The sequence below is a fragment of the Micromonospora peucetia genome (assembly GCF_900091625.1).
GTDB lineage: Bacteria > Actinomycetota > Actinomycetes > Mycobacteriales > Micromonosporaceae > Micromonospora > Micromonospora peucetia.
The window spans coordinates 2116384-2172264 of the sequence record NZ_FMIC01000002.1; the positions used below are offsets into that span (position 1 = coordinate 2116384).

55 protein-coding genes and 1 pseudogene (2 of these 56 cut by a window edge) are annotated in these 55881 nt (G+C 72.4%); 27 read left to right on the forward strand and 29 right to left on the reverse strand.

Translation table 11 applies throughout. The annotated features are described in order from the left end of the window. Positions 1-978, reverse strand: the 5' portion of a protein-coding gene (locus tag GA0070608_RS09925; protein WP_091625551.1) for a hypothetical protein. 372 nt of this gene lie to the left of the window's left edge; the window shows 978 of its 1350 coding nt (coding positions 1-978); the start codon lies at positions 976-978; the stop codon falls past the left edge of the window. Between the two features lie 378 nt (positions 979-1356). Here GA0070608_RS09925 and GA0070608_RS09930 point away from each other — a divergent pair, with 378 nt between their 5' ends. Continuing rightward, a complete protein-coding gene (locus GA0070608_RS09930; RefSeq protein WP_245715751.1) occupies positions 1357-4059 on the forward strand; it encodes a replicative DNA helicase in 2703 nt (900 codons plus the stop codon). A gap of 94 nt (positions 4060-4153) precedes the next feature. Further along, positions 4154-4291, forward strand: coding sequence for a hypothetical protein (locus tag GA0070608_RS33010; RefSeq protein ID WP_218107506.1), 138 nt, complete (start codon positions 4154-4156; stop codon positions 4289-4291). A 77-nt stretch (positions 4292-4368) separates the two neighbouring features. On the opposite strand, the gene GA0070608_RS09935 is transcribed toward GA0070608_RS33010, so the two are convergent. From GA0070608_RS09935 to GA0070608_RS09950, 4 genes are read right to left on the reverse strand one after another with little or no spacing between them, the layout of a single operon-like run. Next, positions 4369-4785 (reverse strand): TFIIB-type zinc ribbon-containing protein, encoded by a 417-nt coding sequence (locus GA0070608_RS09935; RefSeq protein ID WP_091625559.1) that lies wholly within the window; start codon positions 4783-4785, stop codon positions 4369-4371. A 22-nt stretch (positions 4786-4807) separates the two neighbouring features. Continuing rightward, positions 4808-5440 carry a phosphoribosyltransferase gene (locus tag GA0070608_RS09940; protein ID WP_091625563.1) on the reverse strand — a complete coding sequence of 211 codons (633 nt, stop codon included), beginning with the start codon at positions 5438-5440 and terminating at the stop codon, positions 4808-4810. Positions 5441-5449: 9 nt separating this feature from the next. After that, positions 5450-6754 carry a glycosyltransferase 87 family protein gene (locus GA0070608_RS09945; RefSeq protein ID WP_091625567.1) on the reverse strand — a complete coding sequence of 435 codons (1305 nt, stop codon included), beginning with the start codon at positions 6752-6754 and terminating at the stop codon, positions 5450-5452. A 35-nt stretch (positions 6755-6789) separates the two neighbouring features. After that, a complete protein-coding gene (locus tag GA0070608_RS09950) occupies positions 6790-9294 on the reverse strand; it encodes a putative bifunctional diguanylate cyclase/phosphodiesterase (protein WP_411970785.1) in 2505 nt (834 codons plus the stop codon). A 697-nt stretch (positions 9295-9991) separates the two neighbouring features. On the opposite strand from GA0070608_RS09950, the gene ileS reads away from it, so the two are divergent. From ileS to GA0070608_RS09975, 5 genes are all read left to right on the forward strand, one after another. Beyond that, entirely contained in the window at positions 9992-13114 is a 3123-nt protein-coding gene (ileS, locus tag GA0070608_RS09955; protein ID WP_091625570.1) for an isoleucine--tRNA ligase, read from the forward strand. Between the two features lie 81 nt (positions 13115-13195). After that, positions 13196-13687 (forward strand): cyclic pyranopterin monophosphate synthase MoaC, encoded by a 492-nt coding sequence (moaC, locus tag GA0070608_RS09960; RefSeq protein ID WP_091634753.1) that lies wholly within the window; start codon positions 13196-13198, stop codon positions 13685-13687. After that, positions 13684-14154 (forward strand): MogA/MoaB family molybdenum cofactor biosynthesis protein, encoded by a 471-nt coding sequence (locus tag GA0070608_RS09965; RefSeq protein ID WP_091634758.1) that lies wholly within the window; start codon positions 13684-13686, stop codon positions 14152-14154. Before moaC ends, GA0070608_RS09965 begins: the two co-directional genes overlap by 4 nt. Before the next feature lie 111 nt (positions 14155-14265). Beyond that, entirely contained in the window at positions 14266-15525 is a 1260-nt protein-coding gene (locus GA0070608_RS09970; RefSeq protein ID WP_091625575.1) for a molybdopterin molybdotransferase MoeA, read from the forward strand. Beyond that, positions 15522-15950: a molybdenum cofactor biosynthesis protein MoaE gene (locus tag GA0070608_RS09975; RefSeq protein ID WP_091634761.1), complete on the forward strand. Its 429-nt coding sequence runs from the start codon at positions 15522-15524 to the stop codon at positions 15948-15950. Before GA0070608_RS09970 ends, GA0070608_RS09975 begins: the two co-directional genes overlap by 4 nt. A 15-nt stretch (positions 15951-15965) precedes the next feature. Here GA0070608_RS09975 and GA0070608_RS09980 read toward each other — a convergent pair whose 3' ends face one another. Further along, complete coding sequence (locus GA0070608_RS09980; protein WP_091625580.1) at positions 15966-17408, reverse strand: glycosyltransferase 87 family protein; 1443 nt, start codon at positions 17406-17408, stop codon at positions 15966-15968. 215 nt (positions 17409-17623) lie between these two features. Further along, positions 17624-18169 (reverse strand): DoxX family protein, encoded by a 546-nt coding sequence (locus GA0070608_RS09985; protein ID WP_091625585.1) that lies wholly within the window; start codon positions 18167-18169, stop codon positions 17624-17626. A 125-nt stretch (positions 18170-18294) separates the two neighbouring features. On the opposite strand from GA0070608_RS09985, the gene GA0070608_RS09990 reads away from it, so the two are divergent. Then, positions 18295-18849 carry a GNAT family N-acetyltransferase gene (locus tag GA0070608_RS09990; protein ID WP_091634766.1) on the forward strand — a complete coding sequence of 185 codons (555 nt, stop codon included), beginning with the start codon at positions 18295-18297 and terminating at the stop codon, positions 18847-18849. Between the two features lie 77 nt (positions 18850-18926). On the opposite strand, the gene GA0070608_RS09995 is transcribed toward GA0070608_RS09990, so the two are convergent. The 3 genes and pseudogenes from GA0070608_RS09995 to GA0070608_RS10005 all read right to left on the reverse strand — a co-directional run. Next, positions 18927-20168: an ATP-binding protein gene (locus GA0070608_RS09995; protein WP_091625588.1), complete on the reverse strand. Its 1242-nt coding sequence runs from the start codon at positions 20166-20168 to the stop codon at positions 18927-18929. 153 nt (positions 20169-20321) lie between these two features. Beyond that, positions 20322-20765: an LppU/SCO3897 family protein gene (locus GA0070608_RS34140; RefSeq protein WP_091634770.1), complete on the reverse strand. Its 444-nt coding sequence runs from the start codon at positions 20763-20765 to the stop codon at positions 20322-20324. A gap of 590 nt (positions 20766-21355) precedes the next feature. Further along, positions 21356-21853: pseudogene (locus GA0070608_RS10005) on the reverse strand (LppU/SCO3897 family protein); the annotation flags it as partial. A gap of 242 nt (positions 21854-22095) precedes the next feature. On the opposite strand from GA0070608_RS10005, the gene GA0070608_RS10010 reads away from it, so the two are divergent. Together GA0070608_RS10010 and GA0070608_RS33380 are read left to right on the forward strand one after the other, a co-directional pair. Next, positions 22096-23124 carry an EamA family transporter gene (locus tag GA0070608_RS10010; RefSeq protein WP_176733676.1) on the forward strand — a complete coding sequence of 343 codons (1029 nt, stop codon included), beginning with the start codon at positions 22096-22098 and terminating at the stop codon, positions 23122-23124. Between the two features lie 528 nt (positions 23125-23652). Beyond that, on the forward strand, positions 23653-23895 hold the full coding sequence (locus tag GA0070608_RS33380) for an A24 family peptidase (RefSeq protein ID WP_245715753.1): 243 nt from the start codon (positions 23653-23655) through the stop codon (positions 23893-23895). Positions 23896-24214: 319 nt separating this feature from the next. On the opposite strand, the gene GA0070608_RS10020 is transcribed toward GA0070608_RS33380, so the two are convergent. From GA0070608_RS10020 to GA0070608_RS10040, 5 genes are all read right to left on the reverse strand, one after another. After that, positions 24215-27409: a UvrD-helicase domain-containing protein gene (locus GA0070608_RS10020; protein WP_091625596.1), complete on the reverse strand. Its 3195-nt coding sequence runs from the start codon at positions 27407-27409 to the stop codon at positions 24215-24217. Positions 27410-27509: 100 nt separating this feature from the next. Continuing rightward, a complete protein-coding gene (locus GA0070608_RS10025) occupies positions 27510-28796 on the reverse strand; it encodes a metallophosphoesterase (RefSeq protein WP_091625600.1) in 1287 nt (428 codons plus the stop codon). Between the two features lie 14 nt (positions 28797-28810). Next, complete coding sequence (locus GA0070608_RS10030; protein WP_091625603.1) at positions 28811-29092, reverse strand: MoaD/ThiS family protein; 282 nt, start codon at positions 29090-29092, stop codon at positions 28811-28813. 3 nt (positions 29093-29095) lie between these two features. Continuing rightward, positions 29096-30109, reverse strand: coding sequence for a GTP 3',8-cyclase MoaA (gene moaA / locus GA0070608_RS10035; protein ID WP_091625608.1), 1014 nt, complete (start codon positions 30107-30109; stop codon positions 29096-29098). Next, positions 30106-31020 (reverse strand): fructosamine kinase family protein, encoded by a 915-nt coding sequence (locus GA0070608_RS10040; protein WP_091625611.1) that lies wholly within the window; start codon positions 31018-31020, stop codon positions 30106-30108. The genes moaA and GA0070608_RS10040 overlap by 4 nt, the downstream gene beginning before the upstream one ends. A gap of 148 nt (positions 31021-31168) precedes the next feature. Here GA0070608_RS10040 and GA0070608_RS10045 point away from each other — a divergent pair, with 148 nt between their 5' ends. Beyond that, on the forward strand, positions 31169-32209 hold the full coding sequence (locus tag GA0070608_RS10045) for a DUF4192 domain-containing protein (RefSeq protein WP_091625614.1): 1041 nt from the start codon (positions 31169-31171) through the stop codon (positions 32207-32209). Between the two features lie 46 nt (positions 32210-32255). On the opposite strand, the gene GA0070608_RS10050 is transcribed toward GA0070608_RS10045, so the two are convergent. From GA0070608_RS10050 to GA0070608_RS10060, 3 genes are all read right to left on the reverse strand, one after another. Then, positions 32256-32867: an RloB family protein gene (locus GA0070608_RS10050; protein WP_091625619.1), complete on the reverse strand. Its 612-nt coding sequence runs from the start codon at positions 32865-32867 to the stop codon at positions 32256-32258. Positions 32868-32873: 6 nt separating this feature from the next. After that, on the reverse strand, positions 32874-34169 hold the full coding sequence (locus tag GA0070608_RS10055) for an AAA family ATPase (RefSeq protein WP_091625624.1): 1296 nt from the start codon (positions 34167-34169) through the stop codon (positions 32874-32876). Between the two features lie 102 nt (positions 34170-34271). Then, a complete protein-coding gene (locus GA0070608_RS10060; RefSeq protein ID WP_091625628.1) occupies positions 34272-35165 on the reverse strand; it encodes an alpha/beta hydrolase family protein in 894 nt (297 codons plus the stop codon). Positions 35166-35405: 240 nt separating this feature from the next. Between GA0070608_RS10060 and GA0070608_RS10065 the strand changes: the two genes are divergently transcribed. Continuing rightward, positions 35406-36050 (forward strand): dihydrofolate reductase family protein, encoded by a 645-nt coding sequence (locus GA0070608_RS10065; RefSeq protein WP_091625633.1) that lies wholly within the window; start codon positions 35406-35408, stop codon positions 36048-36050. A 167-nt stretch (positions 36051-36217) separates the two neighbouring features. Then, positions 36218-36862, forward strand: coding sequence for a class I SAM-dependent methyltransferase (locus GA0070608_RS10070; RefSeq protein WP_091634777.1), 645 nt, complete (start codon positions 36218-36220; stop codon positions 36860-36862). 108 nt (positions 36863-36970) lie between these two features. Here GA0070608_RS10070 and GA0070608_RS10075 read toward each other — a convergent pair whose 3' ends face one another. Beyond that, positions 36971-37165: a DUF397 domain-containing protein gene (locus GA0070608_RS10075; RefSeq protein WP_091625636.1), complete on the reverse strand. Its 195-nt coding sequence runs from the start codon at positions 37163-37165 to the stop codon at positions 36971-36973. After that, positions 37153-37896: a helix-turn-helix domain-containing protein gene (locus tag GA0070608_RS10080; RefSeq protein WP_091634780.1), complete on the reverse strand. Its 744-nt coding sequence runs from the start codon at positions 37894-37896 to the stop codon at positions 37153-37155. Before GA0070608_RS10080 ends, GA0070608_RS10075 begins: the two co-directional genes overlap by 13 nt. Before the next feature lie 400 nt (positions 37897-38296). Here GA0070608_RS10080 and GA0070608_RS10085 point away from each other — a divergent pair, with 400 nt between their 5' ends. From GA0070608_RS10085 to GA0070608_RS10100, 4 genes are all read left to right on the forward strand, one after another. Then, a complete protein-coding gene (locus GA0070608_RS10085; RefSeq protein ID WP_245715754.1) occupies positions 38297-38584 on the forward strand; it encodes a hypothetical protein in 288 nt (95 codons plus the stop codon). Then, on the forward strand, positions 38581-38868 hold the full coding sequence (locus GA0070608_RS10090; RefSeq protein ID WP_091625640.1) for a flavin reductase: 288 nt from the start codon (positions 38581-38583) through the stop codon (positions 38866-38868). The genes GA0070608_RS10085 and GA0070608_RS10090 overlap by 4 nt, the downstream gene beginning before the upstream one ends. Positions 38869-39039: 171 nt before the next feature. Next, entirely contained in the window at positions 39040-39735 is a 696-nt protein-coding gene (locus GA0070608_RS10095) for a GAP family protein (RefSeq protein ID WP_091625644.1), read from the forward strand. Between the two features lie 31 nt (positions 39736-39766). Continuing rightward, entirely contained in the window at positions 39767-40264 is a 498-nt protein-coding gene (locus GA0070608_RS10100; RefSeq protein WP_091625648.1) for a GNAT family N-acetyltransferase, read from the forward strand. A gap of 71 nt (positions 40265-40335) precedes the next feature. On the opposite strand, the gene fdhD is transcribed toward GA0070608_RS10100, so the two are convergent. Then, the gene (gene fdhD / locus GA0070608_RS10105) at positions 40336-41190 is read right to left on the reverse strand and encodes a formate dehydrogenase accessory sulfurtransferase FdhD (RefSeq protein WP_091625654.1); all 855 of its coding nucleotides are present in this window, start codon (positions 41188-41190) and stop codon (positions 40336-40338) included. A gap of 161 nt (positions 41191-41351) precedes the next feature. On the opposite strand from fdhD, the gene GA0070608_RS10110 reads away from it, so the two are divergent. Beyond that, positions 41352-41969, forward strand: coding sequence for a response regulator transcription factor (locus GA0070608_RS10110; RefSeq protein WP_141719434.1), 618 nt, complete (start codon positions 41352-41354; stop codon positions 41967-41969). Between the two features lie 92 nt (positions 41970-42061). On the opposite strand, the gene GA0070608_RS10115 is transcribed toward GA0070608_RS10110, so the two are convergent. Continuing rightward, entirely contained in the window at positions 42062-42316 is a 255-nt protein-coding gene (locus GA0070608_RS10115; protein ID WP_091625662.1) for a hypothetical protein, read from the reverse strand. Between the two features lie 328 nt (positions 42317-42644). Between GA0070608_RS10115 and mobA the strand changes: the two genes are divergently transcribed. The 3 genes from mobA (at position 42645) to GA0070608_RS10130 (ending at position 44772) form a co-directional block, all read left to right on the forward strand. Then, the gene (gene mobA / locus GA0070608_RS10120) at positions 42645-43322 is read left to right on the forward strand and encodes a molybdenum cofactor guanylyltransferase (protein WP_091625666.1); all 678 of its coding nucleotides are present in this window, start codon (positions 42645-42647) and stop codon (positions 43320-43322) included. Then, positions 43319-43585 (forward strand): DUF6457 domain-containing protein, encoded by a 267-nt coding sequence (locus GA0070608_RS10125; RefSeq protein ID WP_091634787.1) that lies wholly within the window; start codon positions 43319-43321, stop codon positions 43583-43585. The genes mobA and GA0070608_RS10125 overlap by 4 nt, the downstream gene beginning before the upstream one ends. An 80-nt stretch (positions 43586-43665) precedes the next feature. Beyond that, the gene (locus tag GA0070608_RS10130) at positions 43666-44772 is read left to right on the forward strand and encodes a T3SS (YopN, CesT) and YbjN peptide-binding chaperone 1 (RefSeq protein ID WP_091625669.1); all 1107 of its coding nucleotides are present in this window, start codon (positions 43666-43668) and stop codon (positions 44770-44772) included. A gap of 85 nt (positions 44773-44857) precedes the next feature. Here GA0070608_RS10130 and GA0070608_RS10135 read toward each other — a convergent pair whose 3' ends face one another. Together GA0070608_RS10135 and GA0070608_RS10140 are read right to left on the reverse strand one after the other, a co-directional pair. Further along, positions 44858-46753, reverse strand: a complete 1896-nt coding sequence (locus GA0070608_RS10135; RefSeq protein ID WP_091625674.1) for a beta-propeller domain-containing protein — start codon at positions 46751-46753, stop codon at positions 44858-44860. Between the two features lie 118 nt (positions 46754-46871). Further along, the gene (locus GA0070608_RS10140; protein WP_091625679.1) at positions 46872-47330 is read right to left on the reverse strand and encodes an Lrp/AsnC family transcriptional regulator; all 459 of its coding nucleotides are present in this window, start codon (positions 47328-47330) and stop codon (positions 46872-46874) included. Positions 47331-47389: 59 nt separating this feature from the next. Here GA0070608_RS10140 and ddaH point away from each other — a divergent pair, with 59 nt between their 5' ends. Continuing rightward, on the forward strand, positions 47390-48223 hold the full coding sequence (ddaH, locus tag GA0070608_RS10145) for a dimethylargininase (protein WP_342672615.1): 834 nt from the start codon (positions 47390-47392) through the stop codon (positions 48221-48223). A 64-nt stretch (positions 48224-48287) separates the two neighbouring features. On the opposite strand, the gene GA0070608_RS10150 is transcribed toward ddaH, so the two are convergent. Together GA0070608_RS10150 and GA0070608_RS10155 are read right to left on the reverse strand one after the other, a co-directional pair. After that, a complete protein-coding gene (locus tag GA0070608_RS10150) occupies positions 48288-49484 on the reverse strand; it encodes an ABC transporter substrate-binding protein (RefSeq protein ID WP_091625685.1) in 1197 nt (398 codons plus the stop codon). Positions 49485-49563: 79 nt separating this feature from the next. Further along, complete coding sequence (locus GA0070608_RS10155) at positions 49564-50361, reverse strand: alpha/beta hydrolase family protein (RefSeq protein ID WP_091625689.1); 798 nt, start codon at positions 50359-50361, stop codon at positions 49564-49566. 82 nt (positions 50362-50443) lie between these two features. Here GA0070608_RS10155 and GA0070608_RS10160 point away from each other — a divergent pair, with 82 nt between their 5' ends. Further along, positions 50444-51055, forward strand: coding sequence for a bacterial proteasome activator family protein (locus tag GA0070608_RS10160; protein WP_091625693.1), 612 nt, complete (start codon positions 50444-50446; stop codon positions 51053-51055). A gap of 33 nt (positions 51056-51088) precedes the next feature. Here the strand turns inward: GA0070608_RS10160 and GA0070608_RS10165 are convergent, their stop codons facing one another. Both GA0070608_RS10165 and GA0070608_RS10170 read right to left on the reverse strand, forming a co-directional pair. Further along, positions 51089-51901, reverse strand: coding sequence for an HAD family hydrolase (locus GA0070608_RS10165; RefSeq protein WP_091625697.1), 813 nt, complete (start codon positions 51899-51901; stop codon positions 51089-51091). Next, positions 51901-52722, reverse strand: a complete 822-nt coding sequence (locus tag GA0070608_RS10170) for an HAD family hydrolase (protein WP_091625701.1) — start codon at positions 52720-52722, stop codon at positions 51901-51903. Before GA0070608_RS10170 ends, GA0070608_RS10165 begins: the two co-directional genes overlap by 1 nt. A gap of 194 nt (positions 52723-52916) precedes the next feature. Between GA0070608_RS10170 and GA0070608_RS10175 the strand changes: the two genes are divergently transcribed. Further along, positions 52917-53438: a GNAT family N-acetyltransferase gene (locus GA0070608_RS10175; RefSeq protein ID WP_245715755.1), complete on the forward strand. Its 522-nt coding sequence runs from the start codon at positions 52917-52919 to the stop codon at positions 53436-53438. Positions 53439-53502: 64 nt separating this feature from the next. On the opposite strand, the gene GA0070608_RS10180 is transcribed toward GA0070608_RS10175, so the two are convergent. Continuing rightward, positions 53503-54237, reverse strand: a complete 735-nt coding sequence (locus GA0070608_RS10180; RefSeq protein WP_091625709.1) for a hypothetical protein — start codon at positions 54235-54237, stop codon at positions 53503-53505. Between the two features lie 113 nt (positions 54238-54350). Here GA0070608_RS10180 and GA0070608_RS10185 point away from each other — a divergent pair, with 113 nt between their 5' ends. The 3 genes from GA0070608_RS10185 to GA0070608_RS10195 form a co-directional block, all read left to right on the forward strand. Continuing rightward, on the forward strand, positions 54351-54782 hold the full coding sequence (locus GA0070608_RS10185; RefSeq protein ID WP_091625713.1) for an OsmC family protein: 432 nt from the start codon (positions 54351-54353) through the stop codon (positions 54780-54782). Positions 54783-54965: 183 nt separating this feature from the next. Continuing rightward, positions 54966-55310 (forward strand): metallopeptidase family protein, encoded by a 345-nt coding sequence (locus GA0070608_RS10190; protein WP_176733949.1) that lies wholly within the window; start codon positions 54966-54968, stop codon positions 55308-55310. Positions 55311-55392: 82 nt separating this feature from the next. Next, on the forward strand, positions 55393-55881 hold the 5' portion of the coding sequence (locus tag GA0070608_RS10195; RefSeq protein ID WP_091625717.1) for an AIM24 family protein. It continues 234 nt past the right edge of the window; 489 of the gene's 723 nt are visible here — the first part of the coding sequence; the start codon lies at positions 55393-55395; the stop codon falls past the right edge of the window.

Sequence of the window (55881 nt, forward strand, 5' to 3'; positions counted from 1 at the left end):
GATACGACGGGCCCCTGCCCCTGCGGTCGCGGCCCGACGGCGTACGGTCGCTGCCGTCGCGGCACCGACCGGCTCCGCCATCCGCTGACGTGGCGCGGGAGGCGGCACGATCTGGTTCCACCACCCGCTGTCGTCGGAGTGTCGCTCCCACTGGCCACTGTCGTCGGGCTGGTGCCACTGGCCGGTGCCGTCGGTCCGGTCCCACCAGCCGGCGGGACCGGCATGGTCCCAGCGGTCCACCTCGCCGGCGGGGCGCCATGCCTGCACACCCGACGCGTCCCACGCGTCCACGGCCGGAGGCCGGGAGGGCTCGGACGTACGCGGCTCCCCGTCCCAGGGATCGACGGCGGGTCGTTCCGCCGGCAGCCGCCGCCCCCGGCGGGCAGGCCGCCCGGCCTCTTCCTCCGGTACGCGCTCGGACGCGTCCGCCTCCGTCAGGCCGGACCAGACGGCCTGCGGGTGGTGGGCCGGCGAGCGCCTCGGCAGGCTCGGCGGTGGCGCCCCCGAGACGGGATCGTTCTCGGCCCGCCGCCGCCCGGCGTATCCCTGCTGTTCCCGGGTGTGGTCGAACGTCCACTCCCCGGTGTGCTCCGACCGCGGGGCCGCGCCCACCGCGGAGGACTCCCGCCAGCTCGTCTCGCTGACCCGGCGCCAACTGCTGGTGGTCCCGGTGGTCCGCCCGGCGCCGCCGGGACGTGGCCGGTCGGAGTCGATCTGCACCTCGTCGTCGGGCGCGGCGTGCCGGCCGCCACCGTCCGCGCTGCGTACTCCCGACTCCAGCGCCCAACGCGGCAGGTAGCTGTCGACCGGCTCGGGCTGGCCGCGCTCGACGGCCCGGCGTCGACTCGGCGTGCGGTGCCGGTCGGGGGAACGCTCGTCGGGGTCGACCCGGGTCGGGTCGGCGGGATCGCCCCAGGGGACGACCGGCCGTCGCTCGCGCGGACCGTCCTCTCCGCGTCCCCAGTCCCGGTTACTCACGGCGGGAGCGTGACCCTTCTCAACCGATGGCGCAATCCGCTGTCCAGGTGTAGCCGTTCGCTGGAGATAGTACGGGACGTTCGACCCCGCAGTTTGACCGAAAACTTTCCATCCACAGGCTGTGGATAACGTTTCCGCAGTTCACGGGCCTGCTCTGGGGAATTCCCCAGGTGTTGTCCACAGGCTGTGCACACCCTGCACACATGTTCGTCCACCGGCGTCCACAGGTTGTCCCGAGGCTCGTCCACCGATGTGGTTGAGGGGCTGACCTCGGGTTCCGTATGGTGGGCCCCCGACCGGCCGCGCGATGACCCCCGATCGACCGGCAGGTCGAGGTTGTCGTACCCCGGCGATAGGGCTGAATCCGGATCCGACGCAGTGGAGGGGGGACCCGTGTCGGTCACCGACGACAGGCGGGCGGACTCGCGGCCGGGCGGGGGGCAGTCGTCCGCGCCCCCGCAGCGCGACGGCCAGTTCGACAAGACCCCGCCGCAGGACATCGCCGCCGAGCAGTGCGTCCTCGGCGGCATGCTGCTGTCCAAGGACGCCGTCGCCGACGTCGTGGAGATCCTCAAGACCACCGACTTCTACCGGCCGGTGCACGCCACCATCTTCGACACCATCCTGGATATCTACGGCCGGGGCGAGCCGGCCGACTCCATCACCGTGGCGGCGGCCCTGGCCAACTCCGGCGATCTCGTCCGGATCGGCGGCGCCCCCTACCTGCACACGCTGATCGCCAGCGTGCCGACCGCCGCGAACGCGGCCTACTACGCCCGTATCGTCAGCGAGCGGGCGGTACTGCGGCGTCTGGTCGAGGCCGGCACCAAGATCGTGCAGCTGGGCTACGGCACGGCTCAGGGCGGCAGTCGCGACGTCGACGACGTCGTCGACCTCGCCCAGCAGGCGGTCTACGACATCACCGAGCGCCGTGTCAGCGAGGACTTCGCCGTGCTCGCCGACATGCTCCAGCCGACGCTGGACGAGATCGAGGCGGTGGGTGCCCAGGGCGGCATGATGACCGGCGTCCCCACCGGCTTCACCGACCTGGACCGCCTGCTCAACGGCCTGCACGCGGGGCAGCTCGTGATCGTTGCGGGAAGGCCTGGTTTGGGCAAATCGACTGCAAGTATGGACTTTGCCCGAAATGCCGCCATTCGTGCCAATCAGGCGGCGGCGATCTTCTCGCTGGAAATGAGCAAGGTCGAGATCGTCATGCGACTGCTCTCGGCCGAGGCGCGCGTGCCGCTGCACGTCCTGCGCAGCGGCCAGCTCTCCGACGACGACTGGACCAAGCTCGCCCGCTGTATGGGCGAGATCAGCGAGGCGCCGCTCTTCGTCGACGACACACCGAGCATGAACCTGATGGAGATCCGGGCCAAGGCGCGCCGGCTCAAGCAGCGGCACGACCTCAAGATGATCGTGGTCGACTACCTCCAGCTGATGACCTCCCCGAAGCGCACCGAGAGCCGGCAGCAGGAGGTCGCGGACCTTTCCCGTGGCCTGAAGCTGCTCGCCAAGGAGGTCGAGTGCCCGGTGATCGCGGTGAGCCAGCTGAACCGTGGCCCGGAGCAACGTACTGACAAGCGGCCTCAGTTGTCCGACCTCCGTGAGTCCGGTTGCCTGACGGCGGAAACCCGGCTGGTCCGGGCCGACAACAACTCCGAGGTCACCCTCGGCGAGCTTATGGCGGGGGAAGCCAAGGACGTTCCGGTCTGGGCACTGGACGAGAGCCTTCGCTACACGCCGCGGACGATGACGCATGTCTTCCCGAGCGGCAACCGGGAAGTGTTCCGTATGACGTTGGCGTCGGGAAAGCAGATCGACGCGACGGCGAACCACCCCTTCCTCACCTTTGCGGGATGGGTGCCGCTCGGGGAGTTGACGGAGGGGACGCGTCTCGCCACACCCCGGCACGTACCTCCTCCACTCGCGATCCAGCCGTGGGCGGAGGCCGAGGTGGTCTTGCTGGCACACCTCCTGGGCGATGGCTCGTTCGTACGCCGTCAGCCGATTCGGTACGCCAGCTGCGACGAGCACAACCTTCAGGCCGTCGCGGAGGCAGCCAAGCATTTCGGCATCACTGCCATCCGTGACGACTACGAGGCGGCCAGGGTCACAACCCTGCGGCTTCCCGCCCCCTACCGTCTCGCTCGTGGCCGGCGTAACCCGGTCGCCGAGTGGTTGGACGGTCTAGGGCTGTTTGGTCTGCGGTCGCACGAGAAGTTCATTCCGGCATCGGTCTTCAATATGCCGAAGGAACAGATCACTCTTTTCCTCCGGCACCTGTGGGCGACGGACGGCTCGGTGAGCGTGAACAAGTCGGGTCGTGGTGGCCGCGTCTACTTCTCGTCAACGAGCCGCCGGATGCTTGAGGACATCTCCCGTCTGATGCTGAGGTACGGCATCACCGCCCGCCTCAGGGCGGTGCCTGTCGAACGTCACCGACCCCAGTACACCCTCGACATCTCCGGGCGGGATGACCAGTTGCGGTTTCTCCGGGAGGTCGGCGTGCACGGCGACAGGGCACGCAACTGCGCCGACCTGCTCGAATCCCTCTCGGCGATGGAGAGCAACACCAACGTCGACACGGTGCCGCGCGAGGTGTGGAGCCGGGTCCGGGAGATCCTCGCGGAGAAAGGTATGACCCACCGTGAGTTCGCGGCGGCGATCGATTCTCAGTTCTGTGGCAGCACCCTCTGGAAGCGCGCACCCAGTAGATCCAGGCTCGCGAAGATCGCTTCGGTTCTCGACACGGCCGATCTCGACCTGCATGCCACGAACGACATCTTCTGGGACGAGATCGTGTCGATCGAGTCGATCGGCGAGCGTGACGTCTTCGACGCCACCGTCCTCGGTACCCACAACTTCATCGCCAACGGCATCGCCACCCACAACTCGATTGAACAGGATGCCGACGTGGTGATCCTGCTGCACCGTGATGACTACTACGACAAGGAGTCGCCACGGGCCGGCGAGGCGGACTTCATTGTCGCCAAGCACAGAAACGGCCCGACCGACACCGTGACGGTGGCGGCGCAGCTGCACCTGTCGCGCTTCGTCGACATGGCCATCGGGTAGCGGCAGCAGACAGGGGCACGGGCGCGGGAGGCCGCGCGGGACGCGTCGGCTCAGGGACGCTCAACGTCTGATCACTGCACTACGGTGTTCCGGCGTGGACACCGAAGACTGGCTGGCCGATGTCCGCGTCTCCTACGACACCGTCGCCGAGAGCTACGCGGACCAGGTACGTGACTTCCTGGACGAAGCACCGTACGAACGGGCTGCCCTCGGATTCGCGCGCCGGCCGTAGGTGAGCGGCGCTGCGGCACCCGGGCGGACCACGGGTGACCGGGCCGGTCGAGGCGCCGGCCCGGTCGACGGAGTGGCTCAGCCGAACATCTCGTCCAGGAAGCCCTTGTGCTTCTTGCGCTTGTAGTGCCCGTGGTAGCCGTGGTGCTGCTGGCTGTGCCCGTACGCGGGGGCCGGCGGGTAGCCGTGCGCCGGCGGGGGCGGCGGCGGGACGGCACCGTAACCCGGCTGGTGCGGGGCAGGCGGGGGCGGCGGGGGCGCGTAACCGCCCTGCTGGTGGCTCGGCTGGCTGGGGTAGCCGCCCTGCTGGTGGGCGGGCTGCGCCGGGGGCGTCGCGCCCTGCTGACGGCTCCAGTTGGCCTCGGCCTCGAACAGCTTCTCCAGCTCGCCGCGGTCGAGGAAGATTCCCCGGCACTCGCCGCACTGGTCGATGACGACGCCGCTGCGCTCGTACTGGCGCATTTCTCCGTGACACTTGGGACAAGTCATGCTCATCCTCCGACCGTACCCGGTCGGATCACGCGGTTGCTGTCAGCGCTTCCGCGACTTCTTCGTCGGGGACCTCGTGGAAGTCCTCGTAGTAGGCGCTCACCGCCATGAACTCCGGCGGGCGCTGGGCGCAAATGACCTGGTCGGCCTCGGCGGCCAGCATCTCGTACGCCTCCTGGGAACCGACCGGGACGGCGAGCACGACCCGGCGGGCGCCGAGGTGGCGGGCGACCTGGACGGCGGCGCGGGCGGTGGCCCCGGTGGCCAGGCCGTCGTCGACGATCACGGTGGTGCGGCCGGTCAGGTCGAGGGGCGGCCGGCCGGCGCGGTAGAGCCGCTCGCGCCGTTCCAGCTCGGCCTGCTCCCGGCGGCGCACCTCGGCGATGTCGTCCGCGCCGAGCCGGCCGGCCACCGCGTCGTTGAGCACCTGCACGCCGCCGGGGCCGAGCGCGCCGAAGGCCACCTCGGGCGCCCACGGCATGCCGAGTTTCCGGACGACCAGCACGTCCAGGGGTGCGCCGAGGCGCTCGGCGACCACCCGGGCCACCGGCACGCCGCCGCGTACCAGCCCGAGCACGATGACGTCTGGTTCACCGATGAGCGCGGTGAGCCGGTCGGCGAGCGTCCGGCCCGCCTCCTCGCGGTCGCGGTAGGTGGTCATGTCTCAGGTCTACGCCGTGTCGCCGGCCTCCGCCCGCCAGTTCGCGGAAACCGGCGGGTGCAGGGCGGGCGCCCAGACCAGGAGCGCGAGCGGGTAGAGGAGATAACCGAAGCGGGTGGTGGGCATCAGCAAGATCGCGGCGAGCAGCCCGTACCCGCAGATCAGGGCGGCGGCGACGGCGGTGCGGGGCGGGCGGCGGGCGAGCCGGACGGCGATCGCCAGCCCGGCGGCGAGCAGCAGCGCGGCAGCGACGGCGCGGCCGGCGGGCAGGGCGGTGGCGATCAGGTGGCCGGGAAACGGCGACTGCGCGGGGCTGGTCACCAGGCCGTGCCCGAGCGGGAAGCGGAGCACGTTCTCGACCAGTGCGTCACGGTCGACGAGCAGGGCCGGCAGCAGGGCGGCGGCGGGCAGGCCGAGCGCGCCCGCGGCGACCCGCAGGCCGGACCGCCGGGTCATGCCCCAGATGATCAGCACGAGGGCGACCGGCCAGGCGAAGAGTTTCAGTGCCCCGGCCAGGCCGACGGCGAGGCCGGCCCGGCCCGGCCGGCCGGCGGCGGCGAGGGCGAGAGCGAGCAGGCAGAGCGCGAGTACGGGCAGGTCGTCGCCGCCGGTGGCCAGGGTGAGCGCGCAGACCGGGAGGACGGTGGCGGCCTGTACGCCCCGCAGTACGGCGGCCCCGGTGTGGTCGCCGGCCCGCCGGTGGCCGCCCCGGACGAGGGCGTGGACCGCCAGGGCGAGTGCCAGCGCGGTGCCGACGGCGAACCAGACGCGGGCGTCGGTCCACCAGGTGTCGACGGCAGCCCGGGGCAGCCCGAACAGTGCCATTCCCGGCTGGTACGGGGTGTAGCCGAGCAGTTGCTCGCCGGGCGGCAGGGCGGCGATCGCGTCGTGTCCGAGGTACGGCGTGCCGGTGTCGACCAGCCGCCGGCCGGACTCCTCGACGACCAGCACCTCCTCCTGGGCCCGGTCGGTGCGTCCGCCGGCCCGTTGGATGCTCTGCCAGGCCAGCGGCAGCAGGGCGGTGGTGAACCAGGCGAATCCGGTGACCGCCCAGCGGGCCCGCAGCCCGGCCAGCGGCGATCCGGGCTCGCGCCGGCGCAGCAGGAGCTGACCGGTCGCCGCGAGGGCGGCGATGAGGTATCCGACCGCGGCGACGCCACCCCAGGCCCGGTGCGGGACCAGGGTGGACGTGGCGGCGGTGATCGCGGCGAACACCGCCGACACGGCGTACAGGCCGAGGTCGAGGGCGAGGCCGCCGGCGGCGGAGTGGAGGGACTGCCAGCCGCGGCGGCGGGCGGTCGGGGCGGCGGTCACGCGGGCCAGTCTGGCACCAGGTGCGCGTCGGCGCGTCAGGCGGGCAGGTGTCGGTCGTTGCGCCCGCGCCCGCCCTGCCGGCGGCCCGGGGCGAGCCGGATCACGGCCCCGGCGTCGTGCAGCGGAGGCGCGAGCGTGCCGGGGCTGCCGCCGGAACCACGCCGGAACGCGGCGAGGAGGGTGCCGGCGGGCATCGGTCGGGCGAAGAGATGGCCCTGGCCCGCGGTGCAGCCCAGCTCCCAGAGGGCCCGCCGCTGCGGCTCGCTCTCCACGCCCTCGGCCACCACGTCGAGCCCGAGGCTGCGGCCCAGGTCGAGGGTGGAGCGGATGACGGCGGCGGCCTCGGCGGAACTTTCCATGGCGGTCACGAAACTGCGGTCGATCTTCAGCTCGTGCACGGGGATGCGGGAGAGCAACGACAGGGAGGAGTAGCCGGTGCCGAAGTCGTCGAGGGCCAGCCGGATCCCCTCGTCCCGCAGCCTGCTGAGCACCCGGTCGACCACGTCGAGCTGGCTGAGCGTGAGCGTCTCGGTCAGCTCCAGCACCAGGCGGTCGGGGGGCAGGTCGTGTGCCCGCAGCCGGGCCAGCACGGAGCCCGGGAAGCGGGCGTCGAGCAGGCTGCGGGGCGACACGTTGACCGCCACCGGCACGTCGAAGCCGGCGTCCCGCCAGCTGCCCGCCGCGATCAGAGCCTGGTCGAGAATCGCCTCGGCGAAGGCCGGGAGCAGGCCCGAGCGCTCCACCGCCTCCAGGAAGCGCAGCGGGTCGATCATCCCGTGGGTCGGGTGGTGCCAGCGGGCCAGGGCCTCCGCCCCGGTGACCCGGCCGGTGCCCAGCTCGACGATGGGCTGGAAGTTGACGGTGAACTCGTGGTCGGCGACGGCGCGCGGCAGTTCGCCGCCGAGGGTGAGCCGGCCGAGGTCGGCGGTGTCCCGGGTCGGGGCGTACGTCGAGATCCGTTGCCCGGCCCGCTTGGCCTGGTACATCGCCACGTCGGCGCGGCGCAGCAGCTCCGGCAGGCCGCCGGTGGCGGGTGCGGCGGCGATCCCGCCGCTCGCCTCGACGCTGATCCGCATGCCGTCGAGGTCGAACGGCTCGTGCAGCGTGGCGAGCAGGGCCTCCGCGCGGTGCGCGGCCACCGCCGGGGCCGGCAGACCCCGCAGGAGTACGGCGAACTCGTCGCCGCCGAGCCGGGCCACCAGGTCACCGTCCTGGGCGGCGTCGCGCAGCCGCTCGGCGACCTGCACCAGGACCTGGTCCCCGGCGGCGTGCCCGAGCGTGTCGTTGACCTCCTTGAAGTGGTTGAGGTCGATCAGCACCAGCGCGGTCACCCCGTCGGCGTGCCGGGTGTCGAGGTGCTCGGTGCCCTGGTCGAGCAGGTGCCGGCGGTTGGCCAGCCCGGTCAGCGCGTCGTGGGTGGCGGCGTACGCGTGCTCGTCGGCGACCCGGGCCAGTTCGGCGTACGCCTGTGCGTTGCGGACCGCCGTGCACAGTGCCGAGGCGAAGGTGCGCAGCGTGTACTGCTCCCGCTCGGAGAGCTGCACGGGCCCGCGGAACCGCAGTCGCAGCATGCCCACGTCGACCGTCCGGTCGTGTCCCTCCAGGGCGGCGGGGACCACCGTGCCGTCCACCGAGGTCGGCTCGCCGGCCGGCCCGTCGTACGTGATGGCGACCGCGCCACCGCGGACGGTCCGGCCGCCGCCGCGCAGCTCGATCTCCACCTCGTCGGCGGAGAACAGCTCGGCGGCCTGGGTGACCGCGGTGGTGAGGACCTTGTCCAGGTCGACCACGTTGAGCGCGTCGGTGGTGCGGGCCAGCCGTTGCCACGCCTGCTGCTCGGTGCGGGCCTTGACCCGGTTGGAGTAGAGCAGGTGGAGGCTGAGTACGAGGGGTGGCACCGCCAGCAGGAGCCGGGGATCCGCCCGCAGGATGAACAGCGTGGTGACGATGAGGACGAAGCGCGCCAGCGCGCTCGTCAGGCGCAGCCCGAGGTCCTCGCGGAAGAGTTGCCTGAGCCGGGTGCCGGTGGCGAGCGCGATGACCGGGAGGGTCAACACCTCGTCGAGGACCACGGTGAGGGCGTAGGCGACCCCGATCGGGCCGATGGCCTGCCAGAGGTCGGTGAACGGTGGCGACCCGCCGGCCAGGTGGAGGGCTGCCCCGCCGCCCACCGCCAGCAGCATGGTCTTGGCCACTCCGAAGGCGGCCTTCAATGGCGGGAGCTTGGCGAGGGACTGGGCTATCGCCACCCCGATCCCGGTGGTCAGAATGACCAGCGGAGTCGGCGCGACCGCCAGGCTCAGGATGATTGCCGTCTCACTCCAGGAGATCGCGTGCACCGTCGCGCGAATCCGGATCCGCCACTTGATCGTCATGGCGAGGAAGGCCAGGAAGGTCAGGGTGAGCGAGAGTGTCAGGTGGTTACGGGACCAATTCAGCTGTGTCAGGTCGCGGAAGCACAGGACGGCCGCGACAGCGGCCACAACGCAGACGAGGCCGACGTGCAGCGTTAGCCGCCGCTCGGCCTCTGTCTTGCCCACGTTCAGTCGTGTCACCGCATCCCGACTGCTCTCGCCTGCTAAGCATGCCGAGATTACCGGTGGTCACGCGCCCACCACAATCCTCAGTTCCACTCGTGTGCCGACATCGCTATCCCTCCCCGATTTCGCGTTGGCCCTTGCGCGGCTGTGTTCCGCGATGCCGACAGCCTAAGTGCGGTTCGGCCAATTATGGAGGGATATATGTGACTATGGGCAATGGATGAGAACCGCGCCCCGTGGCGTGACTTTCCGCTTTCGGGCGGGAACTCAGCGCTGTGTTTCTGTCGACTTCCGGTTAACGCTAGATAATGAACCGGTGGACGGTCCAACGGCCAGCGCCCGCCGAAGTCCTGATGCCGGCGGATCCCCGAAACGCGCCGCCGGGGAGCCCTCACCCGGGCCGGTGGCCATCGCGCGGTCTCCCCGGGGTCGGCTGAGCTAGACTGCTCGGGCGAGGCGTTGATGGGGACGAGTACCGCCGTACGCAGCCGTGAGCGACCCGGGGATGGTGGAAGCCCGGGGGTGTGCAGGGCGGGAAAATCACCCCGGAGCCGTCGGAAGAAAGGCCGCGAGGCCGAGTAGACCCGACTGCACAAAGAATGAGAGGGCCGTACGCGGCCAAGGAGGGTGGTACCGCGGGGCCGCAAGGTCTCGTCCCTCCGCCGGAGCTTGCCACACGCGTTCCGCCGGAGGAAATATGTACAGTAGCGTTCCGAGTCAGATCGACCTGTCCGCGCTTGATCACGAGGTCCTGCGTTTCTGGCGCGAAAACGATGTGTTCGCGCGGAGCCTGGAGCAGTCGCGCGGCCGGCCGGAGTGGGTGTTCTACGAGGGGCCGCCGACGGCCAACGGCATGCCCGGCGCCCACCACATCGAGGCGCGGGTCTTCAAGGACGTCTTCCCCCGTTACCGGACGATGAAGGGCTTCCACGTCGACCGGAAGGCCGGGTGGGACTGTCACGGGCTGCCGGTCGAGTTGGCGGTCGAGCGGGAGTTGGGCTTCTCCGGCAAGCAGGACATCGAGAAGTACGGGATCGCCGAGTTCAACGCTCAATGCCGTGAGTCGGTGACCCGGCACGCGGACGCGTTCGCCGCGCTCACCGATCGGATGGGCTACTGGGTCAACCTGGCCGACGCGTACCGGACGATGGACCCGGCGTACATCGAGTCGGTCTGGTGGTCGCTGAAGCAGATCTTCGACAAGGGTCTGCTGGTGGAGGACTTCCGGGTCGCGCCGTGGTGCCCGCGGGACGAGACCGGCCTGTCGGACCACGAGCTGGCCCAGGGCTACGAGACGGTGGTCGATCCGTCGGTCCACGTCCGCTTCCCGCTCACCTCCGGTCCGCTCGCCGGCCGGGCGGCACTGCTGGTGTGGACGACGACGCCCTGGACGCTGCCGTCAAACGTCGCCGCGGCGGTGAACCCGGACGTGCGGTACGTCGTGGCCACGAACGGTGACGAGCAACTGGTGGTGGCCGAGCCGCTGCTCGCGTCCGCGCTCGGCGACGGGTGGGACCTCACCGGGGAGTCGTTCCGGGGCGAGGAGATGGAGCGATGGAACTACCGGCCCCCGTTCACGCTGCTGGACGTGCCCGACGCGCACTTCGTCGTGCTGGCGTCGTACGTGACGACGGACAGCGGCACCGGGCTGGTCCACCAGGCGCCGGCGTTCGGCGCGGACGACCTCGCCACCAGCCGCGCGTACGGGCTACCGATGGTCAATCCGGTGCGGCCGGACGGGCGCTTCGAGCCGGATCTGCCGTTGGTCGGCGGGCTGTTCTTCAAGGACGCGGACCGGCCCCTGGTCGAGGACCTGACGGTCCGGGGTCTGCTGTTTCGCGAGGCCCCGTATGAGCACAGCTACCCGCACTGCTGGCGCTGCCACACCGCGCTGATCTACTACGCCCAGCCGTCCTGGTACATCCGGACCACCGCGATCCGCGACGCGCTGCTGCGCGAGAACGAGCGGACCACGTGGTACCCGGCGACCATCAAGCACGGCCGGTACGGCGACTGGTTGGCCAACAACGTCGACTGGGCGCTGTCCCGGCGGCGCTACTGGGGTACGCCGCTGCCGATCTGGCGGTGCCCGGAGGGACACCTCACCTGCGTCGGCTCGCTGGCCGAGCTGAGCGAGTTGACCGGCATCGACCAGAGTGGGCTCGACCCGCACCGGCCATTCGTCGACGAGGTGACCTTCGCCTGCCGGTGCGGCACGACGGCCCGGCGGGTCGAGGAGGTCATCGACGCCTGGTACGACTCGGGCGCCATGCCGTTCGCACAGTTCGGCTATCCGTACCGCGGTGCCGAAGAGTTCGCCGAGCACTACCCGGCACAGTTCATCTCGGAGGCCATCGACCAGACGCGCGGCTGGTTCTACACCCTCATGGCGGTGGGCACGCTGGTGTTCGACCGCTCGCCGTACGAGGCTGTGGTCTGCCTGGGGCACATCATGGCCGAGGACGGGCGGAAGATGTCCAAGCACCTCGGCAACACCCTGGAGCCGATCCCGCTGATGGACCGGCACGGCGCCGATGCCGTCCGCTGGTTCATGGCGGCGGTCGGGTCGCCGTGGTCGGCCCGTCGGGTCGGGCACACCGCGCTCCAGGAGGTGGTCCGCAAGGTCCTGCTCACCTACTGGAACACGGTTGCCTTCCAGGCGCTCTACGGCCGTACCGCCGGCTGGTCGCCGTCGCCCACCGACCCGCCGCCCGCGGAGCGGACGGTCCTGGACCGGTGGCTGCTCTCCGAGCTGAACATACTGGTGGAGCAGGTCGACGCCGCGCTGGCCGACTTCGACACCCACCAGGCGGGCCGACTGCTGTCCGCGTTCATCGACGACCTGTCCAACTGGTACGTGCGGCGCAGCCGGCGGCGGTTCTGGCGCGGCGACCGGGCGGCTCTCGCCACCCTGCACGAGACGCTGTCCACCCTCACGTTGCTGCTGGCGCCGCTCACTCCGTTCATCACCGAGCGGGTCTGGCAGGACCTGGTCGTTCCGGTCACTCCGGACACCGCGCCGTCGGTGCACCTCGCCGCGTACCCGGCGGCAGACCCCACGCTGGTCGACCCGGCGCTTTCGGCGCAGATGGCCCTCGCCCGGCGGCTGGTCGAGCTGGGCCGGGCCGCGCGGGCCGACTCGGGGATGAAGGTTCGCCAACCGCTGGCCCGGGCCCTCGCCTCGGGCCCCGGCTTCGCGGAGCTGCCGCCGAACCTGTTGGCGGAGATCGCGGCCGAGCTGAACGTCGGGGCGGTCGTCTCGATCGACGCCGCGGGTGACTCGCTGGTGGACACCACGGCCAAGGCGAACTTCCGCACCCTGGGCCGGCGGTTCGGCAAGGCGGTGCAGCAGGTGGCCGCCGCCATTGCCGCAGCCGACGCGGCAGCGCTCCGGGACGCCTTCCGGGAGACCGGGACGGCCACGATCGTCGTCGACGGTGAGCCGGTGACGCTCGGCCCGGACGAGGTCGTGGTCACCGAGACGCCCCGGGCGGGCTGGGCGGTGGCGAGCGAGGCGGGTTCGACCCTGGCGCTGGACCTGGACCTCACGCCGGAGCTGCGCCGTGCCGGGGTGGCCCGCGACGCGATCCGGCTGATCCAGGAGGCACGCAAGAACAGTGGCCTGGAGGTCACCGACCGGATCCAGCTGCACTACCGGCCCCACCGGGAGCAGACCACGCTGGCGCTGGCCGAGCACCGGGACCTCGTCGCCGAGGAGGTGCTCGCCACCGACTGTGCCGAGGGCGAGCCCACCTGGGCCGACGCGGAAGCGTTCACCGACGAGCCGCTGGGCCTGACCTTCTGGCTCCGCCGCGCCTGAGGTACCGCACCCTGGCCGTGGAAGCGGCCAGGGTGCCCCCTCCTACTACTCCGAGGAGCGACACATGTGGACCTACCGACCGTGACCGATCCCGTGCAGCTAACCCACGTGGATCCGGCGGGCGCGGCCCGCATGGTCGACGTCTCCGCCAAGGCGGTCACCGGCCGCCTGGCCGTCGCCGCCGGCCGGCTCCGCACCACGCCCGAGGTCGTCGAGCTGCTGCGCCGCGACGGGCTGCCCAAGGGCGATGCGCTGGCGGTCGGCCGGCTCGCCGGCATCATGGGCGCGAAGCGCACCCCCGACCTGATCCCGCTCTGCCATCCCATCGCCCTGCACGGCGTCACGGTCGACCTGACGCTCACCGACGACACCGTCGAGATCACCGCCACCGCGAAGACGGCGGACCGCACCGGCGTGGAGATGGAGGCGCTGACCGCGGTGGCCGTCGCCGGTCTGGCGCTGGTCGACATGGTCAAGGCGGTCGACCCGGCGGCCAGCGTCGACGCGGTCCGGGTGCTGCGCAAGGAGGGCGGCAAGACCGGCCGGTGGGTCCGCCCGCAGGACCGGCCGTGATCCGGGCGCGGGTGGTGGTGGCCTCCAACCGGGCGGCGGCCGGCGTGTACGCGGACACCAGCGGGCCCCTGCTCGTGGCCGGCCTGCGCGACCTCGGCTGCGAGGTGGACGGGCCGGTGCTGGTACCCGACGGCGAGCCGGTGGGCGAGGCGCTGCGGGCCGCCCTGGCCGACGGGATCGACGTCGTGCTGACCAGCGGCGGCACGGGGATCAATCCCTCCGACCGCACCCCCGAGGTGACCCGGGAGCTGCTCGACCACGAGATTCCGGGCATCGCCGAGGCGATCCGGGCGTACAGCCGCGACAGGGTTCCCGCCGCCGCGCTCTCCCGTGGGCTCGCCGGCGTCGTCGGCCGGATGCTGGTGGTCAACCTGCCCGGGTCGGCCGGCGGGGCCAGGGACGGTCTCGCCGTGCTCGGGCCGATCCTCACCCACGCCGTCGACCAGCTACGCGGCGGCGACCACTGACCGTCCCGGTCGCATGGACGGCCGACCGGTCACGGCGGGGGCCGTGACCGGTCGGTGGGCGCGGAACCGCTGAACCTCGCCACCGTAGTGGCGCACGGTTAGGCTCGGCCGGTGAGCACGGAAACCGCACCAGCCGCCGAGCCGGTCACCGCGCCTCCGCCGGCCGGCTGGGAAGAGGCCCGGTCCCGGGTGTACGCGGTCGGCCTGGCCGCCGCGTTGCCCGCCGTCAGCCGGCCGCTCGCCGAGATCGACGGGCACACCCTCGCCGAGCCGCTGACCACCCGTACGGACCTGCCCGCCTTTCCCACCTCCAGCGTCGACGGCTGGGCGGTGCGTGGCGCCGGGCCGTGGCGACAGGTCGGGCGGGTGCTGGCGGGCAGCACCCCCGCCCCGCTGGCCGACGACGGGACGACCGTCGAGATCGCCACCGGCGCGATGGTGCCGGAGGGCTGCACGGCGGTGCTGCGGGTGGAGAAGTCCCGCCGTACGCCGGAGGGACTGGTCGACGGCACGCCGCGGCCGGCGCCGGAGTGGCGCGAGCCGGGCGAGGAGGCGTACGCCGGGGAGGAACTGGTCCCCGCCGGCACGCCGGTGGACCCGGCGATGATCGGCCTGGCCGCCTCCTGCGGGCACGACAGCCTGCTGGTGCGGCGGCAGCCCCGCGCCGCGCTGCTGGTCTTCGGCGACGAGCTGTTGACCGCCGGCCCGCCCGGTGCCGGCCGGGTGCGCGACGCGCTCGGGCCGGCGGTGCCGGCATGGTTGCGCCGGTACGGCTGCCTGGTCCACCCGTCGGACGTGGTGGGACCGGTGGCGGACACGCTCGGAGCGCACGTGGCGGCGCTGCGCGCCGCGCTGACCACCGCCGACCTCGTGTGCACCACCGGCGGCACGATGCACGGGCCCGTCGACCACCTGCATCCCACGCTGGAGGCGCTCGGCGCCGACTACGTGGTCAACACGGTGGCGGTGCGGCCCGGTTTCCCGATGCTGCTGGCCCGGCTGACCGATGCCGACGGCCGGGTCCGGTTCGTCGCCGGGCTGCCAGGCAACCCGCAGTCCGCCATCGTCGCCCTGGTTTCGCTGGTCGCCCCGCTGCTGGCGGGCCTGGCGGGCCGCGCGATGCCGGTGCTGCCACACGCCACGCTCGCCGAGCCGGTGCACGGCCGGGGAGAGTTCACCCACCTGGCACTGGTCCGGTTGGACCGGACCGCCGGCACCGCGCACCCGGTCCGGCACGTCGGCTCGGCGATGCTGCGCGGGCTGGCCGGCGCCGACGGGTTCGCCGTCATCCGCCCCAACACCTCCGGCGAGCCGGGGGACCGGGTGCCGGTCGTACCGCTGCCGCTGCTGCCCGGGGAGCGGGCGTGGTGACCACTCCGCCCACGACGTTCGGCGAGGTCACCGACCGGCCGCTCGACCTCGCCGCACACGAGGCGGCGGTCGCGGACCGCCGGGCCGGCGCGGTGGTCACGTTCCAGGGGGTGGTCCGCGACCACGACCACGGCCGCGCGGTGACCAGCCTGGAGTACGAGGGCCACCCGAGCGCCGAGCGGGTACTGCGCGAGGTGGCGGCTGAGATCGCCGCCGACCCGGACGTGTACGCGGTCGCGGTGTCGCACCGGGTCGGCCCGCTCGCCATCGGCGACGTGGCCCTGGTCGCGGCCGTCAGCACCGCGCACCGGGCCGCCGCGTTCGCGGCCTGCGCCCGGCTGGTCGACGAGGCCAAGGCGCGACTGCCGATCTGGAAGCGGCAGGTCTTCGCCGACGGCACCGAGGAGTGGGTGAACTGCCCCTGAGGGACGGTCCATCCGTCAGCGGCGGACGCTCGGCGCGGCCTGGCGGCCGAACCGTTCGGCGTAGAAGGCCGGCTCGGCGCCGGGGCGCCACGGCAGCGCGGCGACCAGCAGGATCAGGGCCAGCGCCAGCGAGTTCTCCATGAGGGCGCCGAAGAGGCCGTCCTGGTAGTGCGACACCTCGGGGAGTTGGTGCTCGTACGGCCAGATCGGGGAGATCAGGAAGAGCAGGTAGAGCCCGATCGCGGCAGCGCCGTGCCGGAGCCCGGTCAGCGTCGGGTACCAGATCGGCGGGCGCAGCCCGGTCACCCCCGGCGGCCCGCCGTACGTGCCCTGACCGGCCCGCTGGACCAACCCGCGGCTGGCGTCCCGGCGGCGTACGGCGGCGTCGGCCAGCACGATGATCGCCGGGATCACCCAGATCAGGTGGTGCGTCCAGGAGATCGGGCTGATCACGTTGGCGGTGAGGCCGACCAGGGTGAACGCGGTCAGCTCGTCGCCGTCGGCGCGGGCGTTGACGGCTCGGGAGAGGCCGACCGCCAGCATCAGCACCGAGAACGCCAGCCAGAGCAGGCCGGGCGTCTCGATCGAGTCGTACAGCCGGGCCAGCAGCCCGGCCAGCGACTGGTTGGGCGTCATGTCGGCGGCCCCGACCCGTTCGGTCTGCCAGAGCACGCCGCCGAAGTAGGCCCGGGACTCGGTGCCGACGATCCCGAAGGAACCGACGGTCACGGCGATCACCGTGCCGATCGCGGTGGCCGCGGCACGCCACTGCCGCGTGATCACCAGGTACGCGATGAACAGCGCCGGGGTCAGCTTGACCGCGGTGGCCAGGCCGATGCCCACGCCGGCCCAGGCGCCGCTGTAGACGAACCGCAGCAGCGGACCGTCGGACGGGGCGATGTGGGTGCCCCGGCGGGACCGCCAGCGCAGGCCGATCAGGTCGGCCATGATCAGTGCGAAGAGGAGCAGGTTCACCTGGCCGTAGCCGAGGGATTCCCGGGCCGGTTCGATGGCGACCGCCAGCGGCGTCGCGATGCCCACGGTGAACCAGAGCGGCCAGCCGAGCCGGTCGACGATCGGGCGGAGCAGCCCGGCCAGCACGACGGCCAGGGCGGCGATACTGGCGAGCGCGTTGACCATCCCGGCCAACTCGACCGGCAGGTACGCCATCGGCAGCATCACCAGGCCGCCGAACGGTGGGTAGGTGAAACCCAGGGTGGTGCCGGGTGCGATGAACTCGTAGAGCTCGTGACCGCTCGCCCACCATGCCACCGCGCCGTGGTAGATCTTCATGTCGAAGAAGTTGTACGGCCGCCCGAAAGCGCCGATGGCGAGCCATGCGGCATAGGCGACGGCGGCCACGATGCCAGCCCGTACGACTGTCTTACGATCGATCCCACGCGTTACGCGACGGACTGGGGCGAGGCGGTCCACCCGTCTTCCGACGGTCGCCGGCATGGCGTGGCCACCCCCGTACCAAGGTCGTCCTACCCGTCCAGGTCCTGCACGGAGCCTAGAACGGCGCCTCACGTTAATGCCTCCCGCGTTATGCGACCGTGTCCGATCCCACACATGTTTTTGACATTTCCACCGCGTTAACGCCTGTCGGGTGGTTCAGGTGATTCGCGGCGTTGGCGTGTGAAGGGTCGACCGAGGGGAGGTATAGACGCAGGTCAGCCGGGCAGTCGGCGGGCCGTCGCTGCCGATCGTACGGCGATCCGGGCCTCTCTGCGGGCAGTACGGACGGCTCGCTGTACGGAACGTCGGGAGTGTCCGATCCGGTGACCGGTCCGCCACCGCAGCCCCGGCCTGCCGCCGGTGTCGGCGGCGGCGAGCAGCAGCCCGCCGAGGAGGCCGAGGTTCTTCAGGAAGTGGATCTGGTTGTTCTTCCGCGTCGCCGGATCGTCGTTGTTCCAGAAGGGATGACCGGCGAGGGTCGTCGGGACCAGCGTGCCGGCGAGGACCAGCGCCGCCGGCCGGGCGAACCGGCCGGTGGCGAGCATCAGCCCGGCCCCGACCTGCACCGCCCCGTTGACCCGGATCAGCGTCTCGGTGTCCGTGGGGATGCGGGGGTGGGTCTTCTCCAGCAGCGGGGTCACCCGGTCCGTCACGGGCTTCGCGGCGGGGACCAGCCGCCCGGGGTTCTGGAAGTTCTGGAACCCGCTGACCACGAAGATGCCGCTCAACATGGCGCGGGCGAGGGAACGCACGGGTTTCATGGATCAGTCATACCCCGTCGCCGGTCCGGCTACCCCCGCAACCGCCGATCCGGATCGGTCGTCGTGGACGTCGCGCCACGCCGATCCGAGCGACCGTCGCTGATGGACCGCCTGTGACGGGTAACGTGCCCCGCGTGACGACGCTGCGGCTGCGACCCGAGGACCCGGCCGACACCGGCGCGGTCCGGCGGGTGCTGGCCGCCGCGTTCGCCCGACCGGACGTGTCCACGCCGCCCGAGGTGGGGCTGGTCGAGGAGTTGCGCGACAGCGACGCCTGGCTGCCGATGCTGGCGATGGTCGCCGAGTACGGCGGCGAGGTCGTCGGCTACGCCCTGCTCACCCGGGTCCGGGTGAAGTCCGACGACCACACCGCGCCGGCGCTGGCGCTCGGCCCGGTGGCGGTGGCGCCGCACCGGCGGCGGATCGGGCTCGGCGCGGCGGTCGTGCAGGCCGCCATCGAGGCGGCCACCGAGCTGGGCGAGCGGCTGGTGGTGGTGCTCGGCGACCCGGTCTACTACCACCGGTTCGGCTTCGGCCGGGCCGACCGGATGGGCCTGACCAGCCCCTGGTCGGGCCTCGGCGACCCCTGGCAGGCGCTGGTGCTGCCGCCGGCCACGAGCGGCGAAGGTCCGCCGCCACGCGGCGAGGTGCTCTTCCCGCCGCCCTGGTCCAAGGTCTGACGCCCGCGCCGCACCGGGCTCGGGGGTCCGCGCCGGGCTGATCGCCGCGGCGCCGGTCGCGTCCCGTCGAGGGCCGCTCAGGCCGGTTGGGTACGCAGGTAGCGGCCGAAGTGCGGGACGGTGAAGGCGACCGTGCCGCGCTCACCGGAGTAGATCAGGCCCTTCTTGATCAGCGCGTCCCGGGCCGGGGAGAGGCTGGCCGGCTTGCGTTCCAGGGCACGGGCGATCTCCGCGGTCGGTACGGCGGCGTCCATGTCGTCCCGACCACCGCCGTCGATCTCGCCCTCCACCAGGGACAACGTGGCCATGGCCCGCATGTACTCGCGTTCCGCCGGGGTGGCCCGTTCGAAGCGGGAGCCGAAGAAGCCGACCGCCAGCTCGGCCTCGGCCTCGGGCGCGGCGACCCGTACGTCGGCGGTGGTGATCGGCGAGCGGGGCGCGTGGTCCCAGGTCGCCTTCCCGTACGCCTGGACGAAGTAGGGGTAGCCGCCGGACTTCTCGTAGAGCAGGTCCAGCGCCTTCGGCTCGTACTCCACCTCCTCGCGCTCGGCCGGCGCGCAGAGCGCCTGGTCGGCGGCGATCCGGTCGAGCCGGTCGATGCGTTGGTAGCGGAAGAGCCGTTCGGAGTACGACTTGGCCGCGCTGAGTACGGCCGGCAGGTGCGGCAGCCCGGCGCCGACCACGATCAGCGGCGCGCCGAGCTGGGACAGCTCGTGGCAGGCGGCACAGAGCGCGGAGACATCCTCCGGACCGAGGTCCTGCATCTCGTCGATGAAGATCGCGATGCCGGTGCCGACGTCGGCGGCCACCGCCGCGGCGTCGGTGAGCAGCTCGACCAGGTCGATCTCGATGTCGCCGGAGTCGGCTCGGCCCGTCGCGGCGGGCACGTCGATGCCGGGCTGCCACCGGTCGCGCAGCTTCGGGGCGGCGTTGCCGCGGCCGGTCGGCGCGGTCCGCTGGGCGAACGCCCTGAGCACGCCGAGGAAGGCGTCGATCCGGTCGGGTGCGCGGTGCCGGGGCGCGAGCTCCCGGACAGCCATGTGCAGCGCGGCGCCGATCGGGCGGCGCAGTGACTGGTCCGGCCGGGCCTCGATCTTGCCGCTGCCCCAGAGGTGGTTGATCGCCTGGGAACGGAGGGTGTTGAGCAGCACCGTCTTGCCGACCCCGCGCAACCCGGTGAGCATCAGGCTGCGTTCCGGCCGGCCTCGGGCGATGCGCTCCAGCACGACGTCGAAGACGTCCAGCTCACGCCCCCGTCCGGCGAGCTCGGGGGGACGCTGGCCGGCGCCCGGGGCGTACGGGTTGCGGACCGGATCCACGCATCGCACAGTATCGGCCCGTCTAGCTGCGGGACTAGACATCCGTAGACGGGGCAACCGGCGTGTCGGGCCCACGGAATCGCGTCGAGACAAAACTAGGGCTGTCTAGCATCCACGCTAGACAGCCCTAGTTTTGGCAATCGGCTTCGGCGATCAGCGCTTCTTCAGGCAGAGCACGTAGTCGAGGAAGTCCAGCGAGTTGTCGTGCACGTAGTTCGCGGTCGACTGCGGGGCCCGGGTCTTGCACCGGTCGCCGTCGGTCGAGGCGGGAATCCGCAGCAGCACCTCGTACGTGTTGGGGCCGCAGGGCACCTTCCGCAGCTCGGCGTCGGCGGCCGTGCCGTCGTTGACGACGCAGTCGCCCTTGGCGAACTCCCTCCTGCTGGGGCTCGGCTTGGTGGGGCTTGGCTTGGCGGAGGTCGGTGCCGCGCTGGGCTCCTCCGACGGCCTGCTCGACGGCCGGCCCGTCGGGTCGACGGGCGCGCTCTGCGTCGGAGACGCGATCGGGTCGTCGTCCTCGCCGGCCTGCCAGAACGCCCAGCCGGCCAAGCCGAGGCACGGGCAGAGCAGGAGCACCACCACCAGGCCGATGACCAGTGCGACCTTGCCGCCGCTCTTCTTCGCCGGTGGCGCGACCGGCGGCATTCCGTACCCGCCGGGCACCGGCGGCGGAGCGCCCCACTGGTTACCGGGCGTCGGCGCGGGTGCCGGTCCGACCGGCGGATACGGTCCGGCCGGTGGGTAGCCCCCCTGATCGAAAGGCGGCTGAACCCCGGGCGGTGGCGGATAACCGGCCCCCGAGGTGGGCGGCGGGTAGCCCGCCCCGGAGGTTGGCGGTGGGTAGCCCGCCCCGGAGGTTGGCGGTGGGTAGCCGGACCCGGAGGCCGGTGGCGGTGGGTAGCCGGGGTCCGAGTTCGGCGGCTGCTGGGGCTGGTTCCACATCGGGTCCGGCTGGCCCCACTGCGGGGCGGCCGGCGGCTCGCCTCCGGGTTGGGGCTGGCCCCACTGCGGCTCACCGCCGGGCTGCTGCTGGCCCCACTGCGGGGCGGGCGGCGGCTGCCCCCACTCCGGCAGCGTCGGGTCGATGGGTGGCGGGCCGCCCGGGGTGCCGGGCGGGCGCTGGTAGGGGTCGTCCGGCTGCCCGGGTGATCCGTAGGTCGTCATCTCTTCCTCAGGGGTGCGGTGGCTCAGCGCTGCTTCAGGCAGAGCACGAAGTCGAGGGTGTCCAACTCGCTGTCGAAGAAATACCAGTTGGTGTAGCCGTCCACCTCGGCGCACTTGGTCGCGGCGTCCTTCTCGCCGCTGGTCGCCCCGTCGATCCGGCGCAGCACCTCGTACGTCTGCGGGGCGCAGTCGCTGATCAGCAGCTTGGGCTTGCCATCGGTTGGCCCGTCGTTGCGGACACACTGGCCGGCCTTGACGAAGCGCGGGTCGGTGGAGGACTCGGGGGCGGGTGTGCTGGGCGCAGCGGCCGTCGCGCTCGCCGTCGCGTCCGGCGGCGCGGTCTTCGCCACGGGCGCGGGCTCACTCGCCGTGGCGACGGGTGTCTCCTCATTCTGACCGAGCAGGTAGAGCACCGCAGCCCCGCCGACCAGGACCAGCAACGCCACCGTGGCCAGCACCGCGACGACGGGGGCAGCTCGCCGGCGCCGCTGCGGCGGGTCCTCCCAGCCGCCCCGCTGCGGCGGGTCCTCCCAGCCGCCCCGCTGCGGCGGGTCCTCCCAGCCGCCCCGCTGCGGCGGGTCCTCCCAGCCGCCCCGCCCGGCCGACGGATCGTACGGCTCATCGGGGCGCCGCCCGTGCCACGGATCCGGGTCCCCGTGACCCGGTGCTCCGTAGTTCGCCATGCACGCCTCCCGCGCGAGTGGTGAGAGGCCGGCCACCAACGAGGGACGCCGACGCCCAGGCCACCGTAGCGTGTCCACCGATGAGCCCACCTCCACCGAGTGCACCGCCGCCCGCCGCCGCCGGTATCCGGCCCGGCCCGGGTGCCGGGACCGGTCGGGCGGCTGCCGCCGCACCCGCCCTGCTCTGGACCGCCCTGCTGCTGGTCTATGTGCTCTGGGGCTCCACCTACCTGGGCATCCGGATCGTCGTGGAGTCGATGCCACCGCTCGGCTCGGCGGCTGCCCGGTTCGCCGCCGCCGGTCTGGTGCTGGCGATCGTGCTGCGGGTGCGGCGGGGCCCGGGGGCGCTACGGGTCGACCGACGACAGCTCGGCTCGGCCGCGCTGGTCGGGGTGCTCCTGCTGGCCTGCGGCAACGGGCTGGTGGTGCTCGCCGAGTCCGGTCCGGTGGGGGTCGCGGTGCCGTCCGGGATCGCCGCGCTGCTGGTGGCCACCGTTCCGCTGCTGGTGGTGCTGCTGCGTACGGTCACCGGGGACCGACCCCGGTCCTGGACGCTGGCCGGGGTGACGCTGGGCTTCGTCGGCCTGGTGCTGCTGGTGCTGCCGACCGGTGGGGCGGACACCGTGCCGCTGACCGGGGCGCTGACCGTCGTCGCGGCAGCCACCTGCTGGTCGATCGGCTCCTTCCTGTCCGGACGGATCCGGATGCCCGCCGACCCGTTCGTCGCCACCGTCTACGAGATGCTCGCCGGGGCGACGGCGCTCGCCGTCCTCGCGGTGGGCCGTGGCGAGCTGCGCGGCTTCGATCTGGGCACGGTGACCACCCGGTCGTGGCTCGCGCTCGCGTACCTGATGGTGGCCGGCTCGCTGGTCGCCTTCACCGCGTACGTCTGGCTGCTGCACCACGCCCCGATCTCGCTGGCCTCCACGTACGCCTACGTCAACCCGGTCGTCGCGGTGGCGCTCGGCGCCTTGTTCGCCGCCGAGCCGGTCACCACAGGGGTGCTGTTCGGCGGCGCGGTCATCGTCGCCGGGGTGGCTCTCGTGGTGAGCACCGAGAGACCGCGACGTGCCGCCGGGGGGACCGCGCCGGAGCCGTCCCGCCGGTAGCGTCCGTCCCGTGTCGACGGGGCTGCTGACATGCGTGGCGCTGCTCGGTGCCCTGGCCGGCCTCGCCGCGCCCCGAGCCGCCCGGCACTTCGTCGCCCCGGTCCCGCCAGCCGCGCCGTATGCGAGTGGCGCGCCGCACGTGCCAGCCGCGCCGGTCCGGCGGTACGCGCCGGTCGGGCGGTACGCGCCTGGCGCGCCGCACCTGCCAGCCGAGCCGCACGCGCCTGGCATGCCGCAGGTGTCGGTCGGGCGGCAGGTGTCGGTCGCCATGGCGGGTGCGGTCGTGTTTTCCGGGCTCGCGATGGGCCTGGGGGCCGATCCCGTTCTGCCGGTCTTCCTCGTGCTGGCGGCCGTCGGGCTGGTGCTCGCCCTGGTAGACCTGGCCTGCCTGCGGTTGCCCGACCCGCTGGTCGGCACCGCCGCGCTGGTCGTCGCCGTGGGACTGACCGGCGCGGCGCTGACGTCCGGGAGCCACGGGCGGCTGCTCGGCGCGGTGGCGGGGCGGCGCTCTGCTTCGGCTGCCACGTGGTGCTGGCGTTGCTGCCCGGCTCCCGGCTGGGCTTCGGTGACGTCAAGCTCGCCGCCGTCCTGGGCCTGCCGCTCGGCTGGCTGGGCGGGTCGCCCCTGCTGTTCGGGCTGTTCCTGCCGCACCTGCTTCACGGTGTGGTGGTGCTTGCCCTGCTGGTCGCGGGCAGGATTCGCCGCAGCACCCCGCTCCCGCTGGGCCCGGCCCTGCTCGCCGGCGCCTGGCTCGCCACCCTGACCCCCTGACCAACCGCCCCGCGCGCATCACCCTGCGCGCATCACCCTGCGCGCACCGCCCTGTGCCCAGGGCCCCGCGTGCACCGGCCCACTGCACCGGCCCACGTGCACCGCCCGCGCCCGCGTCCTTCCGCGCCTTTGCCTCCGCGATCTTGTACTTTATGCCCGGACAATAGGCGTATTTAGCACATCTCGTGGGCGGAAACTGCAAGATCGCGGGGTGCGGGGTGCGGGGCGCGGGGCGCGGGGTGCGGGGTGCGGGGTGCGGCGCGGGTACGGGGCGCGCGGGGCGACCAGGGCATGCGGGGCGGGGGCGGTGGAGGGAGGGTCAGATGAGGCGGAGTTGGCGGTCCCGGGGGCGGCGGGGTTCGGCCTCGCCGAAGCGTTCGAAGAGGCCCGGGTCGATGGCGTTGAGGAACGGCGACGGGGCGCAGTCACGTTCCGTGCCGTGCCGGCTGCGGCGGGCGGCATGGGTCACGTACAGGCGGTCCTGGGCCCGGGTCAGCCCGACGAAGAAGAGCCGCCGCTCCTCGGCGATCGCGTCCTCGTCGGGTGTGCTGCCGGGCCAGCGCAGCGGGAGCAGCCCGTCCTCGGCGCCGATCAGGAAGACCACCGGGAACTCCAGCCCCTTGGCGGCGTGCAGGGTGAGCAGGGTGACCGCCTCGGCGCGTGGGTCGAGCGCGTCCACCTCCGCCCCGGTGGCGAGCTGGGACAACAACAGTGGCAGGTCGTCGCCGCAGCGGCGGGCCAGCGGGGTGAGCAGGTCGACGGCCGACCGGACGTCCTCCGGGCGTACCGCGTTGGCACCGTCCAGCGTCGGCACGGCGAAGCGGTCCGCCAGCACCTGCCCGGCCAGCCGGACCCGGGCGGCCAGCGAACCGTCGAGCCCGTCGGCGTGGCGCAGCTCGCGGGCGATGGCGGACACCCCGGGCCGGTCCCGTAGCCGGTCGTGCGAGCGCTTCTGCACCGGGATGTTCGCCCGGGCAAGCGCGTCCACGATCGGTGCGGCCTGCGCGTCGGTGCGGTAGAGCACGGCGATGTCGGAGAAGGACAGGGTGGTCGACCGGCCGTCGATCCGTCCCGAGTCAAGGGACCGGTGGGAGAGCCCGCCGACGAGTTCGTCGACTGTGCGTACGACGAAATCGGCCTCGTCGGAGACGGAGGCCGCCGGGTAGCGACCCACCAGCGGGGCCTCCGGGTCGAGCCGGGCCGGGTCGAGCCGGCGGCCCCGGACCAGCGACGACGGCGCGATGGCCTGCACGGCGGCGGCCAGGATGGGCGCCGACGATCGGTAGTTGCGGTTCAGTCGGACCAGCCGGGCGTCGGTGAAGTCCTGCGAGAAGCGCAGGAAGTAGCCGACGTCGGCACCCCGGAAGGAGTAGATCGCCTGGTCCGGGTCGCCGATCGCGCAGAGGTTGCCGTCGGCGGGGCTGAGCAGGCGCAGCAGGTCGTACTGCACCTCGTCGACGTCCTGGTACTCGTCGACGAAGATCCACCGCCAGCGCTCCCGGTACCGCTGCACCAGCTTCTTGTCGGCCTTGAGCAGTGCGACCGGCAGGGTCAGCAGCTCGTCCAGGTCGACCAGGTCCTGCTTGCGTAGCAGCGCCGCGTAGCTGGCCTCGTCGGTGCCGGCCTCGGCGCGGGCCTCAGCCCGCTGGGCGTCGTCGGCGATCCGGAAGTCCGCCGGCAGGCCGACGGCGTCGGCGTTCTCCCGGAGGATGGTCAGCCCCAGCGAGTGGAAGGTGCCGACGGTGACGTCCTCGGCGACCGGCCCGAGCAGGCCGTCGAGTCGGTGCCGCAGTTCCTCGGCGGCCCGCCTGGTGAATGTGATCGCCAGGCACTGCTCCGGGAAGACGTTCAGCTCGGCGCAGAGGTAGGCGATCCGGTGGGTCAGCGTCCGGGTCTTGCCGGTGCCCGGCCCGGCGACGATGAGCAGCGGCCCGCCCGGTGCGGAGGCGGCCACCCGCTGCATGGCGTCCAGCCGGTCCAGCAGGCCGGTGCCGACCTCCTCCATCCCGGCGAGCATCGGCTCGAACGGCTCGTGCGGGGAGGGCGTCGGTGCGATCGGGGGCGGCGGCGCGGGCGGCGCGGCCTTGCGTTTCGGCTCGGCCCTGGCCGCCGCCGGGCGCTTGGCCCGGGGATTCGGCGCCGGCTCCGCGGGGGTGCGCTGCGCCGGCACGGGTACGTCGAAGAGCGTCTCCTGCGCCGTGCCGGTGCGCACGCCCAGCTCGGCCGGGTCGAAGAGGGTGATGACGCCGTACTCGCCGTCGTAGCCGGGGACCCGCCGCACGTCGCCCCGGCGCAGCCGGCCGATGCCCTCGGCGAGCAGTTCCCCGCCGACCCGGTCAATCTCGTCGAGCGGGGTGGTGGTGAGGATCTCCAGCTCCGGGCCGAGCGCGGCGACCAGCTCGTTGAGCTTCCCCTCGACCTTCTTGGACCGGGCGCCCACCTTGTTGAGCTCGCCGAGGACCTCGGCCAGCGGCACGAGGTGGGTCACGTCGCGGGCGTGTGCGGGGCGGTGCCCCGACGACCGGTCGGCCAGTTCCTCGATCCGGCTGAGCACGCCGACGGTCAGCGGCTTGCCGCACTCCGGGCAGCGGCCACCGGCGGCCCGGGTCTGCTCGGGCGACCAGTTGACCCCGCAGAGCCGGTGCCCGTCCGCGTGGTACTTGCCCTCCTCGGGGAAGAACTCGATGGTCCCGGCGAGCCCGTCACCGGTACGCAGGGCGTCCCGGATGGCGAAGTAGTCCCGGGCGGTGTTGAAGACGGTGGCCTCCCGGGCCAGCGCCGGTGGCGAGTGCGCGTCCGAGTTCGACACCAGCCGGTAGCCGTCCAGGCTGCCGACCCGCCAGTTCATCTCCGGGTCGGAGGAGAGGCCGGTCTCCACGGCGAAGATGTGCTCGGCGAGGTCGGCGTAACAGTCGGCGATCGCGTCGAAGCCCGACTTGGAGCCCAGCGCGGAGAACCACGGGGTCCAGATGTGCGCCGGCACGAGGTAGCCGTCGGCGCTGGCTTCCAGGGTGATCTCCAGCAGGTCCCGGGAGTCCAGGCCGAGGATCGGCCGGCCGTCGGAGCCGAGGTTGCCGATCCGCCCGAGGGCGGTGTTGAACCGGGCCACCGCGTCCAGGTCGGGCAGGTAGATCAGGTGGTGCACCTTGCGGGTGCGGTCGTCCCGCTTGTAGATCGTGGAGATCTCCACGCTGAGCATGAACCGGACCGGTTCCGTCTCCGCCTCGCTCGCCAGCCGGGGCGGCAGCCTGCGGGCGATGTCCTGTTCCGCCTCCGGGCTGAGCCGGTGCAGGCCGGGTTCGGCCGGGTGCAGGGTCTCGCGGAGGTGGTCGTACCAGGCGGGGTGGGTGAAGTCGCCGGTGCCGAGCACCCCGACGCCCTTGCGCCGCGCCCACCACCCGAGGTTGGGCAGGGTCAGGTCGCGGCTGCACGCGCGTGAGTATTTCGAGTGGATGTGCAGATCCGCGACGAACGGCGCAGGGCCGCCAAGGGGTGCGGGACTGAACGGAGGCACGCCGCATCCTGTCACGCCCGCGCCAATACCCACCCGTCGCCACGCACACCCGTGACCTGAGCATCCGGTGCTGGACAACGCCGCCGCCGGGCGCTATGGGTCAGCGGGAGCGGAGCTCCACCAGGGTGATCTGGGGTTCGGCGCCGACGCGGACCGGCGGGCCCCAGAAGCCGGCGCCGTTGGTGACGTACACCTTGGTGCCGTCGACCTCGCCGAGGCCGGAGACCACCGGCTGCTCAAGCTTGACCAGCAGGTTGAACGGGACCATCTGGCCGCCGTGGGTGTGCCCGGAGAGCTGGAGGTCGACGCCGAACTTCGCCGCCTCCACCGCGGCGACCGGCTGGTGGGCGAGCAGCACCACGGGGCGGTTCGGGTCGCGGTCGCCGAGCGCCGCCGCGTAGTCCGCCGGGGCGGCCAGCCCGCTGCCGGCGGCGCTGACGTCGTTCACCCCGGCCAGGTCGAGTACGCCGCCCCGGGCCCGGATCTCCGTGCGCTCGTTCTGCATGACGCGCAGGCCGAGCCGGTCCAGCTCCTGGACCCACTCCTCGACGCCGGAGTAGTACTCGTGGTTGCCGGTGACGAAGTAGCTGCCGTGCCGGGAGCGCAGGTTCCGCAGCGGCTCGGCCGCCTCGCCCAACTCGGCGACCGAGCCGTCGACCAGGTCGCCGACGACCGCGACGATGTCGGCGTCCAGGCGGTTGATCGCGGCGACGATCCGCTCGGTGTGCGCCCGTCCGCGCAGCGGACCGAGGTGGATGTCGGAGACGGTGGCGATGCGCAGGCCGTCCATGCTCCGGGGAAGCTTGGCCAGCGGGATCTGCACCCGGTCGAGCTGCGGCGGGCCGAGGGCGGTGCGGATGCCGTACCCGGTGAGGCCGGTGGCGGTGAGGCCGGCGAAGATCGCCGTCCCACGGGCGAGCAGCAGCCGGCGGGCCGGGTCGTGGTCGGGCTGCGCGACGGCGTCGGCGGCTGGCGGGTCGGCCGGGCCCGACGCGCCGACCATGGCGGGCTCGGCCGCGGTGGCGGGCTCCGCGGCGCCGACCATGGCGGGCTCGGGGGCGGCGGCGGTGGGCTCCGCTGCGGCGACCCGGCGACGTAGCACGAGCTTCGTCACCGCCATCGGCACTTCCAGCGCCACGAGCAGGACCAGCAGGTAGAACATGACGGCGAGCCAGAGGTAGCCCGGCCACGCGAGCCAGTAGAGGCCCGCCTGCGTGCCGGCCATGGTCGCCGGTACGAGCAGCGCGAGCACCAGGGCGGTGATCCCGCCGATCCGCCGCCAGCGCCCCGGGGCGGTGGTGTCCCGCACCAGGCGCTTCCACAGGTAGAGGTGGATCAGGCCGGTGATGAGCGCCATGGTGGCGACGAACGCCAGTGCCGCCAGCATGTGTGCGCCTCTCCTCAGCCGCCCGCGAAGGGCGGCAGGACGTCGATCGTGGCCCCGGCAGGTAGCGGTGCCCGCCGATCATGACAGGTCACGCCGTCGACCAGGAAACTCGCCACCTTCAGGACGGCGGCGAGCCGCTCACCGTGCCGTTCGGTCAGCTCCACGACGAGTTCGTCGAGGCGGCGGCCGGCGGATGCGGTCTCCTCGGTCCGGCCGGCGGCGGCCCGCGCCCCGGCGAAGTAGCGGACGGTCAGCGGCGGTTGCTCGGCGCGGGGCGGGGGTGTCGGTGCTGTCACGGGTCAGCCTCCGATCGCGGACATCGGCCGGGCAGGCTGGAGGAAGGCCGGGTCGTCGATGCCGTGCCCGGCCCGCTTGCCCCACATCGCGGCCCGCCAGCGCCGGGCCAGCTCGTCGTCGTCCGCCCCGGCCCGCAGGGCGCCGCGCAGGTCGGACTCCTCGGTGGCGAAGAGGCAGGCGCGGACCTGCCCGTCGGCGGTGAGCCGGGTGCGGTCGCAGTCGCCGCAGAACGGCCGGGTGACGCTGGCGATCACACCGACCCGGGCGGGGCCGCCGCCGACCAGCCAGGTCTCGGCCGGGGCCGCGCCGCGTTCCACCGGGTCGGGGGTCAGGTCGAACTCGCCACGCAGGGAGGCCAGGATCGCGTCGGCGGTGACCATGGTGTCGCGGTCCCAGCCGTGCTGGGCGTCCAGTGGCATCTGCTCGATGAACCGCAGCTCGTAGCCGTGGGCGAGGGCGAAGCGGAGCAGCTCCGGCGCCTCGTCGTCGTTGACGCCACGCATCAGCACAGTGTTGACCTTGACGGGGGTGAGCCCGGCGGCGGCGGCCCCGGCCAGCCCGGCCAGCACGTCCGCCAGGCGTGGGCGCCGGGTGAGCCGGATGAACCGCTCCGGATCCAGGGTGTCCAGCGAGACGTTCACCCGGTCCAGCCCGGCGGCGCGCAGCGCGGGGGCGAGCCGGTCCAGTCCGATGCCGTTGGTGGTCAGCGAGATCCGGGGACGCGGCTCCAGCGCCGCCACGGCGGCCACGATGCCGGCCAGACCGGGCCGGATCAGCGGCTCCCCGCCGGTGAACCGCACCTCGGTCACGCCGAGCAGGCGTACCGCGACGCCGATCAGCCGGACGATCTCGTCGTCGCCGAGCAGTTGCGGGCCGGCCAGCCAGGGCAGACCCTCGGCCGGCATGCAGTAGGTGCAGCGCAGGTTGCACTTGTCGGTCAGCGAAACGCGCAGATCCCGGGCGACGCGGCCGTACCGGTCGGCGAGGACGCTGTCAGTCGGCGTGGCGGCGGTCACCCATCGACGGTAGCGCGCCCGAGCCCGTCCAGGGCCGACCGGGCGAGGCGGCCGACCGCATCGCGGTACGCCCCGCCGAACAGAGCGGTGTGCACGAGCATCAGGTGCAGTTGGTGCAGCGGCACCCGCTCCCGCCACCCGTCGGCCAGCGGCCACTCCTGCGCGTAGGCGGCGAGGATCCGGTCGAGGTGCGGCGCGCCGCCGAAGAGCGCCAGTTGCGCCAGGTCGGTCTCGCGGTGCCCGCCGTGCGCCGCCGGGTCGACCAGCCAGACCCGGTTGTCCGCGCCCCAGAGCAGGTTGCCCGGCCAGAGGTCGCCGTGGATCCGGGCCGGTGGCTCGTCCCCGCCGAACTCGCCGATCCGTTCCACGACCTCCTCGACCAGCCCGGCCTCGGCTCCGGTGAGCGCGCCGTCGTCGACCGACATCCGGAGGTACGGTGCGAGCCGGGTCCGCGCGAACCAACCCGACCAGGGGCCGTGGTAGGCCGTGTTGTCCGCCGGCAGCGCCCCGATGAAACCGGCCCACCCGGCGCCGAAGGCCAGCGCCCCGGCCCGGTGCAGCCCGGCCAACTCCCGGCCGAACCGCTCGGCCGCCTCGGGCGTCGGCTCGCCGGGGTCGACCCACTCCAGCGCGAGCAGCTCGGGCAGCGCCACGACCACCTCCGGTACGGCGACCGTCCCGGCCTCGCGGAGCCAGCGCAGCCCAGCCGCCTCGGCGGCGAAGAAGCCCTCGGGCACGGGTCTACCGGCGGTCTCCGGCCAGGTCTTGGTGAAGACCGAGTGCCCGTCGTCCAGCGTCAGCCGGGACGCGGCGCAGATGTCCCCGCCGGAGACCGGTGTCTCCCGGATCCGCTGGTGGGTCAGGAAGGTCGGCAGGTGCTCCGGGTGCGCCCGCAGGTACGCCAGATCCATGACGGCAAGGTAGCCCCCGCCCGCCGAACCGACGCCGTCGGATCGAGAATCGGCGTGAGCTGGGGGAATACTGTCCGTGTTTGTGGATAAGCCGCGTGTCATCCACAGGGGTCGCCGGTCGGTTCGTTCCCGTCGCAGGCTGCCAGGCATGACCCCGACCGATCGCCCCCGGCTCGCCGTCCGTTCCCCCGCCGACCTCATCGCCGCCGTGCCCTACCTGCTCGGCTTCCACCCGACCGACAGCGTCGTCGTGGTGGCGATGCGGGACCGCCGGATCACCTTCGCCGCCCGTGCCGACCTGCCCGACCTCGCCGACCCGCACGACCCCGCCGGCCACCTGGCGGGCGTCGTCGCCCGGCAGCACGCCGAGGCCGCCACGGTGCTGGGCTACGGCCCGGCAGCCCTGGTCACCCCGGCGGTCGACGCCGTACGCGCCGCGCTGGCCGCCGCCGGGCTCTCCGTCCTCGACGCCCTCCGCGTGACCGAGGGCCGCTACTGGTCGTACGTCTGCACGGAGCCGGAGTGCTGCCCGCCCGACGGCAGGCCCTACGACGTCGCGGCCAGCGAGGTCAGCGCGGCGGCCGTCTTCGCCGGTCAGGTGGCCCTGCCCGACCGGGCCGCCCTGGTCGCGCAGGTCGCCCCGGTGACCGGTCCGGCCCGCTCGGCCGTACGCCGGGCCACCGCCCGCGCCGAGCGGCGCCTGGCGGACCTGCTCGACCAGGCGTCCGCGTCGGATCCGTGCGGCGAGCGGGCGCTGTGTGCGGCCGGGGCGGCGGCGGTACGCACCGCGCTGCGCCGGCACCGGCGGGAGCAGCGGCTCACCGACGGCGAGGTGGCCTGGCTGAGCGTGCTGCTGACCCGGGAGCCGGTCCGTGACCACGCCTGGGCGCGCACCGACGGTCGGGACGCGGACGTCGCGCTCTGGACAGACGTGCTGCGCCGGGCCGAGCCGGAACTGACCGCCGCTCCGGCCGCGCTGCTGGCGTTCGCGGCGTGGCGGGCGGGACAGGGGGCACTGGCTGCGGTGGCGCTGGAACGGGCCTTGGCCGAGCATCCCGGCCACTCGCTGGCGCTGCTCCTCGACGACCTGCTGCGCCGCGGCGTGCCACCGTCCGAGCTGGATGGCTGGCCGGCAGGGGGAACGCCCGGAGTACTACGCCGCAGGCGGGCCCGGCGTGGCCTCCGCTGACCTGGCCCGCTGTTCCGGCCGGCGTAGGGCTCCGCTGACGCGGCCGTCACCGCTGCTCGAGTGCCCGCAGGAAGTGATGCATCCCGGAGGACGGATTGTCGTCGGGGAAGGCGGTGCCGTTGCGCGTGTGTAGTTGCTCCAAACGTTCGGCTCGGCGGGCCGCCTGCTTCCGTCGTGGCATGTAGACGGCGCTGTCGATGCTTTTTCCCGTCCGGCCGTCGAGCTTGCGACTCATGCTCTCCGCCTCGGCGGTGCTGGCAAACTTGGCGAAATCGCGATGATGCAGGATGAGCCAGAGTTCGAAGCACGGGTTCGAGATGACCAGACCGATTCCTTTGACCTGGGCGAGCTGCCGGGCCTCGAACAGGTTCGGATGGTTCTTCGGCCACTCGGTGTCGAAGATGCACCAGCATTCGTCCACCTCCGGGTCGGCGAGCCGGTCGGCCGCCATCCTCACCAGAGTGAGTGGGACGCCCTGCTCGGGGTGGATCTCCAGGTTCAGGGCGGTGTTGTCCGCGATCTCGGGCAACCTCTTCAACCCGTTGACGTAGTCGGGCTCGGAGTTCTTGCCCTCGCAGAACACGACGACCGTGCGTAGCTCTCGACGGCTGGCGATTGTGCGTTTGAGGGGCTTCGACTCGCGGCGTCGTTGTCTCATCGCCGGTCAGCCGATCAACCCGAGCGCTCGTAGGAACTCCGTCTGATCAACCTGGGGAAGTGCGCCGAATCGACCATGCAGATAGGCATTCTCCAGGTTCTGTGACTTGCGTACCCGCTCGCCGGCGAATTCGGCGAGCGCGCCGAGCCGGGTGGAGCCGTCGAGCCGTTTCTCGGTGAGCCAGACCTCGTCCCGGTTCAGATGGTTGAGCAGGCTGGTGTCGTGGGAGGTGAAGATGAGCTGTGCTCCGTACGGATTCGTGACCCGACTCTGGAAGACTCGTAGCAGCTCCGCGGACAGCGTCGGGTGCAGGCCGGCGTCAAACTCGTCGAGAATGACGATCGACCCGGATCGCAGCGCCGTCAGCACCGGGCCGATCAACCCGAACCACGTCTTCGTTCCCTCTGACTCGGCCGAAAAATCGAGCGGTGCGGAGTTACCGCCGGACCGATGGACAAGACGTAGCCGACGTTGGGTTCGGGTCTCGCCGGAGCTGGAAAAGGGAATCTCCTGCTCGTCGATGACGACATCTTGGATGCCGAGGTCGGCAAGGCGTAGTAGCGCCAGCGCCTGTTCACGCCTGCTCAAGGTGGGCCACTTTCCCTCCTCCCGGGGGGAAAGCGAGTGCTGATCGTTGTCCTGGCCATCGAACCAGTGGGTCGTGTCCGCCGTGCCGAAGAAGCGCTGCATCGCTCGCCAATTGGGGAAGAGTGTTCGTCGCGGCACTTGGCCGAGCACCTGAATGCGCAACAGATCGTTGGCGAACTCCGAAACAAGTGGCTCATCGAAGCGTCGTGCGACAGACAGCGCCAGCGTCCGCTCGGTGAGGAGTTCACGGGTGCCAGACAATGCTCCGAGGCCGCGCTGGAGCTTCAAGTTGGAGCCTTCGCGCTCGAAGATCCTGCGGCGCTTCTTCTCCGGATAATGGAAGAGGCCCTCATACAGGACCTGGCCGGTGCCGATCTCCAGGACGTACTCGAAGCGCACGCCGCCGACCGTAGTTTCGATGACGAACTCGCTCGGCTCGGTCGGCCCTGTCCCGAAGGCGAAGGGCTCCAGCGGAATGTCGTCCTCCCAGAAGCGAATCGAGTCCTTCACCGCGTCGCGCAGCCAGGCGAGCGCGCCGACGACGTTCGACTTGCCGGACGCATTCGGCCCGTAGACCGCAGCCAGCGTCAGGAGGCTCTCCCCAAGGTGGGGCTGCTCCCGGGCTGCCTCCCGATCGTGGTCCACAGCCACCAGCGACAGCTCGACCCCTGCGGCGATCGAGCGGTAGTTGCTGGCCCCGAACCTGATCAGCACGAGTCCACGCTATCCCACTCGCCAGCAGCCGACATCCTCGACACTTTGTCGAATCGCGACGAAATCCGCCCTCTTCCTGCATGAAGGAGGTGGGCAGGAGCCTCAGACAGCTCGCGGCAGCCTGCTGACTGCGGGAAGGTGCCGGTCCAGCCAGGAGAGCAGGACATGCTCGTAGTGTGGGCTGATCGCGGCCAGGTCCTCGACATCGTTGACGGTGGGCGCGTGGTCGCAGCCGGCGAGCCGGACGATGGTCAGCTCCGCCACGCGGGCGGCCCGGTGCCACACCGTCAGACTCTCCTCGATCGGCGTCCAGGCGTCGGTTTCGCCGTAGCAGAGCAGTACCGGGCAGGACAGCGCCGCGAAGACCGGCTCCGGATCGAAGTCCATGTCGACCCAGGCACCGGGCTCTGCCACCTCGCGCGGCAGGAACGCCAACGGAAGCCAGGGCCGCTCGACGGCCGCGTCCAGCTCCGCCTGAGCGACAGAGCGGGACAGTTGGCCCCGCAGGTACGCCTCTGCGACTCCCCGCAGTCGGTCCAGCTCGGCGAGGTCGGCGTCGCCGTACCCGTGGCGGCGAAGTTGCTCGGCGGTGCCGTACCGCATCTGCCGGGCGGGGCTGACCCCGCTGCATCCGACGAGCACGAGGAAGTCGACCGGGTGTCGGATGGCGGTCAGCGCCGCAGCCCAGGCTCCCTGGCTGAATCCCCACAGCCCGACGGGGACGTCGCCGACCTGCCCGCGCAGCACGTCCAGGGCTGCCGCCGCGTCGTCGGCCTGGTCGGTCAGCGGCACGTCGCGGGCGTTGACCCGGGGACGCCGGTCGTAGCGCAGGACCGCGATGCCGGCCGGCGGCAGCAGCCGGCCCAGGTGCTCGTAGAGGAAGTACCGCCGCGTGTCATGGTGGGAGCCGTGCAGCACGGCGAGAGCTCCCCGGGGCGGCCCCGCCGGCAGGTTCAGGATGGCGGGCAGTCGCTGCTCGCCCACGCTCGTCTCCATGCCGGTCAGTCAACCACCGGCCAGCCGCCGGCGCGGCTCCCGCAGCCGGGCCGCTCTCGACAGCCCTGTCGCCACAGCCGTAGATCGCGCCGGTGGCCTGCGGTGGCGGTGGGCACAGGCCAGCCATCCGGCTTGGACGCGATCTGTGATTTATCGTGAGCGGGGAGTGCTGGTGCGGCGTCCCGTCGGCGCCACAGGTCTACCTCCCGACCGGGACAACCAACTCATCGGGAGTAGGGCATGGGCCTCATCCACATCGAGCTGTTTACCACCCTCGACCTCGTCGGGCAGGCACCCGGCGGCCCCGAGGAGGACCCGGCGGGGTTCCCGTTCGGCGGCTGGCAGGCGCCCCTGCTGGACGAGGTCGCCGGGGCGCAGGTCGGTGCCGCGTACGAGGGCACGGACGCCCTCCTGCTCGGCCGGCGGACGTATGACATCTTTGCCGCCTACTGGCCGTACCAGGAGGGCGGCGAGGACAACGAGATCGCCACGCTCTTCAACAGCGTCCCGAAGTACGTGGCCTCTCGCGGCAGACCCGACCTCTCGTGGGCCGGGTCCACGCAGCTCGGCCCGGATCTGGCCGACGCGGTGCGCGAAATCCGTGACAGGCACGAGCACGTCAAGGTCGTCGGGAGCCTGAACCTGGTGCAGACCCTCCTGCGCGAGAAACTCTTCGACCGTCTCGACCTCTGGGTGCACCCGATCGTGCTCGGCGTCGGAAAGAAGGTGTTCGACGGTGGCGCGGTGCCCACGAACGTCACGCTCCTCGAGCCGCCGGTAGCCAGTCCGAAGGGCACCGTGTACCTGCGCTACGGGCTCGCCGATGGCACGCCCGGGACGGGAGACATGAGCGCACCCGATCGCGGTGCCGGACGCGACGACTGAAGACGCCCCGCGCCAGGTGGGTCCGGGAGAGCCGCCGCCGCATCGTCGGCCTGGGTGCTCGACGGTACGTCGTGGCGGTTCATCCGGGGCGCAAGTCGTAGCCCAGCACCGCGATGCCGGCCGGCGGCGGCAGCCAGGCGGCCCCCGACAGGCCTAGGGTGCCGGACGTGGACAGTACGGGCTGGCTGGCGGAAACCAGGGATTCCTACGACACCGTTGCTGCCGACTATGTGGAGCTGGTGCGCGACCTCCTGGCCGACGCGCCCCACGAACGAGCGGCCCTGGCGCTCTTCGCCGAGCTGGTGCGGGCCGCCGGTGGAGGACCGGTCGCCGACGTCGGCTGCGGACCCGGACGCATTACCGCCCATCTGCATGGACACGGCATCGACGCCTTCGGAATCGATCTCTCCCCGGTGATGATCGAGATAGCTCGCCGAGAGCATCCCCACCTGCGGTTCGAGGTGGGCTCCATGACCAACCTCGCGCTCGCTGACGCCTCGGTCGCGGGCGTGGTCGCCTGGTACTCGCTCATCCACGTTCCGGACGACGAGGTGAGCTCGGTCTTCGCGCACTTCCGGCGGGTACTGCGCCCCGGTGGCCCGCTGCTGCTCAGCTTCCACGTCGGCGACGAGTCGCAGCTGAAGACCCAGGGCTACGGTGGCCACCCCATGAAGGTCCACGTCCACCGCCGCCGGCCCGCCCGCATGGCGGCCTGGCTGCGCGCGGCCGGGTTCACCGTCGAAGCAGAGACGGTCGTGAGCTCGCCGGAGAGCAAGCTCGGCGGAATCCTCTTCGCCCGCTGGCACCCCTAGCCGCCCCAACCGCTGCCGGCCAGAGTGGCGACTTCGTGTCTGTTTGGCCGACGGCGGTTCCGAGCCGCCGTCTTCGTCCCGGGGACGCCGTGGCTGTTCCTGGGGCGGTCAGGCCCGCTCGGCCACCTCAGCGACGAACGCGCGCCACGCCTCGGGCGCGAAGGTGAGCGCCGGCCCGGCCGGGTCCTTCGAGTCGCGTACGGCGACGACGCCAGGAAGGTTGTCGGCGACCTCGACGCACGCGCCACCGTTCGAGCTGCTGCGGGTGCTCTTGCGCCACTGGGCGGCGGTCAGGTCATCCATGATCGCGCTCTCAACAGGTCGATGGTTTGGTCTCGCGGCAGCGCGACCGACCTCACGGTATCCCAGACCGCCCAGAGCGGAGCAACGTCATTCGTCAGGCGGCCTGCGGCTTGGTCGTCCAGGTAGCCGACCTCGCCGTCCGGCGTGCTGGCGATGATGAACGGTCCGGCTTGACCGGGATGCAGCCCAGCGTTGAGGGGAAGCACATGAACCAGGACGTTCGGACGGCGGGCAAGCTCGATCAGGTGATCGAGCTGCGGTTGCATGACCTCGGGATCTCCCCGCCGGAGTGCAGCCTCGTCGATCACGAAGACCAGGAGGGGAGGCCGCGGGCGTTCGAGCACGGCGGCTTGGCGGCGTAGCCGGGCGTCGACATAGGCTTCCGCGTCAGCCATCAGCGGCCCACTTTTGAGGACGGCACGAGCGTATTCCTCGGTTTGAAGAAGGCCAGGAAGAACAGCCGACTCGAACCACCGCAGCCCTGATGCCTCGCGCTCAATCTCCGTCCACGGTCTGAACCAGGCGGGCTCGCGACGCTTCAGCGCGTCCGGCCAGAGTTCCTCTATGTCCTTGTTGAGAATCTCGGCGACCTGGGCACGGTGTCGAGTCTGCGGGATTCGTCCCTGGCTCACCCACCGCGCTGCTGTCTTCGGATCGACACCGACTTGAGCTGCAAGGCTCTCCGCAGTCTGACCGGCCTTCGCCATCGCTACCTGTACCGCCCGGTTCATCCCCATCCCTCACACGAACGTCCCGAATGATTGAGGTACAGACTGCTACGTGGTGTCACTGTCTGGCAACCCTGGGCAAGGTTCTTTGTAGACGGCGTGAGCCGGTGGAGGCATCCCCAAGCCCGCCGGTCGTGCCGACGAGGGGGCCGCCGCTGGGCGAGCATCCGGGGCGGCCCCCTCCTCCACCCGATGGACAAGCCCGCTGGACAAGGGGGAAGACGTTGCCGGACGGCCAGCCGCCACCGAAACCAGACCCGAAACCCACGCCGACGACACCGCCGGCCCGTCCGGTCGTACCGAGGCCGATCGGTCCCTTCGTCCCGCCGTACCGGGGCCCGGGCCGGATCAACCGAACGCCCGCGTCGCGCTGGGCAGCCTGCCGCAACGCAGGGCCTGCTCGGTGAACCCGCGAGAGATCAGGTCCGGTGACGTCCTGCACCTGACCCGGTCGGCGAGCCCGCAGTTCGTCCGCCCGATCACCGTCCGCGTCATCCGCCTGCTGGTCGACTGGCACACGTACCACGGCTGGTGCTGGATGGACGTCTACGAGCTGAACGCGCATGGCGACGCCGTGGACCGGCGTTCGCTGTACGTGCTGTACGAGGGGGTGCGTTGGCGTACGACGCCTCCGGTCCCCGCGGCCCCGGCCCTCCGCCGCCCGCTTCCCCGTCGGCGGGTCACGGTATGACCCGCAGCCGCGTCCACCTGCCCTCCCGCCCCACCTGGCGTTGCCAGGGGTGCGGGATTGCCTGGCCCTGTTCAGCGGCGAAGCTCCGCCTTCTTGGCGAGTATCGCGAGAACCGACCCGCCCTGCTGGTCTACCTGGCGACGCTTCAGGCCGAGGCCGCCGAGCAGCTCGCCGAGCTGGACTGCGGGACGCCACCCGACCGCCTGGCCGAGCGTTTCCTGCACTGGGCGACACCCCGGGGACAGCCCTACCTCAGCGGCCCCGTCGAGCCCGAGGTGCGCTGACCGCCGGCACAACCCGATCGCGCCGACCGCCGGTACAGCCCGAACGCGCCGACCGCCGGTGCAGGTCGGACTCCGTCGAAAGATGTAGCGGACGTTCGTTCCGTGGGGCGAGTCGACAGCGCCGACGCCGGCAGAGAATGATCTCGTGCCCTCACTCACCGGAAGCCTCGCATGAGCGTCGGACTGCTGCTGTCGCTCGCCGGTTTGGCTCTGGTCGACAGCACCAGCATCGGCACGCTCTTCATCCCGGTCTGGCTGCTGCTCGCACCCGGGACGGTCAATGCCCGCCGGATCTTCGTCTATCTCGGCACGATCGCCGTCTTCTACTTCGCTGTCGGGCTTGTGCTGGCCCTCGGCGGCAGCCGGCTGGCCGACGTCCTCGGCGGGGCGATGGACAACCGGCCGGTGCTCTGGGCGCAGCTCGCCCTCGGGGTCGGGCTGTTCGTGCTCAGCTTCCGCTACGACGGCAAGCGAACCGGAAAGTCCGGCGGCGTGCTGCGCTGGCGGGACCGGGTCACCGCCGGCGACTCCTCGGCGCGCTGGCTCATCGGGCTGGCACTGCTCGCCGCGCTCGCGGAGGTGGCGACGATGCTGCCGTACCTCGGCGCGGTCGGCCTGCTGACCACCTCGGGGATCGGCGTGGCCGAGATGGTGGGACTGCTCGCCGGCTACTGCCTGGTCATGGTGCTGCCGGCGGTGGTGCTGCTGGCGGCGCGGGTGGCCTGGCCGAGGCTGGTCGAGCCGGTGCTGGCCCGGCTCAACGCCTGGATCATGCGGAAGTCCGGCGGCATGCTCGGCTGGATTCTCGGCATCGCCGGCTTCCTGCTGGCCCGCGACGCCGCGTTCCGGCTGGAGCTGTTCGGCTAGGACCCGCCGCCTGGTTGTAGCCTCGGCCCCCATGAGTTGGCTGCCTGACGACTTCGTTCACCCCGTCTACGTGCCCGTGCCCAGCACCGCGCTTCACCTGCGGCCGATCCGGGAGGCGGACACCGCACTCGACTACCCCGCCGTGATGGGCTCCCGAGAGCGCTTGTGGGAGATTTTCGGCCCGGCCTGGGCTTGGCCCAAGGAGACGATGACCTATGAAGAGGACCGCATCGACCTGCTGCGGCACGAGAAGGAGATAGCCGCGCACCAGTCGTTCAACTACGCGCTGCTGGACGAGGAGGAGACGGCGATCCTCGGCTGCGTCTACATCGACCCGCCCGAGCGCACCGGCTCCGACGGCGAGGTCTCCTGGTGGGTGGTGGACGACCTGGTCGGCGGCGAGGCGGAGCGCGCGCTCGACGCGCTGGTGCCGCAGTGGATCGCCGCCGACTGGCCCTTCCAGCAGCCCCGTCATCTGGGCCGTGACATCACCTGGCAGGACTGGCTCGCGCTGCCGCGCGCCTCGTGACACGTCCGAGGCGGTGCCTGGATCGCATTAGCGCGAGCATTCCGCAGCGGGCCGACCCCCAGGCCGGTGGATCAGGTGGTGATCCGTTCGGGACGGGCGTAGACGTTCATCGTGTTGCCGCGTAGGAAGCCGACCAGGGTCAGCCCGGCTTCCTCGGCCAGTTCCACCGCCAGGGTGCTCGGCGCGGAGACCGCCGCGAGCAGCGGCACCCCCGCCATCCACGCCTTCTGGGCCAGCTCGAAGCTCGCCCGCCCGGAGACCAGCAGGACGTGCCCGGCCAGCGGCAGCCGCCGCTCGCGGACCGCCCAGCCGACGACCTTGTCTACGGCGTTGTGCCGGCCGACGTCCTCGCGCAGCACCACGAGGTCGCCGTCGGCGGTGAACAGGCCCGCCGCGTGCAGGCCGCCCGTACGGTCGAAGCCGCGCTGCGCCGCGCGTAGCCGGTCCGGCAGCGCGGTCAGGACCGCCGCCGGCACGGTCAGTGGGTCGTCGCCCACCGCGAAGACCGATCGGGTACGCACCGCGTCGATGCTCGCCTTGCCGCACACCCCGCATGAGCTGGTGGTGTAGAAGTTCCGGGCCGCGTCGGTGGCGGGTTCGGGCACGCCGGGCGCCAGCACCACGTCCACCACGTTGTACGTGTTGGGCGTCTCCGCGCCGGCGCAGAGCTGCGCGGTGTGCACGTCGTCGGCGGAGCGGATCAGCCCCTCGGTCAGCAGGAAGCCGATCGCCAGGTCGAGATCGTCACCCGGCGTACGCATGGTCACCGCGAGGGGCCGCCGCCGGCCGGGACCGGCCGAACCGACCCGGATCTCCAGTGGCTCCTCCACGGCGAGGCTGTCCTGCCGGCGTACCGAGGTGCGGCCGGTGGCCGTCGCGTCGAGGTCGATGCGGAGCACGCCGCGTCGGTCAGTCGCCCGTCCCATCCCGCCATCCTGCACCCCGTGCCCGGTCCGCCGCGCGGCTACCAGGGCCGAGATCGCTGGTGGGGCTCCCGCCGACCACCTGTATCCACGATGTACGTGCCGTGTACGCCGCCGGCCGTACGGTGGCACCGCCCGCAGAAAGTATGACCAGAGGATGGGCCATGACCGTTACGGTCGCTGTTGTGGACGACAGGTCGCTGACCTTTCGTGGAGTCGTCGAGGCCCTCGAACGAGCCCACGGGGTAACCGTGGCCGGCGTGTTCTCCTCGGTGGAGTCGGTCGCCGGGTTGAGGGACGTGCCCACGGTCGTCGTCACGGGTCACTGCTACCCGGAGTTGGACACCGACCCGCCGTGGCCCGAGGGGCTGGCCTTCGTCGTCCTGGGAACGTGCCGTGAGCCGTCGCGGGTGCGTGCCGCGATGAGCGCGGGCGCGCTCGCCTACTTGGACCGGGACGTCGACGAGGCCACGTTGCTGGCGGCGGTGCACGCCGCCGGCCGGGGTGACCTCTACCTCGCGGGCTCCGCGCGGATCGCGCTGCTGGCCGAAGCCACCGCCGAGGTCAGCGACGGCGCCCCGCCCGCGCTGACCACCCGGGAGCGGGAGGTGCTGTGGCTCGTCGCGGAGGGCCTCACCCACCAGCAGATCGCCCGTCGGCTCTGTCTGTCCAAATCCACGGTCGACACCTACACCCACCGGCTGCGACAGAAGACGGGCGCGGTGAACAAGGCTGGGCTGACCCGGGTCGCGATGACATTCGGACTTGAGCCTGCCGCCTAGGTCTTCCGGCGGCGGGCTTCGTCTGACCAGGCCGGCGTGGCGGTGATGTCGGAGAGCACCGCCACGCCGGTGGCCGGGGTTGCTGGCAGATCTCAGTACCGGGTCTGCACGGTGAAGTACCAGCTGACCCGCCCCTGCGTGTTGGTCACCGCGTGGCACGGCCCCGGCGACGTCCATGAGGAGACGTGCGCCGGCCGGGCCGCGTTGCAGGCCGCCTGCGTCGAGTAGAACGGGCTCCGGTAGGAGCCCGCGTAGGCGGGCTGGCCCGTGGCAAGCACCAGACCGCCGGCCACCACAGTGGCAGTGATCAGGGCGCGGACGCGAGGGCGGCGCATGATCTTCGTCATCGTTTGTCCTTCTTCGCACCCCAGCCCCGTCGTGGCCTGAGGGGTGTCAGCTAGAAATGATCTTGTTTTGCTCAGGATCAGGGCGCGTATGACACGGGTACCGACCACGGAAGGCACCCGTCGAGCCCGCCACCCGGCGGGGGAAGGATCGGAAACGCGGTGCAGGGTCGATGCTGGTCGGCCGACCGTCCACGGTCACGTCGCATTTCTGTGTAGGCCGCTTCACCGGCCAGCGCCGCCGCCCCGCCAGCGCCGTCAGCGCCGCCGCCCCGCCAGCGCCGCTGTCTCGCACCCTGTGCCCGGGGCGTCGCACGACTATCGTGACCTGATGTACGCATACGCATACGCGGCGTTGGTTCTGGCGGGCGGGTCCGCGCGCCGGATGGGGGGCGTGGACAAGCCCGCCCGGACGGTCGGCGGCCTGCCGATGCGGGACCGGGTGCTGACCGCGGTCGCCGACGCCGACCCGCGCATCCTGGTCGGCCCGCCCGGTCCGGTGCCCGCCGGAGTGCGGGTGACCCGGGAGGATCCGCCCGGCGGCGGTCCGGTCGCCGCCGCCGCAGCCGGGCTGGCCCTGGTCGATGCCAATACGCCGGTGGTCGCCCTGCTGGCCGCAGACCTGCCCCTGCTCACCCGGGTGGCCGTCGGCGGGCTGCTCGACCGGCTCGACGCGGATCACGACGGCGCCTGCTACGTCGACGACGACGGGCGGCGGCAGACGCTCTGCGGGGTGTGGCGGGTCGCCCCGCTGCGGGCCGCCCTGGACCGCCTCGCCGCCGATCGTGGCGGCCCTGCCGAGCCGGTACCGCCGAGCCGGGCGTCCCGCCCAGCCGACGGGAGCGGATCACACTCGCACCCCACCGCTCCGTTCGCCGGGATGCCGATCCGGGCCCTGCTCGCCGGGCTGCGGGTGTGCGAGGTGCCGTGGTCCGGTGCCGGGCCGCCGCCCTGGTTCGACTGCGACACTGACGAGGACGTACGCCGGGCAGAGGAGTGGACGCGATGACGGTGTTGGACGACTGGGTGACGGCGGCCTGCGCCGAACTCGACCTGGACCCCGCCCAGGTGCCGGTGCCGGCCGTGCTCGACCTGGCCAGGGACGTGGCGCACCAGGTACTGCGGCCGGGCGCCCCCGTCACGGCGTACCTTCTCGGGCTGGCGGTCGGACGGGGCGCGGACCCGGCCGGCGCGGCGGCCCGGCTCGGCGCGCTGGCCGCCGCCTGGCCGGTCGAACTCGGCGCCGAACGGCCGGGCGGAACACCCGCCTGACCTCCGCTGTCCGATCACGGTCGGGCTGATTCGCCTCCCCGGTTGCGTGGGTAGGGTGACCGTGACGGACGGAGGCGATCATGACGGCAGACCACCCCTCGGCGCCGAGCGACGACTCGCCCGGCACCCTGCCGGCGCACCACGAGCACATCCTGCTCGACGAGCCCAGTACGGCCGACCTGCGGGCCAAGGTCACCCAGGCCTGGCGGGAGTTCGCGCGGGCGTTGGCCGAGCGGTTGACGGCGCTGCCGGCGGGCACGCACGTCGAGCTGACCCTCGACCCCACCGCCTCCGGCACCGGCGACGCGGTCTACTCGATCAGTGTCGACGTCGGCGAGGGAGGCCGGCTGGCCGCCCGCGCGGTCGGCAACGCCACGCTGCCACAGGGCTACCGGCTGGACCGGGCCGCCGTGGCGGACATGGTCGCCCTCGGCTGGTCGCCACCCGGTGTGGTGGAGGGCTCCGGCGAGCAGTTCGGGCTGGACGGCGACACCGCCGAGGCGACCAGGCTGGCGGCCCTGCTCACCCGGACGCTGCGCGACGTCTACGGCGCCCCGCACCCGGCCTTCCTCGTCTACCTCATCCACGACGCCGAGGGCGAGCCGCTGCCGGTGGAGGCGCTGGGCACCGCGCGCAGCGAGTTCGGTCCCGACCGCGACGTCGAGGCCGACCTGGACGAGGCGCTGGCGGCGGCTGCCGCCGCCCAGGCGCCCGAGCACGACGTGGCCGCGCTCGCCGAGCAGGTCCGCACGGTCGTCTCGACCATGCTCAAGTCGGACTCGGACCTGTTGCAGGTCGACTCCGACGGCGACATCAACATCCGCGCCGGCTCGGCGATGGTCTTCGTCCGGGTCCGCGACAACCCACCGCTGGTGGACGTCTTCTCACCCGTGCTGACCGAGGTCGAGCCGACCGAACGGCTCTACGTGAAGCTCTCCGAGCTGACCAACCGGATGCCGATCGGCCGGCTCTACTGCGCCGACGACACCGTGTGGGCGTCCATTCCCGTCTTCGGCCGCAACTTCCAGCCCACCCACCTCATGCTCGCCGTCCAGGTGATGACCGGGCTGGCCGACGAGCTGGACGACCGCCTGCACGGCGAATTCGGCGGGAGGCGGTTCTTCGGCGAGGGGGACAAGCCCGTCAACCGGGACCAGGACGAACACCGCACCGGCATGTACCTCTGATCCACCACCCCCGCTCCCGACGGGCGGTGGCGGGTGGAGCCCGGAAACCCCGAGAAACCGGGCCCCACCCGCCGGGGAGGGAGGATCAGGTCACAGGGAGCCAGTCGAGGCTCCGCGCGGTGGCCGGGTCGGTGGCCCGCAGGCCGGCGTCGGAGATGGTCCAGAGCACGTCCCCGACCAGCAACGACCTGAGGACCGGGGCCGCCCGGCCGGTGTGGGACACCGTGCCGACCTCGCCGATGGCGGCCCCGGACACCCGCAGCAGGCGTACGTCGTCCCCGACCGGCAGGGCGACCAGGCCGGTCTGAGGGTGGTGCAGGAACGCGTGTGTGTCGTGCTCCAACGCGGAGTACGCCTTCGGCACGTGCCACTGGTCGAGTCGGGTCGGGCGGGCCGGGTCCCGTACGTCGAACAGGGAGACCTGGAGCCCCTGCGTCCGGCCCCGCCGGTCGGCCTCCTGGCCCACCCCGAGCAGCCGGCCGTCCGGCAGCGGGTGCAGGTACGCCGAGTAGCCGGTGATCTTCAGCTCGCCGGTGACCCGGGGCGCGGCCGGGTCGGTCAGGTCGATCGCGTAGAGCGGGTCGGTCTGCCGGAACGTGACCACGTACCCGGTGCCGCCGAGGAAGCGTACGGAGAAGATCCGTTCGCCGGGGCCGAGGCCGGTGACCGCGCCCGTCCGGACCAGCGTGTTCCCGTCGGGGCGCAGCACGTACACGGCGGACTCCGACGTCGGGCCGGCACCCCAGGTGTCGCCGGTGGTGGTGGCGACCCGCAGGTGCCCCTGCCACTGGGAGAGGGCGTACTGGTTGATGAGCGTCCCGGGCACCGTGCCGGCGGCCACGTAGCGCGGACGCCCGGGCGAGCCGGTGTCGAACTGGTGGATCTCGGTGACCTGCGGGCCCGGCCGCCAGCGCCCTCGCGGCGAGTCGGGCCGAGCCACCACCCTCCGGTCTCCGGCGAGCCAGAGACCGGTCCCGGTGCCGTAGACGATGCTGGCGTCGGCGGCGACGCTGACCGGGTCGCCGTCACCGAGCCGGTCGCCGGTGAGGTCGAAGCTCAACACGGTCAGCATCGACGTCCCGGACCAGACCGGCGGCTGGCTCAGCCGGTCGCAGCCGACCCGGCCGACGTGCCGTTCCGCCCCGGCCGTCCACTCGTACTCCGGCAGCCACGCCTCCACCCCCGCCCGCGCGACCACGGCCCGGTTGGCGGCCGTACGCGTCTCGTCGGTGCCCTCTCGCTGGTCCTGCGAAAAGGCCAGTTCGGGACGGGTGCGGACCACGATCCGTGCGGTGGACCCGGTCTGTCGGGCGTCCACGAGCACCCCGTCCATCCCGTAGGTGCCGAGCACCCGCGGCGTACCCGCGAGGTCGACCAGGATCAGGCTCGGCGCTCCGGACGGCCGCGCCTCCCGGGTCGCCGGCTGCATTTCCGCGCCCATCGTGTAGGACAGCACCAGCGCCCGGTCGCCGTGCAGCAGCAGGGTCGCCTGCTGCCCCCACCTCGGCTTCGGCAGCATCCGGGTGAGGTCGACACGGCCGGTCTCCCGCCGGGCGGCCGGATCCACCACCCGCAGCACCCCCCGGGTGACGGTCACGATGCGTCGCCCGTCGGTCTTGACCAGGTCAGGTTCGTCCGCGCCGGCCTCGTGCACGTTCGTCGTGGAGTGCTCCGGGGCGGACTCCGGGGCCATCCGCGCGCCGGCGGCTGCCTGGGGCACGCCGCCGAGGGGGACCCCGGTTCGCCAGCCGTTGTCGAAGCCCCACGGGCCGACGGACGCGCCGGTGGCGGCGCGGAGCCCGGCCAGCGCCTCGGCGCAGGAGTCGTAGGAGACCAGCAGGGGCGCGGCCGTCGGCTGCCCCGGCGTCATCGGCTGCCCCGGCGTGGACGACTCGGGCGACGCGGTCGGGAACGTGCTGCCACCGAGCAGGGTGAGCGCGGCCAGCGCGCCGATCGCGAAGATGTGGGCTCCCCGTGTCATGGCCGGTTCGACGCGCCGGGCCGGCGCGCGGTTCCAACCCCCCTCCGACCGGCCGCGCCGTTTGCGCCGCGTCGTCGTTCGGGCCCTGCCGTCCGCCGGCCCGGCAGCCCGCCGCTGGTCAGCGGGGGGCGGGTCCGACGCCGGGGGAATCCACGAGGCGGGAGAGCACGATGGTGCTCCGGGTCGAGGTCACGAACGGCTCGGCCCGCAGCCGCTCCAGCGCCGCCTCCAGGTGCCCGATGTCGGCGGCCCGCAGATGTACGAGCGCGTCGGCCTCGCCCGAGACGGTGTACGCGCCGACCACCTCGGGGTGCCGGCGGGTGGCCACCCCGATCTGGGCCGGGGTGGTCCGCCCGGCGCAGAACAGCTCGACGAACGCCTCGGTGGTCCAGCCGACGGCGGCCGGGTCGACGACGGCGGTGAAGCCCCGGATCACGCCGGTCGCCCGCAGCCGGTCCACCCGTCGTTTGACCGCCGGAGCGGAAAGCGACACCCGCTGTCCGATGTCGGCGTACGAGGCACGGGCGTCCGCGACGAGCAACGCAATGATCCGCTGGTCCACGGCATCTATCTGCAACGTTCCGCCTCTGGGAAGCAATGGTTGTGGCTGTTACCAAAGTTCTACGGTACCTACCCTTGGTCACCGTGAACCAGCAGCGAGTCCCGCGAAAGCGGGCATATCTCATGTGCTCGCCCGAGCATTTCGCGGTCGAGTACGCGATCAATCCGTGGATGGACGTGACCACGCCGGTCGACTCGGAGCTTGCCGTCAAGCAGTGGGACCGGCTGCGGGAGGCCCTGGTCGGCCTCGGTCACGAGGTGCACCTGCTGAGCCCCGAGCGGGGCCTGCCCGACATGGTCTACGCGGCCAACGGGGCGTTCGTGGTCGACGGCACGGTGTACGGCGCGCAGTTCAAGCACGAGCAGCGGGCCGCCGAGGCCGCCGCGCACCGGGCGTTCTACGAGTCGCGGGGCTGGCGGTTCATCGCGCCGATCGAGACCAACGAGGGCGAGGGTGACTTCGCATACCTGCCGGAGACGTACGGCGGGCTGATCCTCGCCGGGCACGGCTTCCGCACCGAGTTGCCGGCGCACGCCGAGGCCCAGGAGGCGCTCGGTCGACCCGTGGTGTCGCTGCGTCTGGTCGACCCGCGCTTCTACCACCTGGACGTCGCGCTCGCCTCGATCGACGACCGGAACATCGTCTACTACCCGGGCGCCTTCTCCACGGCCAGCCAGCGGGTGCTCGCCCAGCTCTTCCCCGACGCGGTGGTCGCCGACGCCGAGGACGCCCTGGCCTTCGGCCTCAACCTGGTCAGCGACGGGCTCAACGTGGTGTTGAACAGTGAGGCGACCCGGCTGGCCGGGAAGCTGAAGGCGGCCGGCTACCACCCGGTCCCGGTCGAGCTGGCCGAGCTGAAGAAGGGCGGCGGCAGCGTGAAGTGCTGCATCGCCGAGCTGCGCCCCTGAGCGTACGACGAAGGGGTCGGCTTCCCGGCGAGGGAGGCCGACCCCTTCCGGGTGGTGCCGGTGCTCAGCCGAGCGTGGCCAGCTCGGTCACCAGGACGTTCGACAGCACCTGACCGTCGAGCTGGACCTCACGCAGGTACCACTTCTGCTGCGGCGTGCGCGGCTGGTTGAACTGCCACACCCCGCGCGGGCTGTCGATCTGGCCGATCTTGCCGAGGGCCAGGTTGACCTGCTGCGAGTTGGGCGACCCGCCGGCGATCCGGATCGCCTGGTCGAGCACCTGCGCGGCGTCGTACGAGGCCATCGCGTAGGTGGTGGGCGAGGTGCCGTGCTTCTTGCGGTACGCCGAGGCGAACCGGCGGTTGGCCGTGCTGTTCAGGTCGGCCGAGTAGTTGAGCGCGGTCTGGATGCCCAGCGCGTCCTCGGCCTTGACGCTGCCCAGCACGGCACCCTCGGTGAGGAAGCCGGGGGCGTAGACCTTGCCGGTGAACCCCTCGATGCGCAGCTGCTTGATGAACTCGACCGCCGCCGGCCCGGAGTAGAAGCAGAACACCGCCGACGGGTTGCGGCCCAGCGCCCTGCGGATGTCGGCCCGGTACGCGGACTTCGACGGGTTGGTGAAGGCGCCCGTCGAGACCATCGCGTCCTTGATCCGCGGGTCGGACACGCCGAACTCCTGCCGGAAGCCCCGCACCACGTCCTGGCTGCCGACGCTGTCCGGCGCGATGATCGCCAGCCGTGCCGACGGCTCCAACTGTTCGCGCAGGTAGCGGCCCAACGCCCGGCCCGCCTCGTCCAGCACGTACGACGTCCGCCAGATGTAGACGACGCTCTGGAGGCTGGACGGCGAGGCGTTGGAGCCGATCAGGGGCACCCGGGCCTGCTCGACGGTGTCCCTGATGCCGGACATGACGTTCGCGTCGACCACGCCGGTGAGGGCGAGCACGCCCTGCTTCAGCAACCCCTCGACGGCGGCCTTGCCGGTCTTGACGCTCTCGCCCTCGTCAGCGGTGAGCAGGGTGGTCGGGTGCCCGCCCAGCATCTTCTCGTTGAGGTCGAGGAAGAGCTGGAAGCCGTGGGTGATCTCGTCGCCGATCGCCTTGAGGCCGCCGCTGGTCGGTGCGACGAGGCCGATCTTGATCGGGCTTCCCGGGCTGGCCGATTCGCCGTCGGCGTCGTCGGTGCCGCAACCGGCGACCAGTCCGGCCGTACCGACAGCGGCCAGCAGTTGGAGAGCCCGCCTGCGGTTCATCTGCGACACCGAGTTCCTTCCGGGGAACGTTGCAGGGCGGATCGCGCCCCCTCGGCGTTCTACCCGGTCAGCGACGCTGCGTCAATGCCTAACGATCATCCTGGAGGGATCGGAAAGCAGCCGTGATCTCTGGCCACGCCGCGGACTCCGGATCAATGAGCCCGTAATGCTCGCATTTCGGCAGCTCAACAAGGCGGATGTCGCCTCCCGTCGCGCGACCGGCGGCGACGAACTTCCGGCTCATGTCGATCGGCACCTGTTGGTCAAGTGCGCCATGAATGACTACGGTCCGTGTTGATATCGGCACCAATGACCGTGGATCGGCGGCGGCGTACCGCTCGGGGTGGTCCGCCGGGCCACCGCCCAGCAGGGCGGCCACCGCCCCCTCGTCCAGATCCAGCCGGTACGCCTGCGCGAGGTCCGACACCGGCGCGAGCGCCAGCACACCGCCGACGGCGGCCGGGGCGGTCGCCGCCGCGTACAACGCCAGGTGCCCTCCCGCCGAGTGGCCCACCAGGAGCGGCGGCCCGGCGGCGACCCGCCCGGGCAGCGCCCCGGCCGCGAGTCGGGGCAGCTCCGTCACGCCGGCCAGCACGTCGGTCAGCGTCCCCGGCCAGCCGCCACCCGGCTGCCCCGTCCGGCGGTATTCCACCTGGGCCACCGGGTGGCCCTGCGCGGCCAGCGCGACGGCCAGCGGGTCGGTGTGCCGCCGGTCGTACTCGGCCCGCCAGAAGCCGCCGTGCACCACCACGACCAGCCGCCGGGCCGGGCCCGACCCGGCGGGGGCGCGCAGGTCGGCGACCTGGTCCGGGTGGTCGCCGTAGGAGACGGTGACGTCCGGGACCGCGGCGGGGCGGGTGAGGACGTCGCGGGGGTCGGCGGGCATGGCGCGACCGTAGCGCGGATCACGTCCGATCCGACGCCGGGGATCGGTCCCCGGGCGCACTGGCGCTCGCGGCTGGGTAAAGATGGGTCCCATGACCGAAGCACACTCCACTGGACAGAACGACGAGCCGGGCCAGGAAGGCACCGGTCACTCCGGAACGGTGGTGGTGGTCGGCCCGGACGGGCGGCCCGTCGGCACCGTGCAGACCGACGAGGCCCACGCCGAGGACCCGACCCGACTGGTCGAGCAACCGGCCAAGGTGATGCGGATCGGCAGCATGATCAAACAGCTGCTGGAGGAGGTCAAGGCGGCCCCGCTCGACGACGCCAGCCGGCACCGGATGCGGGAGATCCACGAGCGGTCGATCGTCGAGCTGAAGGACGGGCTCGCCCCCGAGCTGCGCGAGGAACTGGAACGGATCTCGCTGCCCTTCACCGAGGAGAAGGCACCCAGCGAGGGCGAGCTGCGCATCGCGCACGCCCAGCTCGTCGGCTGGCTGGAGGGCCTGTTCCACGGCATCCAGGCGGCTCTGGTCGCCCAGCAGATGGCCGCCCGGGTGCAGCTGGAGCAGATGCGCTCCGGCCGGCAGGCGCTGCCCAGCGGACCCGGTGGTCCCGGCGGCATGCTGCCGGGCATGCCGGGGATGGGCCAGCCGCCGGGCGGCGAGGGGCACAGCACCGGCCAGTACCTCTGACCGCGCGGCCGGCCGGGGACGCCGGCCGGCCGCTCACCCCATCCCGAAGATCTTCTCCAGGTACGTCGCCACGCCGTCCGCCGAGTTCGCCGCCGTGACCTCGTCGGCGATCGCCAGGACGGCGTGGTGCGCGTTCGCCACCGCCACCCCGCGCCCGGCCCAGGTCAGCATCGGCACGTCGTTGGGCATGTCGCCGAAGGCGAGCACGTCCCGGGAGTCGATGCCGAGCCGTGCGCAGTACCACGCCAGCCCGGCCGCCTTGGTCACGCCGGCGGCGGAGATCTCCACCAGCCCCGAGTACGACGAGTGGGTCGCCTCCGCCAGTCCCTCCAGGACCGCGGCGACCAGCGCGACGAACGCGTCCGGATCGTGTTCGGCCGACCGGGCCAGCAGCTTCACCGCCGGTGCGGCCAGCAGCTCCTCGGGGGTCTCGACCGCCCGGATCGCGTCGTGGTCGGCGTCCCAGCGCAGTGGGTAGTGCGTCTCGTGCCGCATCTGCCGACTGTCGACGATCTCCACCGCGAAGCTGACCTCGGGCACCTCGGCGCGCAGCCGCCGGGCCACCTCGGCGAGCAGTTGCGGCGCGAGCGGGTCCGCCCGCAGCACCTCGTCGGCGACCGGGTCGTAGACCACCGCGCCGTTGGCGCAGATCGCCGGCAGCGGCTCGGCGAGTTCCTCGTACACCATCTTCAGCCAGCGGACGGGACGGCCGGTGACCAGCACGACCGGCGTGCCCCGCGCGGACAGCCGGGCCAGCACCTCGGCCGTGTGCGGGCTGAGCGTGCGGTCGTCCCGGAGCAGGGTGCCGTCGATGTCGGTGGCGATCAGCCGTGGTTCCTCTCCCATCAGCGGGACAGTAGCCGATCGAGGTACACCGCCACCCCGTCGTCGTCGTTGCGCAGGGTCACCTCGTCAGCGAGGGAGCGGACCGTCGGGTGGGCGTTGGAGACCGCGACCCGGGCCCAGCCGGCCCACTCGAACATCGGCAGGTCGTTGGGCATGTCGCCGAAGACCAGCACCTCGGCCGGGTCGACGCCGAGGCGCTGCGCCACCACGGTCAGCCCGGTGGACTTGTCCACCCCCGGCGGACAGATCTCGACGAAGCCCAGCCCGGCCTGGGTGAGCGTGGCGACCTCCGGCGGGACGACCTGCCGGGCGACCGCGAGCAACTCGTCGACGTGGTGGTCGGCCGTCCGGACGAACGCCTTGATCACATCGCAGGAGAGGCAGTCGGCGCGGCTGCGCGTCTCGAACGCGTCCTGGTAGGGCCAGCTCGGGTGGTAGTCGCCCCAGAGCGGCGCGTCGTGCTCGTCCGACGCCTCGACCATCACGGTCAGCGGCCCGACGGCCGCCTCCAGGTCGGCCAGCAGCGCGGCCAGCACCTCGGCGGAGAGACGCTCGTCGCGCAGCACCACCGGCCCGGCCGGGTCGCTCTGGTCGACCACCCGGCCGCCGCCGGCCATCACCAGGAAGTCCGCGGCGCGGATGTCGTTGCGGGTCAGCTCGGCCAGCCGGGGCCCGCGACCGGTCGCGCCGACCACCGGGATACCGGCGGCCCGGACCCGGTCGAGCACCCCGTGGGTGTACGCGGAGACGGTCTCGTCGCTGCGGACGAGCGTCCCGTCGAGATCCGTGGCGATCAGTTTGGGCAGGCCCGGGCGGGTCATCGTTCCTCCTTCGCCCGCCGCCGTCGCAGCCAGCCGTCTCGGTCCTCGGTGCCTCGGCCCTCGGGGACGGCGGGCAGCAAACGTACCTCGCGGGACGGGCCCCGACCACGGCGTTCCGGCGAATGCCTCGCCAACTGACGACGACCCGCCGGTGTCCCGTCCAGGGCCTCGCCCACGGGCCGTACGGTGGGCAGGTGGGAGAGCGGACCTGGCCGGTGGCGGAGATCATCAGCACTGAGCGGCTGCTGTTGGAGCCCCTCCGTGTCGACCACGCCGAGGAACTCGCCCCCCTCCTGGACGACCCGGCCCTGCACGAGTACATCGGGGGCGGCCCGGCCACCCCCGAGCAACTCCGGGAGCGTTACCGCCGGCAGACGGCCGGGCGGTCGCCGGACGGCCGGGAGGGCTGGCTCAACTGGGTCGTCCGGCACCGGGACACCGGCGACGCGGTCGGCACCGTGCAGGCCACGGTGCGGCTCGACGGTGACCGGCCGGTCACCGAGTTGGCCTGGGTCGTCCTGGTGCCGCACCAGGGCCGCGGCTATGCCGGCGAGGCCGCCGTCGGCCTGGTCGGCTGGCTGGCGGAGCACGGCATCGGGGCGCTGGTCGCGCACGTGCACCCCGACCACCGGGCCTCCGCCCGGGTGGCCGAGCGACTCGGCCTGCGGGCCACCGACGAGCGGATCGACGGCGAGGTCCGCTGGGTGGCCCCCTGAGGGTGCGGGGCGGCCCGGCAGCCGTGCCCGAGCGGGGCGGCGGTCACCGACCTGGGGGCCCGGGTCAGTCCCGGGGTTCGGGGCGGGCGAAGGGGATGGCCGGCCCGACCGTGAGGTCGGCCGGCGCGGGCAGCCCGTCGTCCACCACGTCCCGGGCCCTGCGGCTGCGGCGGCGCTGGCCGACCGGCTCCGCCTCGTCCCCGTCGTCCGTCTCCTCGGGGACCGGGACCGCCCTGGCCGGGGCCAGCTTCAGCGCCGTTGCGAAGAGGACGCAGGCCAGGAAGGCCATCACCAGGCCCCGGCCGTACTCGACCCGGAACCCGTCGTCCGTCGAGTAGAAGAAGACCCGCTGGCCGGCCTCGTCGAGCGAGGCGGCGGTCGCGACCAGCAGCCCCAGCAGCGCCCCGGCCAGGGCCAGCCCGACGAGCCGGGCGTTCGGGCGTACCGAGAGGGTGCCGCGCAGGGCGAGCACCACCGCACAGACCAGGGCGAACAGCCCGGCCAGGTAGCCGACCCCGAACCCACCGACGTCGGACACCCCGCCCGGCACCCGCAGCGGCGTGTTGCCCTGAGGGCCGGCGTTGGGGAGGATCATCACCTGCCACTCGCCCAGCATCGAGGCGAGGGCGGCCACCGCGCCGAGTGCCGCGAGCAGCACCGGGAGCCGGCGGTCCCGGCCCAGGCCGGAGAGCGTACGCCCGATCCGGCCCGGCCCGTCCGACTCCGTCCCGCCCCACTCCAGGACGGCCGCACCGTCGGACCGGTGTTCCTGTCGGGGAATGGGGGATTCCTGGGACATCGGCCACCCTTCCGCATTCGCCGGGCCTGGCTCGAATCATGACACAGTACGCACCCGACGACGCGGAGCGTGAACGGTCGCAGACCTGTGCCTGTTGGGCTAGCGTCGGGTGCATGCCTATCCGTACCGCTTCCGCACAGTGGCAGGGCAACCTCACTGAGGGCGCCGGCACCATCCGCACCGGTAAGGGCGGACTGGAAGGGAACTACTCCTTCAAGTCCCGTTTCGAAGAGGGCGAGGGCACCAACCCCGAGGAGTTGATCGGCGCGGCCCACGCCGGCTGCTTCTCGATGGCGTTCTCCAAGGCGCTCGCCGAGGCCGGCTCGCCGCCCACCTCCGTGGAGACCACCGCCAAGGTCCACCTCGACAAGACCGACGCCGGAATGGCGGTGACCCGGATCGAGCTGGAGACCGTCGGCCAGGTGCCCGGCATCGACGAGGCGCAGTTCACCAAGCTCGCGGAGACCGCCAAGGAGAACTGCCCGATCTCCCGCCTGCTCGCCCCCGGCGCCCAGATCAGCCTGACCGCCCGGCTCGTTTCCTGACGGCCTGCCCCGCCTGCTGACCGTCCCGGCGTCGGCGTCGACCGCCACGGGGAGCGTGCTTCCCGTGGCGGTCCGCACCCTGACCGGCGTGGGTGGTCCGCCGGCCCTGACCGGCGTGGGTGGTCCGCCGGCCCCGACCGGCGCGGGCGGGCCGCGACGTCGGGCAGAATGGGCCGGGTGCCGGTGGAGATGAGTCGCGAGCGCTTCGAGGAGCTGGTCGGCGACGCGCTCGACGAGGTGCCCGAGGAACTCCTCGCCCTGATGAGCAACGTCGTGATCCTGGTGGAGGACGACCCGCCGCCCGGCGAGGACCTGCTCGGCCTCTACGAGGGACACGCCCTCACCGAACGAGGCTGGGACTACGCCGGCGTGTTGCCGGACCGCATCCTGATCTATCGCAACCCCATCCTGGGCATCTGCGACAACGACGAGGACGTCGTCGACGAGGTCGCGGTGACCGTGGTGCACGAGATCGCCCACCACTTCGGCATCGACGACGCCCGCCTGCACGAGCTGGGCTGGGGCTGAGCGGGCCGGTCGGCCGGTGTCCGGCGGTTGCCACGTTCGCATACCGTCGCGTTGAGGCATCACGAACCCAGGAGGCACTTCCATGCGCAGCGAGCTGTTCTCGGCGGAGAACCTTGAGAAGGAGTCCGCGCAGCCCGGCATGCGGCTGCAGAACTCCAAGATGTTGAAGATCGAACTCAACGGCGAGGCGATGGCCCGGGTCGGGTCGATGGTCGCCTACCAGGGGCAGGTGCAGTTCCAGGCGCTCGGCTCCGGCGGGCTCGGCAAGTTCCTGAAGCAGAAGCTGACCGGCGAGGGCGTACCGCTGATGAAGGTCTCCGGCCGGGGTGACGTCTTCCTCGCCGACTTCGCGAAGGACGTGCACATCATCGACCTGGAGCCGGGCGACGCGCTCTCCATCAACGGCTCCAGCGTGCTGGCCTTCGACTCCACCCTCCAGTACGACATCCGGATGGTCGGCGGGGCCGGCATGGCGTCGTCGTCCGGCCTGTTCAACTGCGTCTTCAGCGGTCACGGCCGGATCGCCATCACCACCAAGGGCGCCCCGGTGGTGCTCAACGTCGACGCCCCC

Excerpts from the sequence above, each read along its gene's own strand:
- GA0070608_RS09935 (WP_091625559.1), bottom strand. The coding sequence starts at position 4,785 with ATGAGCATGACTTGTCCCAAGTGTCACGGAGAAATGCGCCAGTACGAG.
- GA0070608_RS09980 (WP_091625580.1), bottom strand. The coding sequence starts at position 17,408 with ATGCCGGCGACCGTCGGAAGACGGGTGGACCGCCTCGCCCCAGTCCGT.
- mobA (WP_091625666.1), top strand. The coding sequence starts at position 42,645 with ATGTACGCATACGCATACGCGGCGTTGGTTCTGGCGGGCGGGTCCGCG.
- GA0070608_RS10040 (WP_091625611.1), bottom strand. The coding sequence starts at position 31,020 with ATGGATCTGGCGTACCTGCGGGCGCACCCGGAGCACCTGCCGACCTTC.
- GA0070608_RS10045 (WP_091625614.1), top strand. The coding sequence starts at position 31,169 with ATGACCCCGACCGATCGCCCCCGGCTCGCCGTCCGTTCCCCCGCCGAC.
- GA0070608_RS10165 (WP_091625697.1), bottom strand. The coding sequence starts at position 51,901 with ATGGGAGAGGAACCACGGCTGATCGCCACCGACATCGACGGCACCCTG.
- GA0070608_RS10065 (WP_091625633.1), top strand. The coding sequence starts at position 35,406 with ATGGGCCTCATCCACATCGAGCTGTTTACCACCCTCGACCTCGTCGGG.
- GA0070608_RS10180 (WP_091625709.1), bottom strand. The coding sequence starts at position 54,237 with ATGTCCCAGGAATCCCCCATTCCCCGACAGGAACACCGGTCCGACGGT.
- GA0070608_RS10075 (WP_091625636.1), bottom strand. The coding sequence starts at position 37,165 with ATGGATGACCTGACCGCCGCCCAGTGGCGCAAGAGCACCCGCAGCAGC.
- GA0070608_RS10135 (WP_091625674.1), bottom strand. The coding sequence starts at position 46,753 with ATGACACGGGGAGCCCACATCTTCGCGATCGGCGCGCTGGCCGCGCTC.
- GA0070608_RS10170 (WP_091625701.1), bottom strand. The coding sequence starts at position 52,722 with ATGACCCGCCCGGGCCTGCCCAAACTGATCGCCACGGATCTCGACGGG.
- GA0070608_RS10095 (WP_091625644.1), top strand. The coding sequence starts at position 39,040 with ATGAGCGTCGGACTGCTGCTGTCGCTCGCCGGTTTGGCTCTGGTCGAC.
- GA0070608_RS10185 (WP_091625713.1), top strand. The coding sequence starts at position 54,351 with ATGCCTATCCGTACCGCTTCCGCACAGTGGCAGGGCAACCTCACTGAG.
- GA0070608_RS09940 (WP_091625563.1), bottom strand. The coding sequence starts at position 5,440 with ATGACCACCTACCGCGACCGCGAGGAGGCGGGCCGGACGCTCGCCGAC.
- GA0070608_RS10155 (WP_091625689.1), bottom strand. The coding sequence starts at position 50,361 with ATGCCCGCCGACCCCCGCGACGTCCTCACCCGCCCCGCCGCGGTCCCG.
- GA0070608_RS10115 (WP_091625662.1), bottom strand. The coding sequence starts at position 42,316 with ATGACGAAGATCATGCGCCGCCCTCGCGTCCGCGCCCTGATCACTGCC.
- fdhD (WP_091625654.1), bottom strand. The coding sequence starts at position 41,190 with ATGGGACGGGCGACTGACCGACGCGGCGTGCTCCGCATCGACCTCGAC.
- ileS (WP_091625570.1), top strand. The coding sequence starts at position 9,992 with ATGTACAGTAGCGTTCCGAGTCAGATCGACCTGTCCGCGCTTGATCAC.
- GA0070608_RS10160 (WP_091625693.1), top strand. The coding sequence starts at position 50,444 with ATGGGTCCCATGACCGAAGCACACTCCACTGGACAGAACGACGAGCCG.
- GA0070608_RS10060 (WP_091625628.1), bottom strand. The coding sequence starts at position 35,165 with ATGGAGACGAGCGTGGGCGAGCAGCGACTGCCCGCCATCCTGAACCTG.
- GA0070608_RS09985 (WP_091625585.1), bottom strand. The coding sequence starts at position 18,169 with ATGAAACCCGTGCGTTCCCTCGCCCGCGCCATGTTGAGCGGCATCTTC.
- GA0070608_RS10130 (WP_091625669.1), top strand. The coding sequence starts at position 43,666 with ATGACGGCAGACCACCCCTCGGCGCCGAGCGACGACTCGCCCGGCACC.
- GA0070608_RS10125 (WP_091634787.1), top strand. The coding sequence starts at position 43,319 with ATGACGGTGTTGGACGACTGGGTGACGGCGGCCTGCGCCGAACTCGAC.
- GA0070608_RS10090 (WP_091625640.1), top strand. The coding sequence starts at position 38,581 with ATGACCCGCAGCCGCGTCCACCTGCCCTCCCGCCCCACCTGGCGTTGC.
- GA0070608_RS10025 (WP_091625600.1), bottom strand. The coding sequence starts at position 28,796 with ATGCTGGCGGCACTGGCGTTCGTCGCCACCATGGCGCTCATCACCGGC.
- GA0070608_RS10010 (WP_176733676.1), top strand. The coding sequence starts at position 22,096 with ATGAGCCCACCTCCACCGAGTGCACCGCCGCCCGCCGCCGCCGGTATC.
- GA0070608_RS10100 (WP_091625648.1), top strand. The coding sequence starts at position 39,767 with ATGAGTTGGCTGCCTGACGACTTCGTTCACCCCGTCTACGTGCCCGTG.
- GA0070608_RS10080 (WP_091634780.1), bottom strand. The coding sequence starts at position 37,896 with ATGAACCGGGCGGTACAGGTAGCGATGGCGAAGGCCGGTCAGACTGCG.
- GA0070608_RS10050 (WP_091625619.1), bottom strand. The coding sequence starts at position 32,867 with ATGAGACAACGACGCCGCGAGTCGAAGCCCCTCAAACGCACAATCGCC.
- GA0070608_RS10110 (WP_141719434.1), top strand. The coding sequence starts at position 41,352 with ATGACCGTTACGGTCGCTGTTGTGGACGACAGGTCGCTGACCTTTCGT.